This is a genomic window from Rubripirellula lacrimiformis (genome assembly GCF_007741535.1).
GTDB classification, from domain to species: Bacteria; Planctomycetota; Planctomycetia; order Pirellulales; family Pirellulaceae; genus Rubripirellula; species Rubripirellula lacrimiformis.
On record NZ_CP036525.1, the window covers coordinates 6,747,550 to 6,805,220 of the forward strand.

A 57,671-nucleotide genomic window follows, 5' to 3' on the forward strand; every position below is an offset into this window, starting at 1 on the left:
ATTGGTCGCTTCCCCCATTCGGATGGAAACCATTTGGGCGGGAGTCCCGGCAACGCCCAATAGCGGCGGTGGTTGGATTTCGGTGTCCGTCAGCACACCTGGATCGGCGGACTGACCGGTCGGCATCCCAACAGCCAGTTCTTGGTTCCGCGATGCAGCGGGATCCGCAGGCGCACATCCAACGATGGCCAGACCGGCCATGCCGGTGACGATCATCGACCGCAGGCGCAAGCTGAGCGCGACCGCCACTTCCCGACGACCGGGCGTGATCGACGGCAGATCCGACTGCGCCGGACGATCCTCCGGCGTTGCAAGAAAGGAGTCGCCAGACCAGAAATTCATTTCAAACATTGCGACCCAAACCTGTCTTTACGCCCCCCGGATTGCTAGCGACCTTCGATAGCAAACTTAAGCACAACCCGCATACGCGATGCTTTCGGATTGTCCGACTCAATCCATATCGAACCGTAGTCACCCTTATCTTTACCGAGACGTGAAATCGTCTTGTCACTGGGCACTAATTCGATCTTCAGCGGATACAAAACCATCGATCCGCGACTCTTCGGTTCGCCCAACTCTGCCCGAACTACCCCTTCGGGCTTAATCTTCCCAACCGTCAAAGTCGTATTGTCACGCTCTTCGCCCTTTAGAACAACAAACGTTTTTGCGATCAACGAGTCATCTGGACCAATTCGCCCGAAATCGTAAATGAATTCGGTGCCGACCTGAGTCAGCTTGCTGCTTTCCAGCATCCGCAGTGCACCGACGATGCGTCCCTTGACTGGAATCGACGCATACAACTTCGAATCGGTCGCAGACAGCTCCTCATCACCGGCGTCGTCGTCTTTGGTTTCCTGGCTAGTTTCGGAATCCGATTCGTCATCGGGCTGAGCCATGTTGAACCCGAAGACCAGGTTTTGCGAAATGTTGCCTTGCGGCAGCCCGGCTTGCACCTTCGCCGTCACTCGAAACGCCTGAACCGCTTTCTGGTTGCCGGTGCCGAAGTCGGCACGATCGAGTTCTTCGATGTCGAACTCGGAAAGGGCAGTCAGCTTTTCGTCCGAGAAACGCACATCCACGGGGTCGACCGGCTTGCTCATGAAGTTGTAGACCAGCCCGCTGACCTCGAACGGCTCGCCAGCCGCGATCTCGCCGAAGGTCCAAACCTCGGGGACCAATTGAAAGTCACTGACGATCTTTCCGGTGATTTTCAACGTGATCGCCACCATGCCTGGATCGTTGGTCAGCAGCTGAGCGGATTGCCCAAATTCGCTGCTGCCCGGTTTGACGGTCCAGGTCAGGGTGATATCAGTCTGTTCGCCTGGTTCCAGAACCGTCTTATCCAGTTCGCCAATCGTACATTTACAGGTCGAAGCGCCCACCCGCAGCCGCAACTGTCCCTTGCCGACGTTCCGCACCGTGAACTTCTTCTCGCCCTCATCCCCTGGCGACATCACGCCAAAATCGTGCTCGGTCTCTCCGTCGACCTGGACCCGGCCGTAGGTTTCGCTGGCCTCCTGGGACCGCAAATTGATGAATTTGGCCACGTTTTCGGGAGTCACATCGCCCCCCACACGAAAAGGTCCGAACTCCGAAGGCCGATACCCGTATCGCTGGTAATTGATGGTCCAAGCTGTGCCGGTGCCAATCAGCGCCGAAACGATGATCCAAACCCAAAGATTCTTCATGGTGATATCCGAATGAACAAAAACAATGCGTGATGGTCTCTACGCAGCGTATCGGGGACCGGTTCTGTCAGATCGACGACGCTTTTGACGATCCTTTGGCCCCGCGGGAATAAAGAATCCACCGACGGTCGTTTCCGCACCGATTGCCAAGGACGCCGTTGCCCCCATGCCAGCGACGACCGCTATGCCGGGTCCAACAGGCTGGCCAACAACTGGTCCGCCGGGCCACGAATCGGCTGGCTAGCGGCTCGGGGGCCGACGGGTTCGGCGGCGTAGATGGACTGCAAGTACAACGCCCGTTCCAAGTTCCCGCCGGTTTCCGACAATAGCTTGGCTTGCCGAGCCATCCGACGTGCCTTATCCATGTCGCCGGATGCCTGGGCGATGACGGCCAACTGGGCGATCGCCCATTGATCGGCCGGGCTCCACGCCACGACCTGATCGAAAATCTGCTCGGCCGCCGCAAGATCCTCGGCCTGGGAAAACCGCTGGTAGACATGCAACCGGTTCAGTCCGATCTGGCGGTAAACCGACGGATCCTGGCCCGCCCGATGCTTCGATTCATCCAGCCACCGCATCCACGCCTGACGCAGCGCACTGCTGGGGGCGTCGCCCGGTGCCGATGTCTGCTGGCGAACCATTTCCCAGCGGCATAGGTCGGCCATCCACATCGGTGGTGTGACGGCCCATGGATCGGCCTCGATCGCCTCGCCCAGCGACACGCCCGCCTTTCCCAATTGACCTGTGGACTGCGCATACTCGGCCATCGCCATCGCACGCTTCTGTGCCGATACCGGACGCAGCGAAACAAAGTTCAACGTCATGATCAACAGCACGCCAACCGCGGGGCCGGCCCACACAGCGAACCATTCCCCCTGGCCCGCTGCCTTCGGTACGGAGCCAAGCGTTTCAATTTCGACTCGAGTCAGAATGCCTGCGGCCAACCACACCCAGATCGCGACGCCGGGAACCGTCCATCCACCGGCCACGCAAAGATGCACCATCAAAGCCAACAACAACGCCGATGCAATCGCATCAATCTGGGACGATCGTAGCGACCGCAAACTGGACAGACTCCACCACCCAAACGTGATCGCGGCGGGCACTGCCAACAGCCCAACGTCCAGGTCTGGCATGCGACGCCCCACCCATCCCAAGAACCAAACCAAGATCAACGCTGCGCTTGCGCCACCAATCACCCATCCCCAAATCGGCGATCGGACTTCCCCATCGGTATCCGTCTGTCCGTCATCGGCGAATTCACGAACATCGGATCGCCGCCGCAGAGCAAAACGAACCCCTGCTGCCATGATCAACACCAACAGCACGGCCGCCACCCAGCCACCACTGGCCAGCGTTTCGAAAAAGAAATTGTGTGGATCCGAGATCTGCTCGGTCGTGCTGGATTCGCGGTAACGGGAATACATCAATCGAAAATTCCCTGGGCCAGACCCGAACCAAGGATGGTCCATGAACATCCGCCATGTCGCCCGCCAATACTGAAACCGAAATGCCAACGACGCGGGCGCCTGATCAATCCATTCGCGATTCCCGAACAACGCCAGCGCCGTCCCCATCGCCCCGCCAATCGCAACGATTCCGCCCAACGCGATCGCGATCACAGAACGATTCTTTTTGGGCGCATGCGTTGAAGCAATCCACAGCCAAGCGATCGCCGGCAACATCGCCAACATCGCCGATCGACTTCGCGCGGCCAACATCGCGGCAACGCAAATCGCCACCACCAATCCCCACCCGATGCGTTGCCCCCAAGTCAAACCAGCGAATTGGAACCGGAGGACACCGGCCCCGATCACGATGCCCACTAGCAACACGGCGGCCCAAGAATTGGCCAGTGCAAACGTCGCCGACGGTCCACCATCGAACAGCCGGTTTTCAAAACGCATCCGCTCGGCCGTTCCCTCGGGCGCTTCGATGCCAGCCAATTTCAGCAAGCGGTCCGGATCTGCTTGATAGGCCGCTCGGTTTTCCGGCAACGAGATCCATTGTTGATGCAAACCGTGCACCGCCAATCCAGTCGCGACCAGCACTGCCAACCACAGCACCGACCGCCGCATCGATTCGTCGGCGAACAAACGCCGAAACGCCAAGAACGCTGCGACACCGGCCACCCATACCCAGGCTTCATTGGTCGCCGACCGCAGGTTGCCAAAATTGGATCCCCAGTGCGTCGACGTTGCGATGGCGGCCAACATGATCCAACCGGCCAAGCCCCATGCCATCCACGGGATCGCCGATGAATCAGCGGCCAACGGGCGACGCCGCGATAACGCACCAGCCGCCGAAGTGATCGTTGCGATCACCAGCGCCAAGGTCGAAAACCATAGAGCATCTCCCTGTTCGACCGCGATACTATCGCTGGGATGGTAGGCCAAGAACACGACTAGCCCGGCCAACAAGCCCATGGCCAACCGAGACAGCAAGACACTGCGTGACACGGCAACGGATTCCGCGGTCGGAGCGTCGACGGATCGATCCTGGTTGGCAACCGCCGCGACCGGTTCACGAACTACTCTTCGTCTTTTCGCCATCCGGTGGATTCCAAAATGACGACCAACAGCAACATGCAGACGACGATGCCAAGCACCATCACAGCCTGAGTCACGGGAACTTGAGTCAATACAATCGCAGCCAATCCACAAGTTGCGGTGACCAGGTAAATGGTCAACACGGCCTGGGTACGACTCAACCCCAGGTCGACCAAGCGATGCGAAAAGTGACTACGGTCGCCAACGAAAAGACTGCGACCTTCGCGAATCCGAATTCCCAATACGGTGATCATGTCGTACAGAGGAACCGCCATCACGCATAGCGGCGCAAACACCGCATGCGGTCTCGGCTCGCCATCACCAGCAAAGGTCGCCATCAACATCGCAACGGCGACCAGGTACCCGATCAAATAGCTGCCTCCGTCACCCATGAAAATTTTGGCAGGTGGCCGATTGTGCCACAGGAATCCCAGCAGAGATCCGAACACCACCAACAACAACGCGGCGACAAAGAACTGTGGCTGTGCCGTTCCCGGGTCCGGTGTCATCAACATCACCGTGGCCATCGTGCCGGCAATGATCGCCGCCACACCACCCGACAACCCGTCCATGTTGTCCAACATGTTGAACGAATTGATTAACCCCACGATCCAGATCACCGACATCAGATTCGTCAACCAAGCCACACCGATGAAGGCGGTCAATCCAAATCCCATTCCGTAAACCACGAACGCAGCGACCGCAAACTCGATCGCCAACCGCAGGTACTCGTTCACGCCACGGCGGTCGTCTGTCACCCCAAGAACCGTCAACACTGTGCCGCCAGCCAGCACACACCAAAGGTTCCCTGCCTTGGACCACACACCATCCAACAAGGGCACCATGGCGGATGGCATTCTGGACTGCCACTCCGGTGCATGCCGTGCGAAAAAAACCGCCACGGTTCCGATCGCGAACGTACCCACGATGCCCAACCAGATTCCGATGCCACCACCAAGCGGGGTGGCGCGAGTGTGTGTGCTGTGGCCGGACATCGGTGCCAACAGCCCCAATCGGACGGCAAACCATCGGACCGGGTACAGCGAGAGCGCACAGATCACCATCGGCGGGACCACCGTCACAGCCAACAACCACCCGATCCACTGCGACAGGTCTGACAAGAGAATTGGTATCCGAAGGTAGAAGCGAGAAAGCGTCGACATCATAGCCTACGCCCATCCCTCCCCACCAGTTCACCAACAACGCACCCGGCAACTCCCCCCGGTCACCGCCTACGTCTTCATCCATCGGTCGATCACCGAATAGATCGCTTCGTATTTCCACCACGGCAAGTCGCCGAGCCAAGCCCGGGTCAGCAGCCAGAAATCCCGCACCAATGTAGGCCGGATCAAGGAGCCAAGCGACGCAGATCCGGCATCCAACCACCCCACATCCCCCCACCCAAAACACACAAACCACCCCGCGACAACACTTCGCTTGGTCCGACCACCGTCGAGGTAACGGCCGCTATCGATTTCGTTTGATCTCCTTCGATTACTCCAGCGCGGGAACACGCTTCCGAGGTGAAATGGCGATCCTCGCCTCCTTGGCCCCCATAAACAAACGACAAACCCAAAATCCGAACCGCTGCCGAATCCATACTCCGGGCCAATTGGAAACCCGCAGGTGCACTCCGGATGCGCGCCGGTCACCTTCACAGGTTGACGCAAACTCTGCTTTGCCCGTACTAAAGAGTCATCTGGTAGCACTGCTTGGGGCAGCAGGGCCCGAATTCACTGGCAAAGTCGCAACAGAGAGTTGGATGATCATCATCACGGACAAGTATGGGCAACTTGGAAATCGCCTGATTCGGTCCGCGCATTTGATCGCGGCGGCCAAGGAGCATGGAACATGCCTGATGGACCCCATGTTCGCACCCTACGCGTCTTACTTTAAGTCAACTCGAAACAGCGTTTTCTGTCGCTATCCGGTGCGAAAGAGCCTGCGAAGTAGTGAAAAACCTAGCCGGTTATGGCAACGGCGTCTGGCTTATCACCTGACTCGCGAATCAGCCCGCATGACCCAAAAGCTGACAGGTCCTCGGCTGGCGTCTCGCTTCATTCATCTCCAGGATGGCGAAGTTTACGACCTGAACGGATCGGATTTCCGAACCCGTCTAGAGTCCTCGGCCCCCCTTTGGCTAAGCGGTTTTTGGTTCCGAAGCGAGACCTTGCTGCAAACCCATCAAAACGAGGTCCGCCGCCACTTCCGCATCAGTTCGAAACATCAAGCGCCGGTTGATCGGAGGATCGCGGAAGCCAGACAGAGCGGCGACCGTCTGGTCGGCATCCACATCCGTCACGGTGACTATCAAACATGGCAGGGCGGACGATACTTCTTTCCCGTGTCCAAGTATGTTCAATGGATGCGAAGCATTTGTGAACAACTCGGCGGCAAAACTCAGTTCCTGGTGTGCGGCAACGCCGATTTGGATCCAGATCAATTTGCCGGGCTGAACGTCCACTTCGGCCCCGGGCACATGGTCGAAGACCTCTACGCGCTGGCGGCCACGGACTGGTTGGTCGGCCCACCGAGCACGTTTTCGCTCTGGGCGTCGTTTTACGGAAACGTACCGCTGACGATTCTGGAATCGGCCGATCAAACCATTGACGCAAATTCAGACATCACGTCGACCGAACTGGTCCATGCGGCCTAATTCGGGATTCCCACCCGGGACGATGGTATCGGTTCAGCCCGCCCAAGTCATTCCAAAGGCGGAAGCTTTTCAATCGCATCCGTCAGGCCCCAGCTATTGCTTGGGGCGACGTGCTTCCAGCCAGGGCAGTGCGATGGGCGGATTGCCCTTAGCCCAATCAGGCTGTGGGAACCAACGCAGCGGACTGTATCGGGGATAGGTTTCCCAAACCTCCGCAGCTTGCGGATCGGTCTGACGCAGGTCTCCGGTCGCGGTCAGGTAGGCCGTCAAGCGATCGGCCAAGTTCTGCTTTACAGCAGCGGACTTCGAATCGCTCGCTAAGTTATTCAGACATCCGGGGTCGACACGAATGTCGTACAACTCTTCGGCCGGTCGCTTGGCAGTCGCCAACAACAGCTTATTGGCCACCTCCGGTTCATCCACCTGTTCGACAAGCACACTCAGTGTTGGACCTGCATCGATGTCGTGATAACCGCCGCGGTCGGGCCCGGACTTGGAATGCACGACGTTCCCTTCGTCATCATAAGCCACCTCTTTGAAAACCGCTGGGGCACCCGCTGGCCAGCGTTGTGGTTTAAAGTTGCGGATGTACAGGTGCGTCGCTGTGCGGATACATCGGCACGGGTACCCCAACGTATTGAACCGGGATGACGAGTGACGTTCTCGCCCACTGAACACGGCCGTTCGGGGCCACTCTTGCTCGGTCGTCTGCCCGTCCATGCGACCTAGCAGACTGTAACCGGGCATCCGATCTGCATCCTGTGGCGTGACCTCGGCGGCGGCAAAGATCGTTTTCGTGACATCGATCAAACTGACCAAGTCGTCGCTGACCTGAGCCCCTGAAATGCTGGTCGGCCAACTGATGGCCAGCGGCATGTGGATGCCGTACTCGTACAAGTTGGCTTTGGCTGCGGGGAACGGCATCCCGTTATCACTGGTCACGATCACGATCGTGTTGTCCAGCTGACCGGATTCGGCCAGCCGATCCAGCATGCGTCCCAAATGTTGATCGAACCACTGGATTTCGTACAAGTAGTCAGCGATATCGTTACGAACGATTTCGTTGTCGGGCAAGAAAGGCGGCACAACCACTTGATCGGGATCCACTCCGTTCCGTTTGCCGATGCCGGGATCGTAGCTACGATGGGGTTCGTGGCTTCCGAACCAAAAGCAAAACGGTTGCCCCTCGGCTTGTTCGGCCAAGAAGTCATCGAAGTTGGCGGCATAATCCCGAGTCGACACTCCCTTGGGAGCCTTCATTTTCTGCTTCAGGTAAGCCTTGCCCGCCGGGTTATGTTCCCAGCCCGTAGCCTTCCCCGGACTCCATCCTTTCCCCGTCATTCCGACGTGGTATCCCGCCTCGGACAGTTGGCTGGTGAAGACGGGCAGATCGGTCGGGAACGAACTGGCGTGCGTGCCAGCCTCGCGAATCTGCCAGACTTCTCGCCCGGTCAGAAACGCTGCTCGCATCGGACTGCACCCGGGTGCCGGTGTAAACGCCTGGTTGAACAACACACCTGCCCGAGCCACTCGGTCGAACGACGGCGTCTGTACCGCCGGATCCCCGTAGGCCGACGTGTGTGGATAGGATTGATCGTCCGCGATCGCGATCAAAATATTCGGACGGTCGGCCTGTGCGATGACCACGCAAAGGAAGCACCATACGAGTGCAAGAAAGATTCGATTCATGTGGATCCGCAAGGCTTCAGAGCAGAGAAACTTAAGCCGCTTAGTTTACCTGAACCCTTGGCCCAGTGTTCAGCTTGCTGGTCGACGTTTCGGTGCACGTCTGCGCAACGCCACCCCCGTGATCGCCACAGCCGCCACGAACCAAGTCGTCGGCTCGGGAACAGCGGTCACACCCAACGAACCACGCCACGCCAGCCCATAGTCGACAGCGCGGTCACCGCTGACATGCAAGCGATAGTTCCCTTCCGTCAAGCCGGTCAGGTAGATGTGTTCGAAATTGTCGACGCTACTGATGCTTTGATCGATCAGCGATCCACTGGAATCGAACAAGGCAAGATTCAAGTCGGCCAAGCCACCGCCGAACAACGGATCAAGGCTCGGCTGGAATCCATCGTCGCTGAGGTCGGAATCTCCCACGTCAATATTCCACTGCAGGAAAATCGACAGTTCGTCCATCACCTGCCCACTGGCGACTTCGAAGTCATACAGAAAATCGGACGCAAAGTCCGCGGGGCTATTGAAGTCGTATCCAAACAATCCCACGGAAGTTGTGGGGATGGCGATGCTGCCTTCGAATTCGCCACCCTGCACGATTCGATAGCTGTTGTAAACGTTCAATTCGCCCGCACCATAAACGTCGTCGATCGGACGCGTGGTTGTTCGATCCCAGTCGAAAAACTCGTCTTTCGTTGCCCCGGCCATCAAGATCGCTCGCATCGCCTCGACGTTGGTCGCATTGGTACCGGCGGCTGCTTCGTGCAGCAGCGCCGCGGCCGACGATACCTGCGGCGTTGCCGTGCTGGTCACCGAGGCTGGCGAGACAATGTCGGGGCGTTGTCGGCCGGCGCCGTTGATGACCGTGGTCCCATGTGCATGATTCCCGTCGCTGCGTCCCACGATGATGGCGTTGTAACTGCCTGCCAACAGGTGCGGCAAAGTGGTTGAGTTCCCATTGTTGGAACCGGCGACCATCAACACGTTGTCGCGATTGACGATGTAGTCCACGCGCTGCGAAAAGTTCTCGGCAAGCGGTATCTCGGCTGCCGTTACATTTCCAATGTAACTGTGGTTCATCACCGAATATGGATGGGCCACCGGCGCGGTCACAGTGCTTAACCCCGATGCAACATCGATCCAATCATTGGCGTCGTAGGCAGCGATGTTGGTCACCCCTGGCGCGATGCTGGTCGTGTTGCCAAAGAAAAAGTTAGCGACACCGGTGGCATGCGTACTGGCTGCCGGATTGGTGCCCGTTAGATCCGTGATCGTTTTGCCACTGAAATTGGGCGTTCCCGTGTTGGGCAAATAATTGCCACCTACCAGAGCTTCGGCCATCGCCACGTCGACGCCTGCGCCCGTCGGCGTGGCTGCGCCCAATTCGGTCGCCAACTGGGTGAATCCCACATCGTCACGCCAATCGGCCGACGCGATGGGAATTCCCCCGATCAAAAACCCCGAACTGACGATCATCCATTGGAACAGTCGATGCCGAGGGCAAAACGCATGGAACGACATGGGCTAAAAGCTCGTTGGACCAAAAGAAAAGAACGAAGTGCATTCGGGGGAAGCAACGGAATGCTTGATATCGCCGTCCATACTAGGCACCATTGTAGTTACGCGGGAGGTTATATTCCCGCGTTCAGCCCTACCGGTGCGAAGTACGCCAATGACTCGGCCGAACCACCCCCTGGCCGAACCAGCCCACACCCCCACCTTCAGCCCCCTCGAAAGTAGAGTCCTCCCTTATGCCACACCGATTTTTAGTCATCGCCGTCTTGTTGCTGACCGCGACGACGGTTCAAGCCGAGTTGAAATTTTCGCCTGTGTTTGGCGATTCGATGGTCGTTCAACGCGATAAGCCCATCCACGTTTGGGGATGGACGCAGCCCGGCACCAAGGTGGCGGCGGAGATCGCTGGCCACACAGCCAACGCGGTCGCGGATGACCAAGGACGATTCGATTTAAAACTGGACGCGCTGCCTGCAGGCGGCCCCCACGAACTGGTGGTCCAAGCCGACCAACGACGCGTATTTGAAGATGTGCTGGTTGGCGAAGTCTGGGTCTGTTCGGGACAATCCAACATGCAGTGGAACGTCGGCAGCGCCAACGACGCCGACCTCGAATCCCTGACCGCCAAATATCCCAACCTGCGTTTGATCACTGTCCCGCAAGTTGGAACGCAAGAACCGCAAGACGACTTCAAAGGCCAATGGCAATCTTGCACGCCCCAGAGCGTGAAAGACTTTTCCGCAGTCGGCTATTTCTTTGGCCGCCAACTGCATCAAACCTTGGACGTACCGGTCGGATTGATCGACAACTCATGGGGCGGATCGTCTGCCGAAGCTTGGGTGCCACGCGACGTCTTGAAATCCGAAGGTCAATACGACGAACTGCTGGCCAAATGGGATGACCTCGCCAAAACATTTGACTTCGATGCCGAGCTAGCCAAATGGAACGAGAAAACAGAGAAGTGGAAGGCTGATGGCAAGAAAGGCCGAGCCCCCCAACGTCCTCGCGACGTGTTGTCCGGACAACACCGCCCAGCGAACCTTTACAACGGTGTCCTGCATCCCATCCTGGGCTACACCATTCGCGGTGCGATCTGGTACCAGGGCGAATCCAACGCGGGGCGTGCCTATCAGTACCGAGACCTGTTCCCGTTGATGATCCAAACTTGGCGTGATCATTGGAGCCAAGACGAATTTCCATTCTATTGGGTCCAACTAGCCGATTTCCGAGCCGAGGTCAGTGAACCGTCCGATAGCGATTGGGCCGAACTTCGCGAAGCTCAAACGATGACCATGTCGCGACTGCCCGCGACTGGCGAAGCCGTCATCACCGACCTCGGTGAAGCATCCGACATCCACCCCAAAAACAAGCAAGACGTTGGCAAACGGCTGGCACGTTGGGCGCTGGCCAAAGACTACGGCTACAACATTCCATATCGCAGTCCAACCTTTGCGTCGCTGGAAGTCAAAGGCAACAAGGCTATCGTGAAATTCGACCATGTCGGTGGCGGCCTGGACACCTTTGACGTCAACACCCCGATTGGTCTGACGATCGCTGGCGATGACCAAAAGTTTGTCTCGGCTAGCGGCAAGATTGTCGGCAAGGACACGATCGAAGTTTCCGCCGCCGCAGTGAAGAACCCGGTCGCCGTTCGCTACGCCTGGGCCGACAACCCAGTGGCGAACCTGCAAAGCAGCGAAGGGCTGCCGATGACGCCATTCCGCACCGACCAGTGGCCCGGCATCACCGCCGGAAACGTCAAGTAGTCGCCAAATGGCAAGATTCGACCGACCCACCTGCGGCGGGTGAATCCCCCCGCAGGTTTCTAAAAAAAGCCGCACGCCCCCCGTGGGCGTGTGGCCCGCATTGAACGGGCAAACGCAGGTGATTGGCCGCCGATTGACGCGACCATCTTCTCTTCTGCGGGCTGACCACTTCCGAGCAATCCGGTAGGCTAAACAGAGCGTCTTGACGCTCCGTTTGCTTCGCCCAGTGCAAGGATGATCCCATGTCAGATTTGGTCGCCGATCCAGCCGTCCCACAGCCCGCCAAACCCTTCGTTCACCTTCACTGCCACAGCCACTATTCGCTGTTGGACGGGGCTGGTGACATCAGTCGTTTGGTCAATCGGGCGGTCGACCATGGGATGAATGCGCTTGCGCTGACCGATCACGGCAACCTGCACGGTGCCCTGGAATTTTATCGGAAAGCCAAGGCAGCCAGCATCAATCCGATCATCGGATACGAAGCCTACATCGCGCCCGGTTCCCGGTTCGAAAAGGGCGGTGCCAGCAGCAGCAAAGACGCCAGCTATCACTTGACCCTGCTGGCCAAGAACCACGTCGGTTACAAGAACCTGATCAAGTTGGCCAGTGCTGCTTCGCTAGAAGGATTCTATTTCAAGCCGCGCATCGACAAGGAAATCCTGGAACGACACAGCGAGGGCATCGTCTGTTTGTCCGGGTGTGTCAGCAGCGAATTCAGTCGCGCCGTGATGAAGGGCATCGATACGGCCGAGGTGGAACGCGAAGCACGCGACATCGCCGGTTGGTTCCAAGGTGTGTTCGGCGACCGTTACTTCATCGAGATCATGAACAACGGGATCGAAATCCAACGACTGCAATTGGAAGGCGCGGTCGAAATGTCCAAGCGGATGGGCATCCCCTTGGTCGCCACCAGCGATTGTCACTACGTCAATCAAGAGGACAGTGAAGCCCAAGACATCATGCTGTGCATCAACACCGGGCGTTTCCGAACGGACACGTCGCGGATGAAGATGGAGAACGATCAGTTCTTTCTGCGCAGCCCCGACCAGATGTACGAGAGCTTCCCGGGTTTGGAGGATGCCTGCGCGCGAAGCCAGGAGATCGCCGACTCGGTCGACATCGAGATTGAATTCAACAAGTACTTCTTTCCGAACTTTGAATGCCCCAACGACGCTACGCCGCTGGATTACCTGCGCGAACTATGCATCAAAGGATTGCTGGAACGTTACGAAGGCGACGACGAACGGATCGTCGATGGCGAGCTGTCCGAAGAAGTGATGGCTCGGTTGGACCGCGAACTAGAGGTCATCCGCAAACTCGGCTATCCGACTTACTTCCTGATCGTTTGGGACTTTGTCAATCACGCCCGATCGATCGGTATCTCGGCCACGGCCCGGGGCAGTGGTGTGGGGGCAATCGTTTGCTATGCGCTCTACATGTCGCACGTCTGTCCGCTGCGATACGACTTGCTATTCGAGCGGTTCTTGGATGAAAGCCGTACCGAGCCGCCTGATATCGATATCGACTTTGAAAAAGAACGTCGAACCGAAGTCATCGATTACGTCAAAGAACGCTACGGTTCCGAGATGGTCTGCCAGATCGGTACGTTCGGAACGTTGGCGGCCAAGGCAGCGATCAAGGACGTCGGGCGGGCGTTGGGCGTTCCGCTTGGCCGGGTCAACCAGATCACCGAAATGGTGCCGGACGAACTGAAGATCACGATCAAAAAGGCACTCGAAAAGAGCGCCGACATGAAGATGTCGTACGACGGCGACCCCGAGGTCCGGGAACTGTTGGACCTAGCGATGAAGATCGAGGGGTTGGCACGGAACATCGGCACGCACGCCGCGGCGGTGGTGATCGCCGACAAACCGCTGGACGAATACGTTCCGCTGACCCGTGTGCCCGGCAAACAAGACGTCATCACCCAGTGGTCGATGAACGACGTCGAAGCCTCTGGCCTGTTGAAGATGGACTTCTTGGGGCTTCGCAACCTGACCATCCTGTCGCGAACGGTCAAGTTCATCGAACAGACCACCGGCAAAACCGTCGACCCGTTGAAATTCCCGCTGGACGATCGCGAATCGTATTTGCTGCTGCAGCGGGGCGAAACGAAGGGTGTGTTCCAGCTGGAATCGGGCGGGATCCGCGACTTGCTGTGCCGGATGAAGCCGGACACATTCAACGACATCATTGCGACCGCCGCGCTCTATCGGCCTGGTCCGCTCGAAGGCGGGATGGTCGACGACTACGTGAATATCAAACACGGACGTCAACAACCCGAGTACAAGCACCCGGTGCTGAAAGAAGTCCTGGAAGAGACCAACTCGATCATGGTCTACCAGGAACAGGTGATGCGGATCCTGAACCGTCTGGGCAAGATCCCGCTGGCCAATGCGTACACCTGCATCAAGGCGATCAGTAAAAAGAAAGAGTCGTTGATCAATGCGAACCACGATGCGTTCATCGTCGGTGCGGTTGAAAACGGACTAGCCGAAAAAGATGCCGATGACATTTGGAATCTGATCGTCAAGTTTGCTGGCTACGGTTTCAATAAATCGCACAGTACGGCTTACGCCTTGCTGGCCTATCAAACCGCGTATCTGAAGGCGCACTATCCGGTCGAGTTCATGGCCGCACTGCTGTCCAGTGATATTTCGGGACGCAACTTTGTCCGCAAAGATGCGTTGATCGAACACATGGAAGATTGCGAACGGATGGAGATCGAGGTCGTCCCGCCCTGCGTCAATCGCAGTGCGGCAGACTTCTCTGTCGAAGGCAAGCAAATCTTCTTTGCAATGTCAGCCATCAAGGGCTGCGGCGGAGCCACGTCGATCGTGATCGAAGAAGAACGACGGCAAAACGGCCCCTTCAAGGACATCTTTGATTTCTGTGAAAGAGTCGATCCGAGTGCCTGTAACAAAAGCGCGATCCTGACACTGGTCAAAGCCGGTGCGATGGATTGCTTTGGCGCCAAACGCAGCCAATTGGCGGCAGTGATCGAACGCGCTGTCCAAGCCGGCGCGGCGATCCAGGCAGACAAAAAGAGTGGGCAAACGAGTCTGTTCGGCGCCTTCGAGGACGAAGAAGACGAAGAGGAAGCCGCCCCAACGCCCATGCCGGAAATGGAAGAATGGCCCGATCGCGAGAAGTTGATCGCCGAAAAAGAGGTCCTGGGATACTATCTGGACAGCCATCCGCTGGCTGAATTCGAAGCTCGCCTGAGTGCATTCCGCACCCACATGACCGACAAACTAGCCAACGTCAAAGACCGCGGCGAAGTCGTGTTGGGTGGCATGATCAGTTCGGTCAAGATTGCTCACACCAAGAGCCCCAAACCCGGACAACCGTCGAAGTACGCCAACTTTGACCTCGAAGACATGCAGGGCGCCATCCGATGCATCCTGTGGCCCAAAGGGTTTGCCGACTGGGGCGATCGAGTGATCCCCGATGCAGTCGTCCTGGCCCGCGGCAAGGTCGATCGTCGAGGTGGTGGCGACGAAGCAAACTTGATCATCGACGAATTGATTCCGTTCGAAGACCTTGAATCCCGCTATACCCACGGGATCCGAATCATGCTGAACGAAGAAACGCATGATGGGCCGACCGTCACGCGACTGAAAGAAATCGTTCGCGGCTATCCGGGCACCCAAGAACTGCTGTTCACGATCAAGCTGAACGAAGGCGAAATCGTTCAGCTGAAAGCGGACAAAAGCCGCGTCGATATCACTCCCGAACTTCGTGACCGAATCGACGACTATCTTGGCCAGGGCAGCTATCGCCTGCTGATGACAAAACCGAGATAGTTTTCAAGCGACGCGATCACAACGCTGCCAATGACACCACTTCCCCCCTTTGGATCGTTGATTCATCGGGTGAACGATAGGCCGCCGGTGGTGGCACCGTCCAGCTTGAAGGTGAATCCGGTGGCATTGCCGATCCACTGGCCTCGCATTTGTTGCTGATCGCCCGATCGGATCAGTGTCAGTTGGTCGCCGGCCAAGTCGTAGCGACCCGAGAAAGAATTGGACGATCCGGCCTTGGTGGCTGTCCAAGTGAACTGGCCGTCATCATTCAAAACCAGTTCCACCGACTGATCGCCAGGCAACGAAACTTTCCACGCCCCCGTGCTGGGCGATGAAACCGCAGCGGTCGACGCGGCGGTGAACTCGGGAATCAGCGACGACACGGCCGCATCGGTGGTGGGCGCCGATTCGCGGGTCAGCGATGCCAACATCTGCAGAGCCGATGGGGTCCCCGTCGATGCTGCGGCAGGCGACACGGGTGCCGGAGCCGCCAAGGTTGCCGGCTGTGACGATGCTGGTGGTGCCGCGGCCCGCGACGATGGGGCAATCGGGGCCGGTGCCTGCGTCAGTGCGGGTGCGGGTGCGGGTGCAAATGCCTGAGTCGGGGCTGGTGCAGGTGCCTGATTCGGGGCGAATGCGGGTGCAGATGCCTGCCTCGGTGCGGGTGCGGCCTGTGCGAAGCCGGGCTGCGACTGGATCGGCCGAGCGTAGGAAGAATGCCCGTAGGCCGGTTGGGAATGAACAGGTTGCGGGTGGACGTATTGCGTGTGAACCGAAGCAGCGTAGGTCGGACGAGCCGAAACGTAGCCGCCACTGTGTCGTCCGAAGCTGCCGCCGAAACCGCCCGAGAAACCGATGCTGCGTCCGCCGCTGCCGCCACAAGCCACTGCCGAGACGCCGCTTACTGCACTGCAAGCGATCACGCCGGCGATCATCAGTCGTTTGAAATTCTTGGTCATGGCTAGGTTTCCTTGGAAAGGGAACAGGTGGGGGTGGATGCGGTCGGCGGCCAGTCGTTTGCTCGCCAAGATTCCAAGCGTCCTCCAGTCCGATGTGTTACGAAACTTTCGCTGGAAACTTCGAAAACGAAAAATGGGGCGTGATCAGCCCGGGATTCCCCGCCGCTGATTCGCCCCCTTTTCCCGAGCCAACCCCCGTCGCCTCGTACCTGCGATCACTGAGCCAACCAGGACGCCAGCGTTTCGGCGGATGTCTTGGAAGACGCTTTGGGCTTCAGTTCCTTGCTCATCGCGGCTGCGATCCGAGCCACATACTCGATCGTGCCTTTGATCGCTTCGTCCGGTGCGGTCGCGTCCAGCTTGGCGACATACAAGACCAGGAATTCACCGTCGGATTTCTTTTCGATCGCCCAGGCTCCGATCTTGGTCACCGAGCTCTGACGCAGCAGACGGTTCATCAGTGTCGCCGTCGGTTCTTCCTTGCTGACCTGAACAAGCGACCAGACTTTGCGAACATCGGCTCGCTGGAAGTACTCGGTGTCCTTGGCGACATAGACGGTTTGAGTCGTTTCAGCGGCGATCTTGTGCTCGATTTGGTAGTGACCGGTCGCGTTAACGGAGTGCTCGATGCCGGCGTCTTCCAACAGTTTCTTGCTGGCGATCGGTGCCGTCTTCCAACTGCTGGCCAACATCGCCCGAATTTCGGACACGTCCACACAGAAGCTGATCAGCGTGTTGGCGGGCGAAAACGACTGGGCCAGTGCAACCAGTTTTCCGTCGGCGTTCACGATCGGGCCGCCGCTGTCGCCAGGCTGAATGGGGCTTTGAGTTTCGACGGCGCGAAAGTCATGTTCGCCGTGGTTGGACTTGAATTTCTTGTCGTACACCGCTCGTACCGAACCGGTCGTCGAAACCCACATCACATCGCTATTGCCGGGGTTTCCGACCAATTCGATCGTGGATCCGGGCTTGCTACTGCTGTCGGCCAGCTCGATCGCCGTCACGTCTTCGGGCACCTTGGGCAGTTGAATCAGAGCCAAGTCGCGGCGGCGGTCCACGGCCACAACCTTGCCGGGCTGAGCCAAAGTTAGGACGTTGTCCAGATAATGTTTGCGTTTGACATTGGGAATGCCGTCCTTGATGTCGGCAAAGAACACCACGGCGGTGCGGCTGTCGCCGACGACGTGGGCGTTGGTCAGCACGATTCGTTTTTCGGCATCGACCAAAACGCCCGTTCCAGTAGCCGTTTCGTTGTCCGCATTGCTGGTGACGATCCAGGCGGTCGATCGAACGACACGAGCGTAGGTGTCCGCGTCGGCGCGAGCGGTCACGGCGATCGTGCAACCGATCAGCAACAAGATTGCGCGGCCCAAGATTGGCGATGGGTTCGATGCGTGGGGCACTGGAGCAGACATGATGGTGAACCTCGGACGGGGACTTGGGGGGTGTTTGGCTGTATCACTCAGCGGCAAGTCGACCGAAATGTTACGAACCCCGGCGGAAAAAACACCGAATGTCTTGGCCACAGTCGCTACGGCGTCCCCAAACCCGATCCGCAACCGTAGCGAGACTCGCCAAGAGTTTCGGCCTCCATTCATCATCGCGTGGGAAAGAGGACGCCGGCAGAATGATGATGGGGGGCAGCGTGGGGAAAGTAGTTCGAGTTCGAGTTTAAGTTCGAGTTTAAGTTTTTGGGCCGCATGTCAGTGCCCAACTTGAACTTGAACTTGAACTCGAACTTGAACTCGAACTTGAACTTGAACTCGAACTCCCCAAACCCCAACAAAAACGACCATTGGGACGCTCCTCCGCTGCCCCCCAACAAGTTTTCAAAACTTTTCGGTAACACATTCCGGCGGCTGTCGCTTGGTGGGTTAGTCAAGTGACGCCCAGCGACGACCGAGACACGGCAGACTCACGATCGCTTTCACCCCACCACCCTGCCACGCCAAGGAATGTTTCCGATGTTCAAGAAAATGATGTTTGCGATTGCTCCCATGATGCTGATCGCCGGTTCGGTTGTTGCTGATGACGATCTGCTTTCGGCACTGGCCAAGATGGATGTCGACCAAAGCATGGTGTCTGGGGCCGACATCGCTGACGCCAAGTTGGGGCAAGCCGATGTTGACGCCTTGCTGGGCGATGACGATGCCAGCAGCGAAGACGCCATCGCCGCTTGCTACCGCCGATTCCGAGGCGGATACGGCCGACACTACAGCAGCTATGGAAGCTACGGACACCGCCACTACGGATCCAGCTACACCACTTGGCACAACCCTTGCCACACGTCGTACCGCACCTACACCCACTGCTACACCCCGGTCTACTGCCCACCGACCTACTCGTACTACACCCCCAGCTACACCAGCTATTGGGGTTGCCACTAAGCACACCACATTCGACCTAGCAGCCGCCATCCCCAAGCTCGGCTCACTCTCCCCAAGCTCGGCAACTCTAGCGATCGCAACTCCAGTGATCGAAGTTGTCGGGCTTCTTTCGTACTCCCATTCCATCATCCCAACCGACCCCATGGTGATCCCGATGAACGTCTACTCTGTTTGCCGCTACGTGGCCTTTGCCAGTCTGGCCACAACGATCTTGTTCTGTTTTGCCGCTGTCGCTCGCGGCCAAGAAATCCAAACCTGGCAAGTCCTGCACGGAAGCCACCGCTGTGATCACGTGATCGCCCAGGTCATGCGGCACGGCGTCAACCAAAGCGTGGACCGGTCCGCGGGCGTTGGCTTCACGGTCGCAACCCCCAACGGATTTGCGACCACACCAACATCCGAAATCGGCGACCTTGACATCGTGTCGGTACACCGCTGCGATACCGCCGACGGCAGCGTCGCACCTCAGTTCGCCGTCGTCGTGATGAACCAAAGCCAACGCGAAATCAGCGACGTCGAAGTATCGCTGGTCGCGTTGCTCGGTCAAATTCATCCGCACTGCCCCACCGCGACATCCTTTTCGACGCCGATCCCGCCCTGCACGGCGGCTGAGGTGATCGTGACGCTGCCGGTCGAAGCATTGTCGATGGGGAATCGATTTGGCAGCGTTGTCGGTTTCCAAAGCCTGGTCGTCTGTATTGACGGACACGACGAATGGGTCGAAACGAACGAAGCCAACAACATCCTGGCGATAGGCGTGGGGGACATTCCCGTTGCCGCGCCGGCACCTAGTGCTGGTGCTGACGCATCGCCCGTGATGAAGTTGCCCACGATGGAGTTCTCTGGGGATGAGTTGCCGACGATTGCACCGGGAACGGTTGAACCGATCGGGTCTGGTCAGGTGGGGCAAAATCCAGCGGGCGTGATGCCTACGTTGGATGGTGCAACCGCGGTTGCTCCCAATGGGGACACGGACGCCGACTCGCTTAGGATGGCGGTCGAGAAGCTTGGGGTTGCGGATGCGGATGCAGCGAGTCGGCCGTTTTGATGGGGGTGGATGGGAGGTGTTTGCGCCTTCTTACGGTCCCCCCTCACCCGGTCCCCCCTCACCCCCGCCCCCTCTCCCCCACGTTGGATGCGAGCAGAACTCGCATCCAACGCGGGGGAGAGGGGAGGCAGGCTTCGGGGGAAGCGAGTGTGGAGAAAAGGGGAGGCAGGCTTCGGGGGAAGCGAGCGTGGAGAAAAGGGGAGGCAGGCTTCGGGGAGGCAGGCTTCGGCGGAAGCGAGCGTGGGAAAGGATGCGTGGGAAGAGGGGAGGCGGGCGTAGAGGCGGCGGTGGGTGGGTAGTTTGCTGGCCGGTTATGCCGGGGTCGTTGTTAGTTTGGTTGACAGGACCTGTCCCATTCGCGACCAGGCTTCGGTGATCTGATGGTGGATGAACGAGGCGACCAGTACGCCGAAGACGCCCGCGGCAATGGCGGCGAACATGAACGATCGCGACGTCGATGGACTCGACAGCATCAGGGCTCCGCCCAGCAGTGGAATGATCGCTGCGATCAATCGATACAGTTCACCACGATTGATCATTCGGCTTGCACGCGCGTCGAAGTCAGCGTCCTGCATCGTCCGTCGCAAGCACAATGGATAGAAGACAAAGGTTGCCAACCAAGCGGTTCCAAAATACGGATACGCCATCGCAATTCCGCCGCAAATCAAAGACGACATGAACAAGTGCAACGAATCGATCATGGTAAAATCGGGACTCAAAGCTTGAAAAACCAACGGGAATAGCAAGCCTGATGAAAACCACAGCGAACCGCCAATCATGGCGGCGTTGTGCCCCAGATCCAGCATTCCAGATAGGTCCGAACTTTCAATCCGAGTATCGTAACGGGCACCGTCAACAGCACGCACCATGCTGCGAGTCTGCAGAATTGCTAACACCGCAGCCAGCGGAAAGTACGTCAGATTCACGATCCAAGACACCCATCGCAATGTTTCTTTCAAATGCGGTGTCTGCATGACTTCGTAAAAGTTGTAGTGGTAGTTCAATCCACCTGCGATGCCGTGCGGGATCAACAGCACCAAGCAGGCCATGATCCAAGGCGATTGCTTTGACAACCAGGACCGCAGCGATGGATCGGGCGGGTCGAACAGGGTCGCCGCCTGGGGATGAAGTGCCAGCCGTAAACGCCCCGCCATTTCGGCTCCATCGACAAATCGATCTTCCGGTGCGATCGCTAGCGCCCGCCGCAACGTTTTCTCCAGTACCCGCTGAGCCGCCTGATTGTCTCGCATCCCAGCATCACCGATGCTGTCGGAGTTTGGCGGAATCAGTGGACGGTCGCGCGCGCTGAGCTGTTCGGTCGCAGCATCGTTCCATGACAAGGTCGTCGGTTTGACGTCGAACGGCCGGCGCCCCTGCCAAAGTTCCCACAGCAACACACCTAACGAATACAAATCGGCGGGCTCGCGAATCTGATCTTGATCAGCATGGTTCCGATCGATGATCGCGCGCAGGTGCTCTGGCGACATGTAGGCAAGCGACCCACCAAGCGATGCCGCCTTGCCAACCTGTTCGGCAGATTCCGAGAAACTGACATTGAAATCGGCTAACTTCGGCACTCCCTCGGCCGTCAACAAGACGTTGGCCGGCTTCACGTCGCGATGCAGAATCTGCTGCGAATGCGCTTCGTGCAGCGCACGCGCCAAGTGGATGCCCACCCATGCGACCACCTGCGGCCACGGCGATTCGGCCAGCCAGCGACGGGTGGCGGAATCCTCGGGAACAATCTGCGCGGCAGACAAGAGTTGCTCGTCGACCGACTGCAGCAGCATCGTCCCGCCCATGCTGGCCACGGTCTGGGGTGTTCGCCGAGTGTCAGTGATCGTCGCTCGAGCCGACTTAACGACATCCGCCAATGTGCCACCGGGAACGAACTGCATGTACAACAGGTGCAAGGCCGGATCGGTCAGTTGCCGCTGGTCATAGACGCGCACAATGTTCGGGTGATCAAACTGAGCCAACGATTCCGATTCGCCTCCCTTGCCTCGGGAAACCTTCAGTGCCACCAACCGCCGCATTGACACCTGTTGAGCCAAATAGACATGTGCGAACGCGCCTTGGCCGAGTTTCTGCAAGATCAGAAAATCGTCGACCGATTCCCCCAAATCGATTTCGGGCGGCGGCCCGGCAATCGATGACGATGTCATGGCGGCGATCGATTGTTCCAATGGGCCCAGCATGGCGGCGAACGCCGGATACCGCTGTTGGTATTCGGACGCATCGGGCGTTTGTCCCAAATCCTTGCGGATCTGGATCTCTTCCATCACCAAGTCCAGCGGGACATTGGCCGGCGACAACACGGCCGCATCGACGTCCAAGTATTCGTCAATGCCGCGAAACCGCCCGATGTCGGCAACCATCGCCATGTCCAACTTGATCAATTCAACCAATGCAATTCGCCGGTCAACGATGTCGCCCACGGGCAACAACGTGGACAGTTGACTGGGTTGATCGACAGGACCGCGCAGGGCCAACGCCTCTAAACAGTCCCCTAACCAATCGTCAGATCTGGCGTCCGCGGCGTCAGAGTTGGGCAAATTATTCACGGGGATCCGTTCAGGAAATGTACAAGGCTTCGAAGCTGGTATTCTACGGTCGTGGACTTCGCCCGGTTTGCGGCCTGTGACAAACCGAGCATTTCAACACACCTAGTGCGATGATCCGTGTGGAACTGCGATTCTGGACCACACAATGCGACTTGGTTCCAATAGAGGGAAACGATGATGGATGCACCCGATCAAGATCGAGACGACGAATCCTCGGATCAAGCACTGCTATCCCAAATCCATCAGCGCGACCCTGATGCGTTGGCTCGTTATATCGAATCCCATCGGTCCAGCCTGACCGGATTTGTCAGATCCATCACTAGCGACCGATTGCTGGGGACGATCGAACTGGACGACCTGCTGCAAGAAATCTGCACGACGGCGATCAGCAGCTTGGGGACCGCCCCGCTGGACCAATACGAACCGATGCAATGGCTGCAGCAACTCGCTCGCCGCCGAGTCGTTGACGCCCACCGGTTTCATTTTGGCGCCCAGCGCCGTGATACCGGACGTCAACAATCGCTGCATGCAGCGGCGGGTGACGAAGGGATGGGACTGGAACATTTGCTGGCCGCCAGCATGACGTCGCCCAGCGCCGCGTTCAGCCAAGATGTTCGGTTGAACCGCATGCAGCAGGCGATCGCGGAATTGGGCGAAGAACAACGCACTGTCATCCGGTTGCGATACGTCGACGGTCTGCCGACCAAACAAATCGCCCAACAGCTAGGCAAAACCGACGTGGCCATCCGAGTGCTGTTGTCCCGCAGTATGCGTCAGCTGGAAAAACAACTCGAAGACGTCAAACCAAGCCGATAGGTCCATCACTCGGTAAGTCACCCCAATGAACCGGATGGATCAACATTCGCCTTGAAATGTATCACGCATGTCCATCGGCATGCGGTAGTGGACCCAGCCCGGCAACGCAGCCCGGACGATCGTCGGCTTGCCCAACGAAGCTTTCACGCGGTGCGAATACAAACGGTTCTCGCTTTCCACACGGTGGATTTGGTCCCACGGGATCATCAAAGGCGGATGACCGAGCCGAAAAATCCACGGCATCGCCATGCGAAGCCCCTGATCGTTGATGCCAAACGTGACGACCGAGTGATACTGGATCGCGCCCAACGTGGCTGACCGAAAACGGCCCGTTTCATCGGCATCAAATTCATCGCATCGATAGCGGCGGGCCAAACGATCCCACCCGCTGATTCGAGCCATCAGAAAGCTAACGAAGATCCAGGCAGTCGGTATCAGCAGTAGATAGACCATCGCCGACTAGCGGCTTTCGACTTTGGAAAAGATCATCTTGCCAGCGTTCGTTTGCAAAGTACTGGTGACGCGAACGTCCAGTTCTTGGCCAATTCGATTGCGGGCCCCTTCGATGACGACCATCGTGCCATCGTCCAAGTATCCGATCCCCTGCTCGGGACCTTCGCCCGCCTTGATCACTTTCAAACGGAACGTTTCGTCCGGCAGGAACACGGGACGCAAAGCGTTACTGATCTCGTTCAAGTTGATCACGGGAACATTGTGCAACTTGGCAACTTTGTTCAGATTGAAATCGCCAGTGACGACCTTGCCTTCCAAGTGCTTGGCCAACAAGACCAGCTTCAGGTCGACGGTCTGGCCAGCCAACTCGGGCAGCTCGCGATCGAAGATCATCAAGTCCACATTGTCGTCCGCTCGCATTCGGTTCAGCACATCCAGTCCGCGACGACCACGGGTTCGGCGAAGCTTGTCACCACTGTCCGCAATCGCTTGCAGCTCGGTTAAGGCGAATCGCGGCATGATCAACTGATTGTCAAAGATCCCCGTCCCTACCAGATCGGCGATCCGCCCATCGATCACCACGCTGGTGTCCAAAACCAAGGGCTTGAACCCTTTGACCTCTCGCACAAATTCAACGTAGGGAATCAGGAATCGGAAGTCGTCCTTGGTTTGCAACAACACGCTGACACAGGTGTAGCAAAGAATCAAAGCCATCACCATTTGCGGGACTGCTGGCCCCAAGGATGTCGACGCCAGCAGCGGGGCCAGCGCGATCGACAACACGTATGTCAGCAACCAACCAATCAGCAATCCAAAGTAGACCGACGAAATGGTGTCGATCTTCTTCTTTGGCGCATAGATATCACCAACGACCACGGCAACCGCGATCCCCATGGTGCCGGCAAAGACCAACCAAGGCACGGTTGTGGAGGTGTCCGACAACTGTGTGTTGATGATCGCCGAAACGCCACCGGCGCACAGCAAAAATAGAAATCGCAGGATGATCAGGGCCATAGAACCGGTCGCCCGCTAATGCTCGTGAAGGGAGGGGTAGGACGTGGAACGATACGCCAGAATGTCGTTCCACGACCCGCAGTGTAAATCAGCTCTGACCATGTCCCCAGGGGATGGGGCGGCCAATCCGAGGATCATCGACAACGTTTACGCCGTCGGATCGAACTCAGACTGCCAAGATACACGACGCCACTGTACGGGCGTCAACATAATGAACCAGAAAAATCTTACCGCGAATCTCGCCGCAAACGCACCGATGATGGCATTCGGCGACTAAAACTCCCCACCCGCCAATCGCAGTCCAGCACTAGCCATCGCTTGGATCGGCGGGCGAAACGAATTCGCCAGCGATTCCCCCAAAGGGCATCCAAGATCGGACGCCCGATCCATAGCTTTAAACTTCGGCGACGGCCGGAACCACGTCATCCACGATCGGTTCGAACGAATCCGAGGTCATCTGGCTGTCGCTGAGCGTGAAAATCACAAACAGGCCGACGAACACAAACGAACCGACGAACACGATGATGTTGAACGGCTTGTCCCAAGCCAAGTGCATGAAGAACAGCCCGACCAGAACGGCCTTGACGGTCGCGATCCCCATGACGACATAGATATCCATGCTACCGATGTCAAAGCTAGCCTGGGCAACCGTGACGATTGTCAGGAAGACCAGTGCGGCGAACACCGCTAGCAACATCGATACCGGCATCGGGTGCGCGAAATCGTAACCTTCTTTACCATGACCATGGCCGTCATCAGTGTGACCGTGTGCAGACATCGTGTTTTCTTTATCGTGATCGTCAGTAGGAATGAATCGTCCGAGACGGCTTAGCGAATCAGGTATAGCAAGGGGAACAGATAGATCCAGATCAAGTCGACCAAGTGCCAATACAGACCGACATAGTCCACTGGCCCAAAGTATTGTCGATTGAAATCTTGACGAACCGATCGGATCAACAGCCAAACCAGAACGCCGATCCCACCCAGAATGTGAATCGCGTGAACACCGGTCATGCAGTAGTAGATGCTGAAGAAAACACCGGCGGTGCGTGGCGTCAGCACGTTTTCCTGAACCTTCGAAATCCCACCTTCGATATTGGACGAATCGTTGATGACCGATCCAGCGGCAAGAGCCGACTGCTGCTGGCGAGCGATCAATTCGCTTTGCATTCCCGAGTTCGTTGCGTCGGTGGCCAATCGTTCTTGAATGTCAAAGTCACTGTTGGCACTCAACTGCGTCCCAGCCGCTTCGATTTCATGAACGGCGTGCGATTCGTCTGCGTGTTCTTCCGCGTGCGCCTCGGCAAGGTGATCGGCACCATGACCTTCGTCGCCGCCACTTTCCAAGATGACACCCAAGCCAACGCCAACAAAGAAGCAAGCACAGACCACGGTCAGCGGCATCGCACATGCGGCATGGAACTTGTTCCCGCGAACGATCGACACGATCCACCACAGCACCACACCGACCAACAGGATGGCGAACGGCAGACACAAGTACAGCAGATAGTTTGGTTGATCGGCTGGATGCGGGTTCGCCGGGTCGTAGGTGAACATCCCGGCGGGCAGCAAACCCATCGTCCATTTGTGGGAATATTCGATCGATTTCACGCCCAAGAAGATCATCGCACAGGACAGCGTCGCGGCCAGCATCCCGGTCAGCTTCTTGTATTCTTCGGTTTGCGAGCAACGCACGGCCCAGGCCATGGTCAGCGAACTGAACAACAGCACGCCGGTGTTGATCGCACCCAGCTTGGTGTTCAAAAACTGGCTGCAACCTTCGAAGACTTCTGGACGCAGCATCCGAAACATCGCATAGGCACAGAACATACCGCTAAAAAACAGCACTTCGGTGACGAGGAACAACCAGATGCCCAACTTGCCACTATCGAACTGTTGTTCGGGGGTGTCAAAGTGGTGCGCCAAGAACGACGGATGGTCATGATCGTCGTGGCCATGCGCGTCATGCGCGTTGTCAGGGGCGGCGTCGATGGTGGACATGAGTTGAGAATGTCTGATAAAGGGTGCGGACGAACGGGCGTCATCCTACAAATAAATGAAAAGTTACGTAGTCCCAACCAGTGTTGGCAGGAACAAAATTGTCATCTGCGGAAACAGGTTCTGCGTCCACATCGCCTCAGCGCCCTCGGTCAAGAGGACACGCTGGACGACCGGCTACCGATCAGTGGCCGCCATCGGCATGGGCGGGAACCGATTTGGGCGACTCTTCGGGAGCCAGCTTTCGCTCCGGCTCGGTTGAAACGTATCGCTCGTTTTCCTGGTCCCATTCCACGTTGCTGAAGTCGTAGGGATCGCCCACAACCGGTGCACGTTCAAAGTTATAGAACGGCGGGGGACTGGTGCAGTGCCATTCCAGGGTTGCACCGCCCCAAGGGTTGGCCGGTGCTCGTTTGCCTCGTACCAACGATGCCAACAGTACGACCAATGCGATCACCAATCCAATTCCCAGCGTCAGTGCACCGTAGGTGCTCATTTGATGCAGGAATGCGAATTCCGGGTCGTAGGTTGCGTAACGGCGAGGCATTCCGCGGCTGCCCAGGACAAACTGCGGCAAGAACGTCAGGTTGAAACCGATGAAGATGATCACGGCAGCCAGGCGGCCGCCCCATTCGCTGTACATCTTGCCGAACAATTTCGGCCACCAGTGGAAGACACCGCCCAAGAACGCGATCAGCGTTCCGCCGACCATCACGTAGTGAAAGTGAGCGACGACAAAGTACGTGTCGTGAAGGTGTTGGTCCGTCGCCAAGGTTCCCAGGTGCAATCCTGTCAAACCACCAATTGTGAACAAGAAGATGAACGCGATGGCGAAGCACATCGGAGTCGTCAGGCTGATCGATCCCTTGTACATCGTCGCGATCCAGTTGAACACCTTGATGGCCGATGGAACCGAAACGGTAAACGTCAAAGCACTGAAGATGATCGTCGTCAGCGGGCTCATTCCGGCGGTGAACATGTGGTGTCCCCAAACCAAGAAACCCAACAGGGCGATCGCGATCGACGAATACGCGATGAAGCGATAACCGAAGATTCGCTTGTGGCTGTGAACGCTGATCAAATCGCTGATCACGCCGAAGGCCGGCAGAATCATGATGTACACGGCCGGGTGACTGTAGAACCAGAAAAAGTGCTGGTAGGTCACCGGGTCGCCGTTGAATTCTGGATCGAAGATCCCAATATGCATGGTGCGTTCAGCGATCAACAGCAGCAGCGTGATGCCCAACACGGGCGTCGCCAAAACCTGAATGATGCTGGTCGAATAGGTCGCCCACAGGAACAGCGGCATGCGGAACCACGTCATCCCCGGTGGACGCATGGTGTTGATCGTCACGATGAAGTTCAAACCGGTAAAGATCGAACTGAAGCCCAGAATGAAGGCTCCCATCGTGGCCGCGATCACCGAGGTGTCCGTGGTCGTGCTGTAAGGCGTGTAGAACGTCCATCCGGTGTCCAGCCCAGTGCTGAAAAGTGCCGCGATGAAGAAAATCGCACCGATGCACCAGAGGTAAAAACTGGTCAGGTTCAGCCGGGGGAACGCCACATCTTTCGCCCCCAACATCACCGGGACAAGGAAGTTCCCCAGGGCCGCCGGAATGCTTGGGATGATGAACAAGAACACCATCACTGCACCGTGCAGCGTGAACACCTGGTTGTAATAGTTATTCGCTTCGGCACCCTTGAAGATCATCCCTTCGGGAAGAAACAGGTGCAACCGAATCAGCAGTGCCAGCAGCCCCGCAAACGCGAAGGATACGGTCACGCCGATCAGGTACATCACACCGATCCGCTTGTGATCCAAGGTGAAGATCCAGCTGAGCGCACCCTTTGAATTGGTGAGATAGTTCTCGCTCGCGGTCGGATACCCCGGATCGCGAATGACGGATCCTTTCGGAAGTGAACCGGATGACATGGGAATGGCCTCTAAAACGAATGGTTCGATGTGTGTTGTGTGTGGGACAGATGGTCAGCGAAGGGGTTACTTCGCCGCGCCACCGTCTTTGGCGAGCGTCTTCATGTATTCGATCAGCGAATAGATGTCGTCGTCGCTGAGTTGTCCTTTGTAGCTAGGCATGACGGGCTGGTACCCGGCAACGACCTGAGCCTTGGGGTACAGGATCGATTCGCGGATGTAGTTTTCGTCCGCGTTGATCTTGTCGCCGGTGATCATTTCTTCCGGCCGACCGTATAGCTCGGCAAAGGATGGTCCAACTCGCTTGGTCCCATCAATGCTGTGACAGCCCGCGCAACCGCGGTTCTTGTAGAGTTTTTCGCCGTATTCGGCAGGCGGCACGCTGGCGTCCCGCTTGCTGTACTGTTTGATCCAAGCATTCAGATCCTCCAGCGTTTCGTGAACGACGACGACCGTTTGCATTTCCGAGTGGTTCGTACCGCAGTACTCGGCACAGTACAGGTCATAAAAGCGGTAACCATCGGGCGTGAACTGGTGCTCGTCAAAGTTCCAGCTTTCCCCGAGGTCCTTGGTCTGCTTGATGGCCGCAGCCAGTTCTTCGTCGCTAACTTTTTCGCTTGCGACGGTGGGTTTGAACCACATGTAGTTGTACCGACCAGGAACGATGTCCTTTTTGGCACGGAACGCGGGGATGTAAAGGCTGTGGATGACATCGGTCGAACGCATCGACAGTTTGACCGGTTCGTCTTTAAGAATGTGCAATTCAGGGTGGAACACACCCGAGCCGTAGTCGATGGTCCAGCCCCACTTGAAAGCTTGGACGTTGATTTCGTTGGCCCCATCAGGCACGTCTCGCATTTCCAAGAACGCTTTGGCGCCAAAGATGAACATCCCGACCAAGAAGAACGACGGCACGATCGACCAGGTGACTTCCAAGACCGTGTTGTGAGCAACGTTGCTTTCGGCCTTGGTTCCCTTGGGCTTGTTGTACTTCACGGCGAAGTAGAACAACGCGATCACGATCGGGACAAAGAACACCATGCAGGTGATCGTGATCCAATAGTAAAGCGAATCGTTGATTTCCGAGAACGAAGATGCTGATTCGGGAAACCATGCATACGGTTCGCTGTAGTCGCCGAGCAACGAAAAGGCTTTGGGAAGGTTCATCAACATCATGACGGCAATGGGACGATTTGAAATTTTGAAAGGTATCTGTAGCAGCGAGTGAATCGACCGTGATCACTCGCGAGGTTGTTCGGGCGGGCCGTTGTCGACTTCGACCGCGGACGCAGATTGAACGTTCACGTTCCCTTTGCGACCGATCCAATAGGGGGCCAAACACACCAACATCAACCCGATCGTTGCAGCTCCGCCGAGTCGCATGATTCGCCATGCCTGCGGAACGTAACTGTTGCTGTCGGGATCGTAACTAAAGCACCACAGGATCAGTTGATCGACTTTGGTACCGACGGTGCCCTCACCGGCTTCCACCAGGGCTTTCCGTAAATCTTCGGGTTCGAAAGCGACGGCCAGGGAATAACGCGTGATGACTCCCTTGGGCGACACAAACGCCAACATGGCTGGGTGGTAATACTCCCCCGACTTTGCGTCGCGGGTGTACCGAAAACCCAGCACGTCAGCCAACTTGGTAATGATCGGTTGTTGAGCGGTACAGAACTCCCATCCCTCTTCCACACCAGGCTGGCTGGGGATCAGTTGTTCGGTGTACTTCGTTTTTGTTTTTCGCGCGGTCGCAGTCGACTCTTTCGGGTCGATGCTAACGCTAAGCATTTGAAAGTCTTTGCCAATCTGCAGATCCAGATCCGCCAGCGACTTTGCCAACTGGTTCAACTGCACGTTGCAAAGCATCGGACAGTTGCTGTAGTTCAACGAAACAATGGTGGGTTTGTTGCCGTCGATGTAGTAGCCGGTTTTGACCTTACGGCCCATCGAATCGGTCAGCGGCAAGTCCAGTGGAATCTGGGCTCCCAGGTTCTGGTCAACCGTGACGTTTTCAACTTCGCGTGGCACACCATCGTTCAGCGTGACGTCTTGCCCACTTTGCAATCCTTGGGCCAGGACCAGCGATGGCCCACCAGCCAATAGCGAGATCAAACCAAGGGCGACGACCGCGATGGTGGTGCGAGCGTCACCCGAACCCGCCATCGGCCGAACCGACCGGGGGTTTCCGAGCGTCGGCGCTTCGGAAGAGTTAGGTTTCGTCGCTACCACTTTTCTTTTCATTGCTGGAGCCGTTTGCCTTGTCCTTCACCATCATTTCGATGGCGTCTTTGACCGGAATCGTAATGCGACCCGTGTCGGAGTCGACGCCAAATTCAGAGACCTGCGCCGTTTGCTCGCTCAAAATCAGGTTCTGGCGGCGATAATCGCTTTGCGCGGCAGTCTCGGCTTCCTGCCAGTCGTTCATCGTGTAGTACAGCACTTGAACCGCCAAAGCGGTCACTGCCGTCACAACCACCGAAATGATTCCTACTGTGAAGATCCGTTTCACGTTCAGGTCGTCGTAAGCTGCCATGTCTCTATTGTGGTGAAAAACGTGATGGATAGGGGGGAAATTGCCTCCGACTGCGTCATCACGACGCAGCCAATCGCAGGCCGTTTAAACGTTCTCGAAAGCCATGGATTCGGCCAATCGAGGATCACGCACGGCCACCACTTTGGTTCCGCTGGCGACCTTTAGCACTAACCCCGTCAACAAAGCTGACATACCTAGGGCACACATCACTGCCGACGCCACACCGACGAATTGCACCGAATACGGCAATTCGCTAGCAACCGCAGCCTCTGGCATGATGATCCAGAACAGGTCGAAAAAGTGCATGACCAGCACGTAGGCTGCCCAAAACACGACGATTCCCGGGCGACGACGCACATACATGCTCATCAAGCCCAAGAATGGCAGCATCCAGTGCAGGAAGATCAGTGCCACGGTCATGGTCCCCCACCCGCCCAATTGACGGTGATAGATCCACTCGGTTTCTTCGGGAATGTTCCCGTACCAAATCAACATGTACTGACTGAACGCGATGTACATCCAAAACAACAGGAAGCCGAAAATCAGCTTGGCAAGGTCGTGGTAGTGTTCCACCGTGACCTCGTCCCGCATCGCACCCTTTTTCTGCAGCACGAAGGCGGCCACCGCAAGCATGCAGTGAGTTGCCAGCACGCTGCCGGCGAACAGGTACACGCCGAACATGGTCGAAAACCACATCGGTGCCAGGCTCATCACCCAGTCAAACGCTGCGAAAGAAGTGACTCCGCAGAATGCCATCGTGGCCGGACCGCTCCAGTACTGCAGCCGATCGGTGACCGCACGTTCGCCGGTTTCGTCCTGCTGCGTGCTGCCGCGGAAGAAATACAGGGCCAACACGATCCAAACCGCAAAGTAGATGATCGCACGGACGGCGAACCACCCCTGGCTGAGCCAGCGAGACTTTTCGGCCCATGCCAATGCTGGCAAATGGTTGTCGGTTGCAAATTGGGGATCGTCCCAGCGGTACAGCATCCCTTCGCTGAAGAACAACGTCAGCAGGATCGGCAGGAACAGGATCGCCAGGGGGATGACCATCATCATCACCAATTCGGCAATCCGTCGCACGACCGTGCTCCAGCCCGCCCGCACCAAGTGCTGAATCAGCACGAAGAACAGCGAACCGGTAGCCAGCGTCAGACAGTAGACAAAACCGGTCAGGTAGGCCGACATGCCGACTCGTGGGTTGCCCATGAAATTGCCGACAGCCCAGCCGGCGACCAGTAGCAACAAGCCACCGCCCAACATCGGCAGGGTCAATGCCGAAAGGGACGCGGGAAGCTTGAAGGCCGGATCATCGGCGGGTTTGACGACAGGGCGTGCGTGAGACATCAGTGCGAACGCTTGTAAAAATCAAGTGAAGTGATGGTATTTCATGAGGCTGGTCGAGCACCGCGAACCGGTTCGACCGAGCCTTCTTTCGTATCGAACCGATTAGGTCGACGATTTCTTTTCGGCAGCGGCTTTCGCGGCTGATTCTTCGGCAGCCTTTTTCTCAGCCGCCGCTTGTTCCGCTAGCTTCTTGTCGACCGCTGCTTTTCGCTTTTCGATCGCTGCACGCTTGGCGACAGGCACCAAGTCGATGGATGCGTTCTGGCTCTTCTGCAAGGCCCGCACATAAGCAACGATTGCCCAACGGTTTTCGGTCGTGATCTGACCAGCGTAGCCAGGCATTTTGCGAATCCCGTTGCTGATCGTGTTGAACAGTTTTCCGTCGGGATACTTGTCGGCGTACAGGCTGTCCTGGTGCAACGAGGATGGCGGCACCCAAGTGGCGGCCAAAATCTTCTGTGCACGTCGGTTGACCAGCCCGTTTCCGGCACCGTTCATCCCGTGGCAAACCGAGCAGTAGATGCCGAACTGTTCCTGGCCCTTCTGCAACGTTTCCATCGAAATTTCGCGTGGGTTGTCCGTCAACCAAGGCGTGGTTTCCATGACGCTGGCGGTAGCGGCGGCAGGCGCCGCCGCTTCGGCCTCTTCCTTGGCTTCCGCATCATCCAGTGCTCGGACCAACATCGCGGCGCGAGGGCTATCGATCTTAGCCAGCGCTTCGACGTCGATACCGGTCTGGTAGTTCAGGTCCATTTGGCCACGGGCCACGGTACCTGGAACATCCGGACGCATCGCCCGTGCATCGCCGAACAAAGTGGTACTTTGCTGAGCGTCTTTCGAGGGCGAAAAATCCATGTCGTAAAAAACGTGAAAACGCGGCAAGGGACTGTTCGTCACTCGCATCTTCAAAACGACCAACAGTGGGATGATCGACAACGCCATCACCACGATCCAAGTCGTGAAGATGAACTTGGGCACTTTGCTGGGCGAGTCATCCTCGAGCACGGTCGTGATGTATTCACTTCCGGTGTCCCCGAGCAACTTTTCGACACCTGCACGATCGTATCGCGAGTCGGTCGAATCGATGAACAGCACAAACCGGTCGTCGGTCACGCGATCGAATCGCGGATCGGTGAAGACCGGGTTGCTGAATTTCGGCAGCCCGTTCAGAGCCCACATTCCAAAGAACGCACCAAACGATGCGAACAAAATGGTCAATTCAAACGCAACCGGAATGAAGGCCGGCAACGAGATGAAGGGCTTGCCCGAGATAATGTACGGATAATCAATGCCGTTCATCCAGATCTGCATCAGCAGACCGGTGGCGGTGCCGGTCAGACCGCACACCAGCACGATCCACGGCAATTTCGTTGGCTTGATCCCCAGCGCCTTATCGATCCCGTGAACCGCGAAGGGTGCAAACGCATCCGTCTTGGTGTAACCGGCATCGCGAACGCGACGACAAGCATCCATCAGGGTATCGACCGAGGTGTACTCGGCAGCGATTCCGTGAACTTTTTTATCGTTGGTTTCAGACATCGTTATTTTTTTAGTGCTCGTCTTCATGCGACATGTGATGCTGCTTCGCTAATGTCCACTTCACTTCGGCCATGTTGATCACCGGCATCAGGCGACAGAACAACAGGAACAGAGTGAAGAACAAACCGAACGACCCGATCAACATCGACCAGTCGACCCAAGTCGGGCTGAAGTAAGCCCAAGCACTGGGAAGGTAGTCGCGTGAAAGACTGCTGATCACGATCACGAATCGTTCGAACCACATCCCGATGTTCACGAAGATGGAAACGATAACGATGATCCAAGGTGTCGTGCGAAACTTTTTGAACCAGAACAGTTGAGGGCTAATGACGTTGCAGGAAACCATCGTCCAATAGGCCCACCAATAGGGGCCAAAGGCACGGTTCAAGAACGCAAACTTTTCTTCCGGCACTTGGCCGTACCAAGCGATAAAGAACTCGGTGCCGTACGCCAAACCGACGATCGAACCGGTCGCCAAGATGATCTTGCACATGTTGTCCAAGTGGCGAATCGTGATCAATTTCTCCAGCCCCAGCATCGTCCGGGCAGGAATCATCAACGTCAGCACCATGGCGAAACCGCTGAAGATTGCCCCCGCAACAAAGTACGGCGGGAAAATCGTGGTGTGCCAACCGGGAACCTGCGACACGGCGAAGTCAAACGACACGATCGTGTGCACCGACAACACAAGCGGCGCGGCAAAGGCAGCCAGCAAAGCGTAGGATTTTTCGTAACGCATCCAGTGACGCGACGACCCGCTCCAACCCAGCGACAACAACCCGTAGGCCATCCGCCGCCACTTGTTCTTGGATCGGTCCCGGAACGTTGCCAAGTCAGGCACCATTCCCATGTACCAAAACAACAGCGACACGGTGCCGTAGGTCGACACGGCGAACACGTCCCAAAGCAGCGGGCTGCGGAACTGAGGCCACATCCACAAATTCAAACTGGGATACGGTGCCAACCAAAAGGCCAACCAAGCCCGACCCACGTGAATTCCGGGGAATGTCCCCGCACAAACCACGGCGAAAATCGTCATCGCCTCCGCCGCCCGGTTAATCCCGGTACGCCAGTCTTGGCGGAACAGGAACAGGATGGCGCTGATCAGCGTACCGGCGTGACCGATACCGACCCAGAACACGAAGTTCACAATCGGCCAGCCCCAGAATACCGGCGACCGGTTCCCCCAGACGCCAACCCCGGTGTACAGCAAGTACAGGATACAGATCCCAAACCACTGCAGCAGAGCGAAGGAGATCAAGAACCCGATCACCCACGCTTTGTTCGGTTTTCGCTCGGCAACCTGACAAACCGTTTCGGTAATGTCGTGAAACGTCGTGTCGTCCAACACCAACGGGGCACGTTCGCCCGGGCGTTCGACGCTGTTGTCCAGTCCGTTGGGGATGGCAAGTGACATGAGTGATAGGTTTCAGGAGTGTAGGTAGAAAGTTTTAGGGTGCTGGCGGCAGGGCCAGCGGCGAAACGAAACGATCAGCGTTCTTATTCTTTGTGATCGCCATCAGCATGTTCTTCATGCCCATGTTCGTCATGCCCGTGTTCGTCATGCCCATGACCGGCATGGCCATCGTGGCCGTGACCTTCGGAATCGTGGTCGCCATGATGAGGCGCCTTCAAAGTCGCCAGATCATTCAACTGAGCTGCCGTCATCAACCGCTTAGGCGTGTTTCGAACGCGAGCGAGATATTCGGTACGCGGCTTGACGTTCAACTGGCCAAGCATCCCGTAACTGCGAACGTCGGCTCGCTTCTTCGACACAACCGAGTTGGGGTCTTGGATATCGCCAAAGTCGATCGCTCGGGTCGGGCAAGCCGACTGACACGCGGTGACGATGTCGCCATCTTGGATACGACGATCTTCTTTGCGTGCGGTGATTTTGCCCTTTTCGATCCGTTGGACACAGTAGGTGCATTTTTCCATCACACCACGACCGCGAACGGTCACGTCCGGATTCATCACCAACGCCTGCAGCTTGCGATTGGCACTTTCGATGTTGCTTGGATAAGCATCGACACCGTAGCCAACCCCAACGTCCGAGTTGTAGTTGAAGTAATTGAAGCGGCGAACTTTGAACGGACAGTTGTTGGCACAGTACCGAGTCCCGATGCATCGGTTGTAGGCCATCGCGTTGAGGCCTTCGTCGGTGTGAACCGTCGCGGCAACAGGACAAACCTGTTCACACGGTGCGGTTTCACAGTGCATGCACGCGACCGGTTCTTGAACCACGTCGGCGTTGTCTTCATCGCCTTGGAAGTAACGGTCGATCCGGATCCAGTGCATTTCGCGACTGTTCAAGACCTGTTCGCGACCGACGATCGGAACGTTGTTTTCGCTTTGACAAGCCACGACACAGGCGTTGCAGCCGATGCACTTGGTCAAGTCGATCGACATTCCCCACTGGGGCAAGTCGGGCTTTTCGATCTGGATCGTGTTGATCGGTTCGTCCCACGGTGATCCAGCACGGCCAACCTTGGGCACGTGAGGGCCCTTGGATTCAGCAAACTCAGGCACTTTTTCCAGCAATGCCGTGGTGCCTTCGCGGACCAGGGTAAAGCTTCGCTGCTGAGTTTCGTTGCGGCCGCCTTCGTCGATCGCCCAGTGATCCTGGGTGGTCGCGATCTCGGTGTCTTCGTAACGAGGCCGACCTTCGACGCCATAAGCGACCTGCATCGAATCGATGCTTCGCAGCGGCGAAACGTCGATGCCGACAATAGGCACGTCTTTGGCTAGGCTGCCACCGACCATACCGGCTCGGGTTCGACCGTAACCGATGGTTGCGACAACCACGCCAGGCGCTAGACCGGGCATTTCGTAAACCGGCAATTCGATTTTTGCATCACCGACTCGCAGGGCGGCGGCCAATTCGTGCTTCACGCCAAGGGTCCGGGCGGTCGCTGGGCTCATCACCGCAGCATTGTCCCAGCACATCTTGGTCAGCGACTGAGGCAATTCCTGCAGCCAACCATTGTTTGCAAAGCGTCCGTCGTACAAGCCATCGGCCGGAACAAACAGGACTTCCATCGCGTCTTTGTTTGGCTCGGTAACCGCAACCGGTGCGTCGGCGGTCAATGCTTCGCCTTCGCCTTGGGGCTGAAGATCCGATGCCACGACAACGCCTTCGGCATAACCGTCGTGCAGCAGCGATCGCCATTGACGATCACTCATGGCCGAACCAGCCAATTCATCGGCAGTGCGACGAACGATTGCCATCGCGTCGGTTTCGCCATCACCCAACATCGCAGCCAAGACTTCGGGAGTCGTTCGGCCGCCCAGCAGTGGCAAAATCTGAGGCTGACAGACGCCATAATGGCCATCGTCACCCACCACGTCGCCCCAGGATTCCAGCGGGTGCGCCAACGGCAGCGACCACTTGCAGGCATATCCAGTTTCGTCGTCGTATTCACCCAGGTAGATCGAATTGTCGACCTTGGCGATCGCGCCAGCCAGATCGACATCGCCGGGTGCCGTGAAGACTGGGTTGTCGCCCAGAATCAGCAGCGAATCGATATCGCCAGCATTGATCTTGGCAACCAGGTCCTTCAACCCGACCGATTCGCCCAACTCGGCGTCCACCGCTGGCATGAACGATTGGGACTTGCCCAACGAACCCAGCTTTTGATTCATACGAATGCCAGCAGCAACGGCTTTGGCACCCAAGGCTTCGCCGACCACGACAACCGCTTTATCGCCTGCCGCCGCAATGTCGTGGGCAGCAACGTCCAAGAACCGTTCCAAACGTTCGGCGGGGCCGAGTTCGTTGAACGGCTTGTCGCCTTCGCCCGAATGATCCGCTTGATCTTCCCCAGCCAAGGCTTCGACACGACGCCCAAGTTCAGCCAAGAAGGCCGGCATTTGGCTAGGCTGAAGCGCCAATCGCGTATCAGCACTCGCTCCCGTACCGGTGTATCCGCCTTCGACGACATACAGACGGTTCATATCGCCAGCAACAGGATCACGCCGCTTCGCAAAACTGCGAGCCGCGGTGATCATCGCCTTGTCCTTGCCCAGGACATCGGCTTCCAGAGTCAGGACGACATCCGCCTGATCCAGCGACAACACCTGCTTGGCAGGCTTACCGAATACGGTTGCAGTGGCCTGGGCCATCGCGTCGCCCGAAACCGAATCAAAACGACACAGCGTCGCCTTCGGCATTTTCTTCCGCAGCGATTTCAGCATCCGCACGGTCGACGGCGAATGAGTGGGCGACATCAGCACGGCAAACTTAGATCCGCCGGCATTCGACGCAGCGGATTTAACCAGCGACTGACCAAAGGATTCAAACGCATCCCAGCCCAGCGGTTCGCGATTCTCTCCACCGCGACGCAGCAAGAAACCGGCGTCACCGCGAGCACGATCGGGATCGTACAGACCCAGGATCGAGGCCTGCGAAAAGACGTCTGTTCCGCCGCCACCGGGATGATCGCCATTGGGTTCAATCTTCAACGGACGACCGTCAAAGCTGGTGACCAACAGGTTATAAACGCGACCGGCCAATTCGAAATTGGTGGCACGGCTATAGGTTTCGCCGGGGACACGCCCTTCGGGACGGATCACAAACGGCAGAATTTCTTCTTCGGGATAGCGACAACCGGCCGCACCGACCAGCGCCAACGACGCCCCCATCAACTGCATCCAGCGACGGCGAGAAACGCCTTCGGGGAACTCGGACGCTGCGACGGGAAATTCACGATCGAGATACTGTTCGAACTCTTCGCCGCCACGGAACTCAGACAGACTGCGCCAATACTGCGGGCGTGCCTTTTCCTGGGTGGTTTCGGGACTCGAAGGTTCCGTGTGGTTCAGGGTCATGTCGAGAAATTACGCAAGAAGGATGATGAATGGCTGGTTGATCGACGTTGCAGCGAGCCCAACGGCTCGCGGCATGCTGACTACGCCCACCGGAAAAAGCAGGCCAGAGAACACTAGCGGTGACAGACAGCGCAGTGAACTTGCGGATTGATGTGGTGTTCTTCACGCCACTCTTTGGCGAACTCGGCTTGAGCCTCGGGCGACTCAAACTCCCAGTCCAACTTGGTCACAAATTCCTTGGGACGCAGGTGCGGCTCGGGATTGCGGTGACAGGTGATGCACCATGCCATCGACAACTCTTCGTGCTGATAGACCACTTCCATCTGGTCGACGCGTCCGTGACAGGACTTACAACTGACGCCCGAATTGACGTGGGCGGCGTGGTTGAAGTACACGAATTCGGGCAGGTTATGGACTCGTTTCCAAGCCATGCTGCGGCCGGTTTCCCAGCTCTCGCGAATCGGTGCAAGCTTTGCACTTTCGGAATGGACCGCGGCAAGCGAGGTCACACCTTGGTCATTTGCCGGCGAATGGCAATTGACGCAGGTTGCCGTCGGCGGGATCGCCGCATGAGCAGCGTCGAAGACCGTGTTGTGACAGTACCGGCAGTCCATCTTCAGCTGACCGGCGTGGATCGCGTGACTGAAGGGGACCGGTTGAGTCGGCTGATACCCAATGTTCAGCGTGACAGGGTCCGTCAAAAGTCCGCCCATCGCACCGGCGAAGACGGCGCCTGCTGCAGCAGCAACCGCCAGTAAGCCCAGAAGCGGATTGACCCAGCGAGGAAACAAGAACCGTTGCATAGTATTACTGTTTGGCCTGTGAGAGACGAGAGACCGCGAAGTCATCACGGTTCCCTCCACACGGCGGGAGTAGAAAAAAGAAGGCGTCCGATGCCTGTATCGGCGGGCAGTATGACCGTGGTAGTAGCCAGCTTGCAATCCCGACCTGCAATTGAGCGACATTGTGTCGCACTACCGCACAGTTTCGACGCACAGTTGTGCGATTTGACGGCGTTCTGGGAGGCCGTGGCAAACGCTGCGGCCTGACCGGAGCCCCGATTTCGCCTCGCCAAGCCCTCGACCGTCGACCCGGCGACCCATTTTCGCGATCACGCGAAGCCACATCGGGCCCCGACCGACCAAGAACGGATCGCTTTCGGCGCGGCCTGCATGAACCGTAACTTGGACGCATCGCTATCGATCACCTTGGCATGCTGATTTACGCACACCCGATGTTCATCCATCCCGGTCGCCGATCTTCACCGACGCAACCGGTGCAGGCCCCAACGACACAGGCCGTCGCCACCCCGATGGTAGCGACGGCCTGGTGAATGAAAATCATCGATGGAACCTGCGGTGATCCCAACAGCGATCCGATCGAAAATCGCAGGTCGGGTTAGGCGATCATGGCCGAACCGGCAACCGGCAACCCGTTGAACGGACAGGCACTGGCCCCGGCATAGGCACCCATGGTGGGAACCAGCAACAGATCGCCGACATTCATCTCGGGCAACATCTGATCACGCGCGACAACATCGCTGCTGTCGCAGGTTGGGCCCGCCAACACACAGGGATGAAGCGGCCGACCGAACGGATTTTCCGCGATCACGTTGTAGTCCACATGGTCAAAGATTTTTCCCGAGAACGATCCGTAGATACCGTCGTCGATGATGTACCAATTCAATCCGGAACGCAGATTTTTGCCCAACACCTGTGTCACCAAGGTCACGCATTCGGCAACCAGGCCGCGCCCAGGTTCGGCGATCAACCGGATCGGCAAGTCACCGAACACCTCGGAAAGACTTGCAGAGACCGAGTCACAGTAGGTCGCCAGCGTCATCATCTCGCTGTCCCGGTAGGGTGCGGGAAAGCCGCCGCCGATGTCCAACACTTCCAGTTCAAACCCCATCTCCGCAGCTTCGTCCCAGCATTGCCGCACCCGCTCTAGAACGCGGCGGTAGTCCCCTGGGTTCAAGCACTGGGATCCCACATGGAACGAGAATCCCTTGACGTTCAAACCTCGGGATCGCGCGGCGACCAACAGGCCGACCACTTCGCGAGGGTGCGCGCCAAACTTGGCCGAAAGGTTGATCAGGCTGCTGTCGGCGCTCATTGCCAACCTTAGCAACAACTGCACATCGGGCGTGTGAGTCTTGATTTTGTCCAGTTCGGGTTCATTGTCGAACACGAACAGGCGGACACCTTCGTTGTAGCAATCCAGCAAATTTTGACGGGTCTTGCAGGGGTGCGTGTGCAGCATCCCAGCTGGATCGAACCCAGCTTGCTTGGCGGCGATCAGCTCCCCGTGCGAACAGACGTCCACGGAGCATCCTTCTTCATACAAAGTCTGCAACACAAAGGGATTGGGATTCGCCTTGGCTGCGTAAAACAATTCGACTCCTGGCAGGTGGTCGCGCATGGTTCGATAGGTTTGAACCAATTTCGACTTAGAAACCACCAACAGTGGAGTCCCATGTCGTTCACCCAATTCGCGTGCTTGATCAAAAGAGAGAACGCTTTGGGCAGACCGCAGCAACTGCGGTGTCAGGATATCGGTTTGCATAGAAGTGGATTGCACCTCGCCTTCGATGGTTAATGTAGACGTCGACCCAGGATTGGACGGCGCCGAGGGGACAGGAATCTCCGCACTGTTTTCACATCGGTCCCAAACGATGGGCCGGGTTGCACGGAAGACTCGATCGAACAAACGCTTTGTTGGGTCCCGAACCAGAAGAATTCGGGACGCCCGCCGATTTTCACGGCAAGCAAATTCAGAGACGGACGATTCGCGGTCGAATCCTCGTTCTTGGTTGATGCGGGATGCGAATTATCATTCCAAGTATCGGTTTCGCACAGTCGCTTGATCCCAAATTCGCTTCGAATTTTCCAGATCAGTTCCAACCGGGTGCGAAGGGGTCTGCAATTCCCGCTGTGGGCATCTTGGGCATCGCGTGATCGACGACCGCGATCCGGTTATCCTAACGCGTGATCCGTGAGTCCCGGCGTCGATCCTGCGTCCCCCATCATCCCTGGAATCCAACATGGTCCGTTGCCCCGCTCGTTGCCCCGCCCAACGCAAGTTTCCACCGGTTGGGTTCCACCCGTTTTCCATCAGGCTGCTGGCTTGGATAGCCCTGGCCGTGATGGCAGGACCGGGTCATTCCGACTTGCTGGCCGCCCAGGACGCTAGCCGACCGTTGAACGTGCTGGTGCTGTACGCCGACGACTTGGGATTTGGCGACCTCTCGATTCAAAACCCCAAATCCAAGATCCCCACACCCGGCCTCGACTCGCTGGCGCGTTCGGCGATGCGATTCACCGACGGACACTCGTCTTCGGGAATCTGCACCCCCAGCCGCTATGCGATGCTGACCGGCCGGCACCATTGGCGAGACTTTCATGGGATCGTGAACGCTTTTGGAAAATCGGTGTTTGATCCGGACCGGCTGACGATGCCCGAGATGATGCAACAGGCCGGCTACCGGACGGCCGCGATTGGGAAGTGGCACCTGGGTTGGGACTGGGACGCCGTCAAACGACCGGGAGCCAAACCGATGGGCAAAGGACGCAAAGCGGGATTCGGGCCGGACGCATTCGATTGGGACAAAGCGATCCCGGACGGGCCGACGGCGCATGGGTTCGACAGCTACTTTGGCGATTCGGTGATCAACTTCCCACCCTACGGCTGGATCGAAAACGATCGCGTCGTCACCGCCCCCGACCAGATCATGGACACGTCGAAATGGAAACCGATCAAAGAGGGCAACTGGGAATGCCGGCCAGGTCCGATGGTCGCTGGCTGGGATCCCTATCAAGTGCTGCCCACGATCACCCAACGTGGGATCGACTTCATCCACCAACAGAAGGACAGCGACCAGCCGTTCTTTCTGTACTTTGCCTTTCCGTCACCCCATGCACCGATCATCCCCAACGATTCGTTCGACGGCAAATCCCAGGCTGGCCCCTACGGCGACTTCGTTTGCGAGACGGACGATTCGGTCGGTCGGCTGTTGGCCGCGTTGGAACAATCCGGTCAGTCCCAGAACACGATCGTGATCTTCTCTGCCGACAATGGCCCGGAAAAATATGCATACGCGCGTGACCAAAAATTCGATCACTGGTCATCGGCGCCGCTGCGTGGACTGAAACGAGACGTCTACGAAGGCGGCCACCACGTGCCGATGATCATCCGTTGGCCTGGCGTTACCCAAGCCGGCCAAGTCAACGACGCGTTGGTTTCCCAGATCGACCTGATGGCGACGCTGGCCGGCTACCTGAACGTTGACCTGCCCGCTGATGCGGCCGAAGATTCACACGATTTGATGCCGCTGCTGACCGGCCAAGCAGAATCGGTCCGCCAAGAACACGTCCACAACACCTTCGACGGCCAGTACGCGATTCGCAGCGGACCATGGTTGCTGGTCGATGCCAAGAACGGATACCGCAGCCAACGCGACCAGGCTTGGGAAACCAAACACGGCTACGCCGCCGACGATGATCAGCCCGCCGAACTTTATCACCTGGGCAACGACATCGGGCAACGCCACAACTTGGCCGCCGACCATCCTGAAAAGGTCAGCAGGCTGCGTGCCAAACTGCAACAGATTCGCGATGCTGGGAAATCAGCACCTCGGCTAGCAAACTGACGATCACGACGGCTGGTCGATTGCCATTCGGGGTCCAGCCGAACGATACGTCCCACCACCTATTCTCTCGCACCAAGCAATGCCTTCCCATGAACCTGCCTGACTTGAAACTGCCACACCTGATTGCCCTGCTGCTAATCGCGTGCTCGCACCCTGCCGCCGCGATCGCCGCCGACGCGGTCCGTCCGAACGTCGTCCTGGTGCTGTGCGACGACATCCGCTGGGACGCACTTTCCTGTGCCGGACACCCGCATTTAAAAACCCCCGAAATCGATTCACTGGCCGCCGAGGGCCTGTATTTCGAAAACATATTCTGCACGACCAGCCTGTGTTCGCCCAGCCGTGCATCGATCCTAAGCGGGCTGTACGCCCACGCGCACGGGATCACCAACAACTTTACCGACTATCCCGAATCGCTAGCCAGCTTCCCGCGTCAATTGCAAAAGTCCGGTTACCAAACCGCGTACATCGGCAAATGGCACATGGGCGAACAGAACGATCAGCCCCGCCCAGGCTTCGACCACTTCGTGACACACAAAGGGCAGGGTAAGTACTTTGACACCGAATTCAACACCAACGGAACCGGCGGCAAGGTCGTGCCCGGTTACTACACCACCGTCGTCACCGACATGGCGATCGAATGGCTAAAACAGCCGCGTGATCAACCTTTTGCATTGATGATCGGCCAAAAGGCTCCGCACAGTTTCTATCTGCCCGAACCGAAACACGAACATGCCTTTGATCATGTCGAAATCAACTACCCGCATTCGTCATTCCAATTGCACGACAAACCGCAATGGATCCAACAACGTCTGAAGACATGGCACGGCATCTACGGGCCTCTGTTTGATTGGCGAAAAGACTTCCCGGACACTAGCGCCGCCGGCGTCGTCGACTTTTCGGAAATGGTTCGCAACTATTGGGGGACCATCCTGTCCGTCGACGAAAGTGTCGGGCGACTGAAACAACACTTGAAGGCAACCGGCCAGTTCGACAATACGGTGTTCATCTTCATGGGCGACAACGGGCTGCTAGAAGGCGAACATGGCATGGTCGACAAACGGACCGCGCATGAACCCAGCATGCGAGTCCCGATGATCATTCGCTATCCCGGACTAACCCCCGATGGCCCCCAGCGAATTAAGGGACAAGTGATGACCGTCGACGTGGCACCGACCATTTTGGATCTATGCGGCGCCGAACCACTGCCGCACGCCCACGGCAAGTCGATCCAACCGTTGGTCGCCGGCGACACCGACCAATGGCGGACGTCGTTGTTCTATTACTACAACTACGAAAAGCAGTTCCCCTACACACCCAATGTCCGCGCACTGCGAACGGATCGCTGGAAATACATTCGCTACCCGCACGGCGATGGCAGCCCGGACCGCCACATGGCCGAACTATACGACCTCGAAAACGATCCGAGCGAATCGGTGAACCTGGCACAGGCCGCCGAGCACCAAGAACGAATCCTGGGACTGCGGGCGGAACTGGAACGATTGATGAAGGAAGCCGGCATCGACAACGACACCATGCCGCTGGACGAAGGAATCGGCAGCGAATTGCCCGATAAAGCGATTCGCTAACCAACGATCGATCATTGAGTGTCGCGATGAAAGTCATCTGGCCCCCGCCGCGCAGCGGTTTGCGGGGGCAGAGAGTAGAGAGAGGGGGGGGAAGAAAGAAACGACACTTATTGAGCGTTCGTTGCTAAGACGGGTAGTCGGCAATCATTCGGTTGATCTGCCGCTGCAGCAATGCGGTCGCAGGTCAGCCGAACATTTCTTCTAGCTGTTCGATGGAATCAAGCGCGTCTTCCACCGACGACGTCTGGGCACCGGCGACCCGGCCTGCCACGTCACAGTCGTTCAACCGCATCAGATCATCGAACCAGGGATGCGCTGTCAATCGCTTTCGCCGACGAGCCCCGATGCTGTGGTCGCGCACTCGATGCGCTTCCATATGATGACCGATCAGCCACGCGGTACGCTCGGAAATGAATCCATCCAACGCTTCCAACCCGGCGGCCACGTGATCGTCTTTGTCGATTGCTTTGCCGATGTCGTGCAGCAAAGCCGCCAACAAAAATTCTTCGTCGTATGCCGATTCGTCTTGGGCCAGATCGTAAACCTGCAGACTGTGATGCAAGACGTCGCCCTCGGGGTGAACCTTCGGATTCTCGCGAACGTTCTCCAGCGGCAGCAGCAGGGCCAGGAAAACACTCCATCGATCCGGGCGGGTGTCCATGTCATCGAGACACTGATGCAGTTGACTCGGATCAAACCCATGTTCGATCTGGATCAACTTTTCTAGATCGTCCTTCGAGACCCGCTCGATTGGTTTTCCGGTGATCGAACTGCGGAATCGAAAGCCCAACTGAGACGTCGAATACACCGTCAGTTCGATGGGAAATTCGTCGCGGACGTGGATGTGTGTGTAGACCCGCAACTCGTTGTTCTTGACCAACCGTTTCCGCTGGATCGTATGGGATGCCCCCAACGAATCCAGACGCTGCGAGATGACGTCGGGGTGGTTGGTAAAGACATGGATGTCGATATCCGAACCATCGCGAATGCCGCCGGTCAGCACGCTGCCGATCAACTTGGGATGAAATTCGTGCAGTTGATTCATCCACCACAGTCCCCGGACCCGCATCCGCCGCAGCCGATCGGACGGATCGTTTTCGCCGGGCGGCCCGTGGCCTTCGTGGAGACGCGAGAGAATCTGCACTTGTTCGCGAATCTCAGCGTTGCTGGGCAGATCGGATGGTTTGACCCAACCACGCCCAGTTTGGCGAGCTGCTTTCTGTTTCGCTTGGTAGTATTCCGTGACAACACGGCTGTGCATCAAGCGGGCTGCCGACCAGGCGATCTGGCGGCGAAGTTTGGAGGACGACATCAACGGGGTTCGACGACGCGAACCCGACAACGACGAGGAAAGAAAGAATCAGGTGACATCCAGAATAGGCGGCCTAGCCAGCGAAGGCAAACCGTTTTACCGCTGCGACCCGCCGATGCGCCCCGATCCTAGACATCGCTAAAACCCGAACACTCGCTGAATCCCGCCATCGATCCGGCGGATCAGGACATTCATCGTGCCACCGGCGCAGACGGAAATGGCCGTCGAACTCCGCTGACCTAAGCTTCAACACATCGTCGATGCCCACGCGCAATGTCTGTGCGTCTGTCGCCGAGGAACGACCGAGCTTAAAATATCCGTGAGTGACGAGACAATGAACGCAAGGCGGATTTTCTCGTCACCCAAGGCCATCAGCCTTTTGCTTGGATTGCTGGGGATCCTGCTTTCGTGGTGGTTGGCCGGTGTCGAAGCGAGACGTTTCCAATCCGAGTCCCGCAGCAACGTGGTGCAACAACTTGGAACGGTACGTGCGGCGGTCGAAAGTTCGTTGAACAAACGAATCTATTTGACGCTAGGCCTACGCGCATTCGTTTCGACGCACCCCGATTTGAACGATCAGGAATTTGCAAACTTCGCCAGTGCCCTGATGGCTGAGGGCAACGGCATCCGAAGTGTGACGTTGATCCAAGACAACCAGATCAGCGATATCTACCCGCTTCAGGGCAACGAGCTAGCGATCGGCCTGAACCTGCTAGAAATGCCGGAACAACGCAACGATTTCCTTCGGGCCATCGAAACAAAACAACCCTGGCTTTCCCCGCCCATCCGCCTGGTTCAGGGTGGCGAGGCGTTTGCCAACCGGGCTCCCGTCTATGTGAAATCGGACGACGCTGCCGAAAACGAACGGTACTGGGGGATGGTGTCGATCCTGATCAACAAGCAAGAACTTTTGGACGACATCGTTGACGGCCTACCGGATTCACTGCAACTAGCGATTCGCGCACGGTCGTCACAGGACCAGTCCATCCTTTATTTCTACGGCGACAAGTCGATCGAGACGACCGAACCGTTGACCCTAGATGTCAATCTTCCCACCGGGAACTGGCAGGTGATGGGAGTCCCCACCGATGGCTGGCAGCAGCGTTCGCCGGCGTCCTCGGTGATCGCTTGGTTTGGCACGATCGCGTCGATTGGCTTGGCCGCTTTGACGTTCTTGCTGATGCGGTCCAACACACACCTGCGAACCGCACGACATACGGCCGAAAACGCAGCCGACGAACTGTCGCGAAAGAACGAGGATCTAGAAGCTTTCGTGCGAACCGCATCCCACGACCTTCGCGCACCACTGCGGCACATCGATGCCTTCTGCCAAATCCTGGCCGAAGACGCTGCCGACCGACTGAACGAGAACGACCAGGACTGCCTGAACAAGATCCAACGGTCCAGCGGCGTGATGTCGCGTCTGCTGGCTAGCCTGCTGGCGTTCGCCAGGACGGGGTGTGAAGGACTGGCGATGGAAACCTTCGACCTGAAACAGATGGTCCACGACGTGGTCAGCCGCCTACCCGCCCAAGATGTCGACCGAGTGCAGGTGGGCAACCTGCCATCGATCCGCGGTGACCGAACGCTCTTGCCGCAAGTGATTCAGAACTTGGTCGAAAACGGGCTGAAGTACAACAATTCCGAGGATGCCAGCATCCAAATCAACGCGACCACATCCGCAAACGAAGTCACCATCACCGTCGCCGACAATGGAATTGGCATGGCCGAAAATGTGATCGATCGAATCTTCAAGCCCGGCGTCCGGGCCGTCAGTTCCGCAGATTACAGCGGTTCGGGATTCGGACTAGCGATTTGCGAACGCATCATCAAAGCCCATCATGGCAAGATTTGGGTCGAATCGAAGGTTGGCGACGGTTCAACGTTCCATGTTTCGTTGCCCACCGTTTGATCACTTCCCACCGTTTAACCACTGCATCCAACCTGGACACGCAATTCGCTGCGTGTGGTGCATGTCCAACAACGAAAAAAGGGCAAGCCCACGGAGGGCCTGCCCTTTTCAATTTCAAATCGAACCGATCAACGTCGTTTAGGCGGCTTTCAGTTCTCGGTGGTGTTGGGCATAGCCAATCCACTCGGTCACTTCTTCTAGATCGGGCAATTTGCTGCCGCGAGCGACCCGTTTGCCATCGCTGCTGCGAGCGATCACATCGACGATTCCGAACAAATCATCGGCGTCCTGACCAGCCAATTCTTCGGGCGTGGTAACTTCGGCCATGACCAAGAACTGTGCGTCGTGTCCACGCAGCATCGGTACCCGGCAAACCAACGTGGACTGCTGCTGCCACTGCAGCACGGTGTCAGCGTCGACTCGTCGATGTCCTAATTGTTCCGCAACCGTTTCGGGATCCGAATTCAACAGGTCGTCGACGGTGTACAGTCCGATTTGGTTCAGTCTTTCTGCCATACGAGCACCGATCGACGGGGCATCCACGATGTCGCTGTCGCGTTGCAGATAGAAACGTAGTTCGTTTTCGTCTCCACCATCGTTGCTGCGGCGATCTTCGCGTTCTTCTCGCACACGTCGTCGGCCGGATTCACGCCGGCTGGCTTCACGCGACTCGCTTTCTCTCGCACTGCGTTCATAGCCGCGCCCGGTTTGCGGTGCACGCTGCGACCGTGGTTCACGTTCGGCCTGTTCATATCGAACGACTTCACGCTGCACGCTATCGGATCCGGAACGTCCCGAATTGCTGCGGCGGGATTGGCTGCGACCCGATCGCCCGGTGTTCGGTCGACCGGTGCCAGAGCCACCTGCTGAACCGCTGCCTGATCCGCTGCCAGTTCCCGAACCGTAGCCCTTGCCACGTCCCGATCCATTACCGGATCCATTGCCGCCGCGATTACCGCCACCGCCGGATGATCCAGCGACGGGGTAGATACGTTGGTTTGAATCGTCACGATCCGAGGCCGCAGAACCAGCCCCATTGCGGGTGCGACGGCGCGAATATTCATCGGCCAAATGTTCCGCGGTACCGTCGATGGTACGAATCACACGACGGCGACGTCCGCCTGATCGGACAGCGCGTCCATCGGCATCTTCGTATTCGTAACGATCGCTATCGAATTCATAGTCGCCGCGAAGATCATCGGCATCGTCCAAGTCCGCATCCAGATATTGACCACTGCGATCTGCCGCCATGCTGCGGCGATGCCGCGGGGATCCATTGGCGCGACGGGTGGCAACGCGACCACGTCCAAACCCATCGAATTGACGATCGTGGTTGCTGTTGGCGGCCGCAATCCAACTGGTCAGACGCGAAAGTTCGTGGCTGCTGCCGCTAAGCAGCAATTGTTGACCGCATTCGGTCGCCAAAAACTGCTCGACTCGTCCCAACAGATCGATGGGATGAATGGCAGCCAACTGGGCGGGGGTGGTGATGCCACAGCCGACCAACACGCGTGCATCGAATCCACGCAGTTGGGGCACGCGACACGCCAGTCGGCACTCGGCTTGCCAGCGACGGATCGTCGCCGCATCCACGTTGGCCAATCCTAAAGCATCGGCCAAACGATTCGAATCCTGCTGCATCAAATGATTGATGTGGGTCACGCTGAGCCCACGCAACCGAGCGGCCGCTACGGCATCGATCGACGGTGCTTGGTCAATCGGACTATCCACACTTAGAAAGAACGGGCTTTCCGGTGCAGCGACCTGTTTGACGATCTGGCCGCCAGCCACCAACGGTCCAGTCGCCAAGGTTGCCGGGTCATTCGATACGGGGGCCGCATCGCGATAACGTCCTTCGGGGCGAACCACCGGGGAAGTCGTGAATTGATCGGCAAAGTAGTACCCGTCGCGATAGCCGGCACCGTCGACGGCCTGATCGGTTCGAACCGAGCCCTGGTAGGGGCGATCGGGATTCGCACGATCGGAACCCGTCCGGTCGGGATTGTCGTAAAACCCATAAGCTTCGCGCCAAGCCATGTCGAAATCGCGATTGATGTCGTAGGTTCGGTTGGCACCCGAGGTGGCGTAGCGAGCCACGCCTTCGGGATGCATTGATGGCGAAACGAATCCGCGACCGGCCACGGTATCGCGGTCGGAAAACGTATCGCGATCGGAAACCCAAGGTCCAGCCGGACGGACTTCGTCGGCCATTCGATCGCCATAGGTGTGCGGGTGTGGCCCCACGTAAGTTTCTGTTTCGTACTGGGGACGCCACAGCGGACGATGCGGATGGACGGTGCGCTGTCCGTGCACCGCAAATGTGCGGGCACCAACGCGTGTCAACTGTTCTGCCAATCCTTGATGACTGGTAAAGGTGATCACTTGGCGCCCACGGTGGGCATAGTCGGCAAGCGCGGCGGCGATGGGGTGATTGCTACGCCCATGATCGCCATGTTCACCGAACGCCGAGCGATGTTGAACCAAGTCGTCTTGGAACAGTTCACGGTGCGTTTCGAAAATCAATGGAACCGGTCGTCCCAATTCACTTAGCAATTCGCCAGCGGCCAAGCGGACAGCCATCACGGCCAACGATCGGTCGGCACCGCTGCAACGCGACTCGTCTTGCCCATTGATCACCACGCCGGTGGCCAGGCTTCCATCACGATGCGGATTCGCGCTGGGAGCGCGGAATAGTTGATATGGCCAATCGACGCGTCGCAAACGACCTGCCGACAATCGCACCAACCAACTGCTGGCGGCGTCCGATAGCGGTGACTGCGAACGCACCGGTCCAGTATCAACTCGCAATTGGTCCTGCAGACGCTGACGTCGTTCACGCAGCCACTGAACTCGCGAAGTCGAGGACAGACGAGCGTCAATCGCTTGAATCTCGGCGACGATTGCATCACGATCGATCCAATCCGAATGGTATCCGTCAGCCGGTGACGCCGAATATCCGTCGATCGAATCGCCAGCGGCAAAGCCAAAGTACGACGATGCACCCGGGTAGGAAACGTGATCGTGCGCAGCCAAGGAATCGATCACCGGCAAAGTTCGCATCGATCGCCGAATCTCGGCAGCCGAATTCAAGCATTGGTTCAATTCGTGGGTGACCCGATCCAATTCCCCCGATCGTTCGTTGCGTTCGAAACGCATGCCCGGCAAATTCAGGCGGGAATAGTTGCTGCTTGCCGATGCGGGATAGTTCACGTCGTAACCGCTCGGTTCCGATCGCGGCAACCATCGTGGGTCCCGGCTGGTCGGATCCTGACTTAGCAGAGAATGTCGATGGCGGCTGAGCCCTTCGATGGCAGCCACCAACCACGATTCGCTGTGCCGCAGTTCTTCCAGTTCACCCAGATTGGATTCGGCCGCGGGATACGTTTCGGACAATGTACCGGAGACCGCAGCAGCGCCCGAGGTGTAACGACGGACCCCACGCAGATCCTCGCGAATCGCACGCAGAGTTTCCCCTAACGACTGCGGGAACGCCGCATCGGAAGGATGATACTGGCTAGACCGGTAACTGGCCGACGCAGGGATCGATTCGAACCAAGCATGTTGCACGGCCGATGGATCAGCGTATCGGCTTAGTAGCCAATCGATATTCCGCGTCGCCGAATCGATGCGTGCTTCGACTTCGTCCAAGTGGACCAGCGGACGATAGGTGCTGGCGTATGCGTTTTGGTAATGGTCGTCCCATCCGCGCGACGGTTCATAATGATCGATCGCGTGCAGGAACCCATCCAGACGCATCCGTCGCAGCGTGGTTTCGTCGATCGGACCACCGGCGTATCGGGCCCAGGTTTCACGCCCAGCCAACAGAGCTTGTCGTAGTCCGCGAACTTCCAAAAGGGCTCGCCGCCAACGGATCATCTGTGAATCCAGGTCGTCCAACTGACGACGCAAGTTTTCGTCCGACACGGCCGCATGGCTGCCAAACGAAGTGCTTTCGGCGGCGGCTGGATAGTTGTATCGTGCCAAATCAGCGTCGATATTGGCGATCCAACGACGCAGTTCCGATTGCCGATATCGCAGTTGCCGAGCCCGATCGTGAAGCCGATTCAGTTCGTGCTGCCACTGGGTGTATCGCGATCGGGGGATGAAGTGATCGAACGTCGCCGCAGTAGGTCGGGCCAATCGGGCTGCCAATTCGGCGCGGCGAGCAACCAAAGATTCACGCTCGTGACCACGTTCGCCCAATCGAGCGAGTTCCGATTCGACGCTCGCGAGTTCTTCCCGCAAATGCTGTTTTTCTTCGTAGCGACGATCGCCCGCCATGTCGCGGCGATGCCCGGCCACCGAATCCGGTGCGGTGCTGCGGTCGCGATAGACCGAGTCGCGACCGAGTGGCAGAGAACGATAGGTTTCTGGCGAATCGAGTCCGCTGCGTACGCAGGCCGAAACGACCCGAGCGACCGACGTCACGCCGGTATCGGTGATCACACCATCGACCAAACTTTCGGGCAACTGGATAGACTGAATTGCTAGCATCGAATCGGAAGTGCCAGCATTCGCGACGTGGTGAGCCCAGGTGGAACCGTAGGCATGTTGCGTGCCGGTCAGGTCACCGCGTGATTCAAATTCGACGGTACGGCGGCCGGTGGCGGTGCCATCTTTTTCGCGACGGCAATGCAACAGCCCGTGTCGATCGGCCCACACGACTCGCCCGGTCGACGAACTCATCATGCCCAGCGGATAGTCACGGTTGACCAGCGAATCGCGGACAAAGCGAATGATCGCGGTTTTCCCCGATCCGTCCGGGCTGGACACCACATTCAGGTGTTCGGCGAACGGCCCCAATTCAACACAGTTCAGGGGTCCATGGGCGTCGATATCGATTCGGTCCAACAACATGGTCAGGCTCCTCCGTGGCCAATCGGGCTAAAAGCCCGGCAAATTCCATTTTTGCAGTTTTTCGGAACAGAATGGCGTATCTCGCCGCGGGAATCCTGTTCAAAAACACCGCGTCATGTGCGGATGTCGATGGGACTTTAGTCGAATCGGGTGTTTCACGAAAAGAGTGATTTTTCACGCTCTGATCCAGTGTTCCTGATTGGCGGCTGCGTGAAACGAGAATGGCCGGCATCGATTTTTTGTTCTTTGGCGGTTCGGACGGCTGCACGTTTTCGTTCGATTGAGCCGATAACAGCCAGTAGGCGGCCAATAACTGGTATTGGATTTGGCTGCCTGGCTTTGTTACAGGCCAAAGTTACTTGCCCATTTCGGGGACGCCCGAGTCGCGCACGAAACGAACGATCTGAATGTTGGAATCTTTTATGTCACGGTTGATCCGCCTGTCCGGCCCTTCGCAGGTTCGTCCGCTAGGCTGCCGTCCTGACCCGATGTGCCGGGTCGCGGCCCCAGTGTCCGGTTTGGCGATGCGTCAAATGATGGCCGGCCTGATCCTGGTTTCCACCGCTGCGATGGTCGGCTGCCAAGATGGGCCACTGTACGCATTGAAGGCCGCCAACCCCTACTACTCGATGAACGAGTGGAAGAAAGACGAAGAGATTGGGGTCACCGATCACGAGCGACGCGAACAGTTGACGTTGTTGGCCGACACCATCGCAACGATGGCGCCGGAGCGACAGCAGGTTTGGAGCGAGCATCTGAAGCGGATGATCGAAAACGACCAAAGTCCAGAGATGCGACGGTTGGCGGTACTTGCGGCCGGCAACATCAAAGACGGATCGGCACTGGCACTTGTCGAAAAGGGCCTGGACGACGAGAGCATGAAAGTTCGGATGCAAGCCTGTGATTCACTGGGCGACCTCCGCAGCGATCAGGCCGCTCGTCTACTGGCTTCAACCCTCGGCACCGAAACCAACCTCGACGTCAAACATCGTGCGATGGAATCGCTTGCCAAGCACAAAGGTTCGATTGCCACCGATTCGCTTCGGCTGGCCCTGTCGGACCGAAACCCTGCCACGCGATCATTGGCGATGCAGTCGCTGCGTGGCGTGACCGGAAAGAACTACGGAAACGATCCTGATACATGGATCGCCGCTTTGGACGGCAAGCCGGCCGCCGAAGCCGAAATCCGCATTGCAGATCGAGTCCGTGATCTGTGGTAAGCAGGTCGCAGCGGCCCCACCGCGACGACAAAGTGAATTTTTTGGTGATGGCAGGTTGATCAACGATCGCCGGCACCATTCATCAACCGTCAGCAATCGCTGTCGTTCGTCTCGAGGTGAAGATCAGTGACTGTTCTCATGAACCCAAGTCTCCGGCACCGCCGATCGTTTTCGATCCGCACCGCCACCACACGCACCATCCTGGCCGTCTCGGTCGCCATCGGTTGCTCTGCACCGCCGGTTTTCGCACAGAACTCCGACCGCATCTGGGTGGATACCGGCGGCACGTTCTCGGTCACCGCATCGATGGTCCAGTGTTCGGACGACTCTGTCGTCCTGCTGCGCGCCGACGGCGGACGCGTGACGATCCCGCTGGGGATGCTAAGCGACGAGGACCAGCAATACGTTGCGGAGCGAAAAGCGTCCATCGCAAGCACCAACGGGCTACGAAGACAACCGCCCAAGCCACCCGTGATCAGCCCGCTGCCCGTTTTCCGAATCCCGTCGACGGCGCCCACGACTGCCTCCGGTGCAACGATCCGATTCGACGGCCCGCTAGTCAGCACGGTGCGCCCGACGCTTCCCGGTCCATTGCCATCCGATCGTGCTCCGGTGACGCTGGCGATCCCCAACACTCGCGTGGGGTTGCCGAAGATCGACTTCAACATGGACGTGTCGCCGCCGATCCCGGTCTGCAAACTGAACGAATCGGGCACCCGCACGACGGTGTTGGCGGCATCCATCAGCGGCAACATTCGATTGCCGGGCGAACAGACCCGGCAACAACTTTTGGAATTTGACGCTGCATCCGGCGATGCCAAAGTCGCCATGTTGCACTACGAAACCATCCGACTGCTCGACCACCACATCCCCAGCGGCCAGTCGTTGGTCCTGGTCAACTACGACTCACTAGGCAGTGGCGGCGACTTGGCCGTCGTCGACGGCTGGGATTCGGGCCAGATGGGGTTCCGGCACCGGCGGCCGATCGAAACCGGCATGCAAGCGGGAAACCTCAGCATGGAAACAGGGCTAGCCCAATCCGGGCTGGCCACCACGGGACGGGCTACCGCGGGACTGGCCACCGCGGGACTGGCCAACACCGGCTTGGCAGGCATGGGTCGAAAGCTACGCGATGCCCAGTGGATCGATCGCGAACACGTGCTGTTGGTGTTCGACCGAACGATGGGATTGTGGAACATCGTGTCGGGTGAATCGGTGTACCAGATCGACCGAGTCGATTCGCGTGCCACCCCGGCGGTATCCGGCGGCAAACGTTACATCGCGCTTCCGTACGAAGGCGGTGTCGAACTGCTATCGTCCGCGACGGGAGAATCGCTGGGACGCATCAAGGTGGAACGGCAGGTCCCGGGCGTCGAATTTTCGCCTCTGGGGAACCAACTGGCCATCGCCACCACTCGCCGCGTTCGCATCTGGGATCTGCCGGCCGCTGCCTTGGCCGGTGACATCCACAGCCGCAACAGCCTCGGAAAGGGCAAACCGCTGTGGATCGATCACGACTGGCTGCTAACCGATTCGGGGGCCTTGGTCAGTATTTTCCGGGGCGTTCCCGTTTGGCGTTATGACATGGCCGGTGCCCAATGCATTTCGGTCGGCCATAGCCTGGCAATCTTCCGCAAATCGCCCGTCACCGAACTGTCCGTCGTTTCGCTGCCTCACCCGTCGGCCCAGGCGATCATTGGCCAAATCGACAACGAAGCCATCGACCTGAATCCCGACCGGTGGCTGGTCCCGGGACGCAGCAGTTGGGGCCCCGACGGCTGGGTCGACCGTGACATTCAAATCAGCGGTCTTGCGCCGGCGACTCGGCGCTAACGTCCTGCTGACTTCGTCGTTGTCGAGAAAGCTGCGTTGGAATCACCCCACGAGACGCAAGCGAGTGGCAGAATCGTATCAATCGCTTACGCGCCGGGTGACTCAATCCGCAGGCTGCTAACGACGATGCTGTGGCACCATTTGCGTTATTGGTTTAGCCCGGGTGTGTTCCCCGAGGGCTGGCACGTCGCGTCGGCGGCTTCGGTTTCGCCGTTTCGATAACGCGACCATCCCTTTCGCAGCCCATTGGTCAGCGGCTGTTCGATCCGGTTGGTGATGATGATGGCCATGGCGAACGAAAACACGATGGCGATCCCCAAACAGATTTGCGGAGGCACGCCGGCATGGTCGAAACGGTGGATCAGGGCACAGCCCAAGTTGTTGTGGCACAGGTACAACGCATACGAGATCGTGCTGACGTAGATCAGCGGACGAAATCTTAGCGGCGGCACCTTTCCATAGGCGCACATGGTGACCAAGCCAAGGATCAGCGCGGTCGCCGCCGGGTTGTGCTTGCCATGATCGATCAAGTGAAACACGGTTGCCGCAATCAGAATGCCGCCGATGTTCTGCCATCGTTTGCCGACACCCGTCTTAATCATGTACAGCAGGAATCCCATCGCGAACAGCGGCACGAAATCCAGCAACATCAATCGCCGGACCGCGGTAGCCGCTGCGAACCAACCGGCATCCCCGTGGGTCGGGGCAATCGCATCCAGTAGCGGGCAGACCGTCACCGACAGCATCAACAGTGTGCCCCAACCGATAAAGTAGCGACGCAAAGCGCCGATGGAAAACATCGTCACCAGCGACACGTAGAACATCATTTCAATCTGCAACGTCCACATCACCGGATCGACGCATTCGTATCCCAGCACGCGCGGCAGCAGAGTCATGTTGGCAGCGAACTGACCGGCCGACACTGATTGATGCATCGGAGCAAGCGGTAGAATCCACAGGTTGGCGATAATCACCAACAAGAACACCGGAATGATGCGAATCATCCGCGCGGCGACAAAGTCAACCGGCTTCCCACGCCGCAGCAGCGACATGCTGTTGACGAACCCGCTAAGGATAAAAAACATCTCGACACCGTAGGCACCGAAGGGCCATTCAAATCCCAACGGCGACGTGTACCCAAACTTCACTGCATAGACGTGCGTGAAATGGAACAGCACCAGATTGATCGCCGCCAACGCGCGCAGCGCATCGAGTT

37 protein-coding genes (2 of these 37 only partly in view) are annotated in these 57,671 nt (G+C 57.8%); 11 read left to right on the forward strand and 26 right to left on the reverse strand.

All coding sequences use genetic code 11. The features are described from left to right. The 4 genes from K227x_RS23650 to K227x_RS23665 form a co-directional block, all read right to left on the reverse strand. Window positions 1-342: the 5' portion of a multiheme c-type cytochrome gene (locus tag K227x_RS23650; RefSeq protein WP_246146144.1), read on the reverse strand. 1,743 nt of this gene lie to the left of the window's left edge; only the first 342 of its 2,085 coding nucleotides appear in the window; it begins with the start codon at window positions 340-342; its stop codon lies off the left edge, out of view. A 44-nt stretch (window positions 343-386) separates the two neighbouring features. Further along, window positions 387-1,688 carry a DUF1573 domain-containing protein gene (locus K227x_RS23655; RefSeq protein WP_145173713.1) on the reverse strand — a complete coding sequence of 434 codons (1,302 nt, stop codon included), beginning with the start codon at window positions 1,686-1,688 and terminating at the stop codon, window positions 387-389. A gap of 182 nt (window positions 1,689-1,870) precedes the next feature. Next, window positions 1,871-4,240 carry an O-antigen ligase family protein gene (locus tag K227x_RS23660; RefSeq protein WP_145173716.1) on the reverse strand — a complete coding sequence of 790 codons (2,370 nt, stop codon included), beginning with the start codon at window positions 4,238-4,240 and terminating at the stop codon, window positions 1,871-1,873. Next, window positions 4,219-5,358, reverse strand: a complete 1,140-nt coding sequence (locus tag K227x_RS23665; protein WP_246146146.1) for an MraY family glycosyltransferase — start codon at window positions 5,356-5,358, stop codon at window positions 4,219-4,221. Before K227x_RS23665 ends, K227x_RS23660 begins: the two co-directional genes overlap by 22 nt. Before the next feature lie 641 nt (window positions 5,359-5,999). On the opposite strand from K227x_RS23665, the gene K227x_RS23670 reads away from it, so the two are divergent. Then, window positions 6,000-6,893 (forward strand): O-fucosyltransferase family protein, encoded by an 894-nt coding sequence (locus K227x_RS23670; protein WP_145173719.1) that lies wholly within the window; start codon window positions 6,000-6,002, stop codon window positions 6,891-6,893. 93 nt (window positions 6,894-6,986) lie between these two features. Here the strand turns inward: K227x_RS23670 and K227x_RS23675 are convergent, their stop codons facing one another. Next, a complete protein-coding gene (locus K227x_RS23675) occupies window positions 6,987-8,582 on the reverse strand; it encodes a sulfatase family protein (RefSeq protein ID WP_145173722.1) in 1,596 nt (531 codons plus the stop codon). Window positions 8,583-8,651: 69 nt separating this feature from the next. Next, a complete protein-coding gene (locus K227x_RS23680) occupies window positions 8,652-10,097 on the reverse strand; it encodes a hypothetical protein (protein WP_145173725.1) in 1,446 nt (481 codons plus the stop codon). A gap of 230 nt (window positions 10,098-10,327) precedes the next feature. Here K227x_RS23680 and K227x_RS23685 point away from each other — a divergent pair, with 230 nt between their 5' ends. Continuing rightward, complete coding sequence (locus K227x_RS23685) at window positions 10,328-11,857, forward strand: sialate O-acetylesterase (protein ID WP_145173728.1); 1,530 nt, start codon at window positions 10,328-10,330, stop codon at window positions 11,855-11,857. A 242-nt stretch (window positions 11,858-12,099) separates the two neighbouring features. Next, entirely contained in the window at window positions 12,100-15,663 is a 3,564-nt protein-coding gene (gene dnaE / locus K227x_RS23690; RefSeq protein ID WP_145173731.1) for a DNA polymerase III subunit alpha, read from the forward strand. 62 nt (window positions 15,664-15,725) lie between these two features. Here dnaE and K227x_RS23695 read toward each other — a convergent pair whose 3' ends face one another. Both K227x_RS23695 and K227x_RS23700 read right to left on the reverse strand, forming a co-directional pair. Next, window positions 15,726-16,622, reverse strand: coding sequence for a hypothetical protein (locus K227x_RS23695; RefSeq protein WP_145173734.1), 897 nt, complete (start codon window positions 16,620-16,622; stop codon window positions 15,726-15,728). Between the two features lie 215 nt (window positions 16,623-16,837). Further along, window positions 16,838-18,037: a S1 family peptidase gene (locus K227x_RS23700; RefSeq protein ID WP_145173737.1), complete on the reverse strand. Its 1,200-nt coding sequence runs from the start codon at window positions 18,035-18,037 to the stop codon at window positions 16,838-16,840. Window positions 18,038-18,586: 549 nt separating this feature from the next. Between K227x_RS23700 and K227x_RS23705 the strand changes: the two genes are divergently transcribed. Together K227x_RS23705 and K227x_RS23710 are read left to right on the forward strand one after the other, a co-directional pair. Then, a complete protein-coding gene (locus K227x_RS23705; protein ID WP_145173740.1) occupies window positions 18,587-19,009 on the forward strand; it encodes a hypothetical protein in 423 nt (140 codons plus the stop codon). Window positions 19,010-19,163: 154 nt separating this feature from the next. Further along, on the forward strand, window positions 19,164-20,057 hold the full coding sequence (locus K227x_RS23710) for a hypothetical protein (RefSeq protein ID WP_145173743.1): 894 nt from the start codon (window positions 19,164-19,166) through the stop codon (window positions 20,055-20,057). A 311-nt stretch (window positions 20,058-20,368) separates the two neighbouring features. Here the strand turns inward: K227x_RS23710 and K227x_RS23715 are convergent, their stop codons facing one another. Further along, the gene (locus tag K227x_RS23715; RefSeq protein ID WP_145173746.1) at window positions 20,369-22,621 is read right to left on the reverse strand and encodes a serine/threonine-protein kinase; all 2,253 of its coding nucleotides are present in this window, start codon (window positions 22,619-22,621) and stop codon (window positions 20,369-20,371) included. Window positions 22,622-22,798: 177 nt separating this feature from the next. Here K227x_RS23715 and K227x_RS23720 point away from each other — a divergent pair, with 177 nt between their 5' ends. Continuing rightward, window positions 22,799-23,437, forward strand: coding sequence for an RNA polymerase sigma factor (locus K227x_RS23720; RefSeq protein WP_391540462.1), 639 nt, complete (start codon window positions 22,799-22,801; stop codon window positions 23,435-23,437). 39 nt (window positions 23,438-23,476) lie between these two features. Here K227x_RS23720 and K227x_RS23725 read toward each other — a convergent pair whose 3' ends face one another. The 14 genes from K227x_RS23725 to K227x_RS23790 all read right to left on the reverse strand — a co-directional run bounded on the left by K227x_RS23725 (window position 23,477) and on the right by K227x_RS23790 (window position 41,664). Then, complete coding sequence (locus K227x_RS23725; RefSeq protein WP_145173752.1) at window positions 23,477-23,839, reverse strand: hypothetical protein; 363 nt, start codon at window positions 23,837-23,839, stop codon at window positions 23,477-23,479. Window positions 23,840-23,896: 57 nt separating this feature from the next. Further along, a complete protein-coding gene (locus K227x_RS23730) occupies window positions 23,897-24,904 on the reverse strand; it encodes a PIN/TRAM domain-containing protein (protein ID WP_145173755.1) in 1,008 nt (335 codons plus the stop codon). A gap of 394 nt (window positions 24,905-25,298) precedes the next feature. Beyond that, entirely contained in the window at window positions 25,299-25,682 is a 384-nt protein-coding gene (locus K227x_RS23735) for a cytochrome C oxidase subunit IV family protein (protein ID WP_145173757.1), read from the reverse strand. 50 nt (window positions 25,683-25,732) lie between these two features. Continuing rightward, window positions 25,733-26,905 carry a cytochrome c oxidase subunit 3 gene (locus K227x_RS23740; protein ID WP_145173759.1) on the reverse strand — a complete coding sequence of 391 codons (1,173 nt, stop codon included), beginning with the start codon at window positions 26,903-26,905 and terminating at the stop codon, window positions 25,733-25,735. Between the two features lie 181 nt (window positions 26,906-27,086). Then, the gene (locus K227x_RS23745) at window positions 27,087-28,835 is read right to left on the reverse strand and encodes a cytochrome c oxidase subunit I (RefSeq protein ID WP_145173762.1); all 1,749 of its coding nucleotides are present in this window, start codon (window positions 28,833-28,835) and stop codon (window positions 27,087-27,089) included. Between the two features lie 66 nt (window positions 28,836-28,901). Next, window positions 28,902-30,011: a cytochrome c oxidase subunit II gene (locus K227x_RS23750; protein WP_145173765.1), complete on the reverse strand. Its 1,110-nt coding sequence runs from the start codon at window positions 30,009-30,011 to the stop codon at window positions 28,902-28,904. A 63-nt stretch (window positions 30,012-30,074) separates the two neighbouring features. Then, window positions 30,075-31,001 carry an SCO family protein gene (locus K227x_RS23755; protein WP_145173768.1) on the reverse strand — a complete coding sequence of 309 codons (927 nt, stop codon included), beginning with the start codon at window positions 30,999-31,001 and terminating at the stop codon, window positions 30,075-30,077. Between the two features lie 46 nt (window positions 31,002-31,047). Further along, window positions 31,048-31,371: a hypothetical protein gene (locus K227x_RS23760; protein ID WP_145173771.1), complete on the reverse strand. Its 324-nt coding sequence runs from the start codon at window positions 31,369-31,371 to the stop codon at window positions 31,048-31,050. A gap of 84 nt (window positions 31,372-31,455) precedes the next feature. Beyond that, entirely contained in the window at window positions 31,456-32,718 is a 1,263-nt protein-coding gene (locus tag K227x_RS23765; protein ID WP_145173774.1) for a hypothetical protein, read from the reverse strand. A 102-nt stretch (window positions 32,719-32,820) separates the two neighbouring features. Then, complete coding sequence (locus tag K227x_RS23770) at window positions 32,821-34,257, reverse strand: quinol:electron acceptor oxidoreductase subunit ActD (protein ID WP_145173777.1); 1,437 nt, start codon at window positions 34,255-34,257, stop codon at window positions 32,821-32,823. 10 nt (window positions 34,258-34,267) lie between these two features. After that, window positions 34,268-35,674 carry an NrfD/PsrC family molybdoenzyme membrane anchor subunit gene (gene nrfD / locus K227x_RS23775; RefSeq protein ID WP_145173780.1) on the reverse strand — a complete coding sequence of 469 codons (1,407 nt, stop codon included), beginning with the start codon at window positions 35,672-35,674 and terminating at the stop codon, window positions 34,268-34,270. A gap of 83 nt (window positions 35,675-35,757) precedes the next feature. Then, window positions 35,758-39,084, reverse strand: a complete 3,327-nt coding sequence (locus K227x_RS23780) for a TAT-variant-translocated molybdopterin oxidoreductase (RefSeq protein WP_145173783.1) — start codon at window positions 39,082-39,084, stop codon at window positions 35,758-35,760. A 113-nt stretch (window positions 39,085-39,197) separates the two neighbouring features. Next, window positions 39,198-39,887 (reverse strand): cytochrome c3 family protein, encoded by a 690-nt coding sequence (locus K227x_RS23785; protein ID WP_145173786.1) that lies wholly within the window; start codon window positions 39,885-39,887, stop codon window positions 39,198-39,200. 595 nt (window positions 39,888-40,482) lie between these two features. Next, entirely contained in the window at window positions 40,483-41,664 is a 1,182-nt protein-coding gene (locus K227x_RS23790; protein WP_246146148.1) for a type III PLP-dependent enzyme, read from the reverse strand. A gap of 565 nt (window positions 41,665-42,229) precedes the next feature. Between K227x_RS23790 and K227x_RS23795 the strand changes: the two genes are divergently transcribed. Next, a complete protein-coding gene (locus tag K227x_RS23795; protein WP_145178372.1) occupies window positions 42,230-43,732 on the forward strand; it encodes a sulfatase family protein in 1,503 nt (500 codons plus the stop codon). An 89-nt stretch (window positions 43,733-43,821) separates the two neighbouring features. Beyond that, entirely contained in the window at window positions 43,822-45,321 is a 1,500-nt protein-coding gene (locus K227x_RS23800) for a sulfatase family protein (RefSeq protein ID WP_145173789.1), read from the forward strand. Window positions 45,322-45,505: 184 nt separating this feature from the next. Here K227x_RS23800 and K227x_RS23805 read toward each other — a convergent pair whose 3' ends face one another. Next, the gene (locus K227x_RS23805; protein ID WP_145173792.1) at window positions 45,506-46,633 is read right to left on the reverse strand and encodes an HD domain-containing protein; all 1,128 of its coding nucleotides are present in this window, start codon (window positions 46,631-46,633) and stop codon (window positions 45,506-45,508) included. Window positions 46,634-46,952: 319 nt separating this feature from the next. On the opposite strand from K227x_RS23805, the gene K227x_RS23810 reads away from it, so the two are divergent. Next, entirely contained in the window at window positions 46,953-48,545 is a 1,593-nt protein-coding gene (locus tag K227x_RS23810) for an ATP-binding protein (protein ID WP_145173796.1), read from the forward strand. A 138-nt stretch (window positions 48,546-48,683) separates the two neighbouring features. On the opposite strand, the gene K227x_RS23815 is transcribed toward K227x_RS23810, so the two are convergent. Next, window positions 48,684-53,402, reverse strand: coding sequence for a DUF4332 domain-containing protein (locus tag K227x_RS23815; RefSeq protein WP_145173799.1), 4,719 nt, complete (start codon window positions 53,400-53,402; stop codon window positions 48,684-48,686). Between the two features lie 407 nt (window positions 53,403-53,809). Between K227x_RS23815 and K227x_RS23820 the strand changes: the two genes are divergently transcribed. Beyond that, entirely contained in the window at window positions 53,810-54,622 is an 813-nt protein-coding gene (locus K227x_RS23820; RefSeq protein ID WP_246146152.1) for a HEAT repeat domain-containing protein, read from the forward strand. A 138-nt stretch (window positions 54,623-54,760) separates the two neighbouring features. Continuing rightward, entirely contained in the window at window positions 54,761-56,455 is a 1,695-nt protein-coding gene (locus K227x_RS23825) for an SHD1 domain-containing protein (protein WP_145173803.1), read from the forward strand. 146 nt (window positions 56,456-56,601) lie between these two features. Here K227x_RS23825 and K227x_RS23830 read toward each other — a convergent pair whose 3' ends face one another. Then, a protein-coding gene (locus tag K227x_RS23830) for an acyltransferase family protein (RefSeq protein ID WP_246146153.1) crosses the window boundary here: on the reverse strand, window positions 56,602-57,671 show its 3' portion. It continues 82 nt past the right edge of the window; only the last 1,070 of its 1,152 coding nucleotides appear in the window; the start codon falls outside the window, past its right edge — the gene reads right to left on this strand; it ends in the stop codon at window positions 56,602-56,604.

Coding starts and splice junctions, on each gene's coding strand:
- K227x_RS23655 (WP_145173713.1), bottom strand. CDS start 1,688: ATGAAGAATCTTTGGGTTTGGATCATCGTTTCGGCGCTGATTGGCACC.
- K227x_RS23660 (WP_145173716.1), bottom strand. CDS start 4,240: ATGGCGAAAAGACGAAGAGTAGTTCGTGAACCGGTCGCGGCGGTTGCC.
- K227x_RS23670 (WP_145173719.1), top strand. CDS start 6,000: ATGATCATCATCACGGACAAGTATGGGCAACTTGGAAATCGCCTGATT.
- K227x_RS23675 (WP_145173722.1), bottom strand. CDS start 8,582: ATGAATCGAATCTTTCTTGCACTCGTATGGTGCTTCCTTTGCGTGGTC.
- K227x_RS23680 (WP_145173725.1), bottom strand. CDS start 10,097: ATGTCGTTCCATGCGTTTTGCCCTCGGCATCGACTGTTCCAATGGATG.
- K227x_RS23685 (WP_145173728.1), top strand. CDS start 10,328: ATGCCACACCGATTTTTAGTCATCGCCGTCTTGTTGCTGACCGCGACG.
- dnaE (WP_145173731.1), top strand. CDS start 12,100: ATGTCAGATTTGGTCGCCGATCCAGCCGTCCCACAGCCCGCCAAACCC.
- K227x_RS23695 (WP_145173734.1), bottom strand. CDS start 16,622: ATGACCAAGAATTTCAAACGACTGATGATCGCCGGCGTGATCGCTTGC.
- K227x_RS23700 (WP_145173737.1), bottom strand. CDS start 18,037: ATGTCTGCTCCAGTGCCCCACGCATCGAACCCATCGCCAATCTTGGGC.
- K227x_RS23705 (WP_145173740.1), top strand. CDS start 18,587: ATGTTCAAGAAAATGATGTTTGCGATTGCTCCCATGATGCTGATCGCC.
- K227x_RS23710 (WP_145173743.1), top strand. CDS start 19,164: ATGAACGTCTACTCTGTTTGCCGCTACGTGGCCTTTGCCAGTCTGGCC.
- K227x_RS23720 (WP_391540462.1), top strand. CDS start 22,799: ATGGATGCACCCGATCAAGATCGAGACGACGAATCCTCGGATCAAGCA.
- K227x_RS23725 (WP_145173752.1), bottom strand. CDS start 23,839: ATGGCTCGAATCAGCGGGTGGGATCGTTTGGCCCGCCGCTATCGATGC.
- K227x_RS23730 (WP_145173755.1), bottom strand. CDS start 24,904: ATGGCCCTGATCATCCTGCGATTTCTATTTTTGCTGTGCGCCGGTGGC.
- K227x_RS23735 (WP_145173757.1), bottom strand. CDS start 25,682: ATGTCTGCACACGGTCACACTGATGACGGCCATGGTCATGGTAAAGAA.
- K227x_RS23740 (WP_145173759.1), bottom strand. CDS start 26,905: ATGTCCACCATCGACGCCGCCCCTGACAACGCGCATGACGCGCATGGC.
- K227x_RS23745 (WP_145173762.1), bottom strand. CDS start 28,835: ATGTCATCCGGTTCACTTCCGAAAGGATCCGTCATTCGCGATCCGGGG.
- K227x_RS23750 (WP_145173765.1), bottom strand. CDS start 30,011: ATGATGTTGATGAACCTTCCCAAAGCCTTTTCGTTGCTCGGCGACTAC.
- K227x_RS23755 (WP_145173768.1), bottom strand. CDS start 31,001: ATGGCGGGTTCGGGTGACGCTCGCACCACCATCGCGGTCGTCGCCCTT.
- K227x_RS23760 (WP_145173771.1), bottom strand. CDS start 31,371: ATGGCAGCTTACGACGACCTGAACGTGAAACGGATCTTCACAGTAGGA.
- K227x_RS23765 (WP_145173774.1), bottom strand. CDS start 32,718: ATGTCTCACGCACGCCCTGTCGTCAAACCCGCCGATGATCCGGCCTTC.
- K227x_RS23770 (WP_145173777.1), bottom strand. CDS start 34,257: ATGTCTGAAACCAACGATAAAAAAGTTCACGGAATCGCTGCCGAGTAC.
- nrfD (WP_145173780.1), bottom strand. CDS start 35,674: ATGTCACTTGCCATCCCCAACGGACTGGACAACAGCGTCGAACGCCCG.
- K227x_RS23780 (WP_145173783.1), bottom strand. CDS start 39,084: ATGACCCTGAACCACACGGAACCTTCGAGTCCCGAAACCACCCAGGAA.
- K227x_RS23785 (WP_145173786.1), bottom strand. CDS start 39,887: ATGCAACGGTTCTTGTTTCCTCGCTGGGTCAATCCGCTTCTGGGCTTA.
- K227x_RS23795 (WP_145178372.1), top strand. CDS start 42,230: ATGGCAGGACCGGGTCATTCCGACTTGCTGGCCGCCCAGGACGCTAGC.
- K227x_RS23800 (WP_145173789.1), top strand. CDS start 43,822: ATGAACCTGCCTGACTTGAAACTGCCACACCTGATTGCCCTGCTGCTA.
- K227x_RS23805 (WP_145173792.1), bottom strand. CDS start 46,633: ATGTCGTCCTCCAAACTTCGCCGCCAGATCGCCTGGTCGGCAGCCCGC.
- K227x_RS23815 (WP_145173799.1), bottom strand. CDS start 53,402: ATGTTGTTGGACCGAATCGATATCGACGCCCATGGACCCCTGAACTGT.
- K227x_RS23820 (WP_246146152.1), top strand. CDS start 53,810: ATGTTGGAATCTTTTATGTCACGGTTGATCCGCCTGTCCGGCCCTTCG.
- K227x_RS23825 (WP_145173803.1), top strand. CDS start 54,761: ATGAACCCAAGTCTCCGGCACCGCCGATCGTTTTCGATCCGCACCGCC.